The sequence below is a fragment of the Cupriavidus sp. GW821-FHT02F09 genome (assembly GCF_059421605.1).
On the sequence record NZ_JBWKVH010000021.1, the window covers coordinates 57,672 to 113,428 of the forward strand.

General features: G+C 65.1%; 53 protein-coding genes, 4 tRNA genes and 1 pseudogene (2 of these 58 cut by a window edge). 19 read left to right on the forward strand and 39 right to left on the reverse strand.

Annotated features, from left to right (window positions below; translation table 11 throughout):
• Positions 1–217: the final stretch of a M3 family metallopeptidase gene (locus AC07XB_RS22420; RefSeq protein WP_492830867.1), read on the forward strand. It extends 1,898 nt beyond the left edge of the window; 217 of the gene's 2,115 nt are visible here — the last part of the coding sequence; the start codon falls outside the window, past its left edge; the stop codon is at positions 215–217.
• Between the two features lie 33 nt (positions 218–250).
• Here AC07XB_RS22420 and AC07XB_RS22425 read toward each other — a convergent pair whose 3' ends face one another.
• On the reverse strand, positions 251–1,480 hold the full coding sequence (locus AC07XB_RS22425) for an MFS transporter (RefSeq protein WP_492376227.1): 1,230 nt from the start codon (positions 1,478–1,480) through the stop codon (positions 251–253).
• Between the two features lie 277 nt (positions 1,481–1,757).
• Here AC07XB_RS22425 and hutC point away from each other — a divergent pair, with 277 nt between their 5' ends.
• Positions 1,758–2,471 carry a histidine utilization transcriptional repressor HutC gene (gene hutC, locus AC07XB_RS22430; RefSeq protein WP_174422728.1) on the forward strand — a complete coding sequence of 238 codons (714 nt, stop codon included), beginning with the start codon at positions 1,758–1,760 and terminating at the stop codon, positions 2,469–2,471.
• Here hutC and AC07XB_RS22435 read toward each other — a convergent pair.
• A complete protein-coding gene (locus AC07XB_RS22435) occupies positions 2,468–3,358 on the reverse strand; it encodes a LysR family transcriptional regulator (RefSeq protein WP_492830868.1) in 891 nt (296 codons plus the stop codon). The genes hutC and AC07XB_RS22435 overlap by 4 nt on opposite strands.
• A gap of 137 nt (positions 3,359–3,495) precedes the next feature.
• On the opposite strand from AC07XB_RS22435, the gene AC07XB_RS22440 reads away from it, so the two are divergent.
• The 5 genes from AC07XB_RS22440 to AC07XB_RS22460 all read left to right on the forward strand — a co-directional run bounded on the left by AC07XB_RS22440 (position 3,496) and on the right by AC07XB_RS22460 (position 8,630).
• Positions 3,496–4,908 (forward strand): MFS transporter, encoded by a 1,413-nt coding sequence (locus tag AC07XB_RS22440; RefSeq protein ID WP_492830869.1) that lies wholly within the window; start codon positions 3,496–3,498, stop codon positions 4,906–4,908.
• Between the two features lie 45 nt (positions 4,909–4,953).
• Positions 4,954–5,349, forward strand: a complete 396-nt coding sequence (locus AC07XB_RS22445) for a hypothetical protein (protein WP_492376224.1) — start codon at positions 4,954–4,956, stop codon at positions 5,347–5,349.
• Between the two features lie 125 nt (positions 5,350–5,474).
• Positions 5,475–6,272: an exodeoxyribonuclease III gene (xth, locus tag AC07XB_RS22450; RefSeq protein ID WP_492376223.1), complete on the forward strand. Its 798-nt coding sequence runs from the start codon at positions 5,475–5,477 to the stop codon at positions 6,270–6,272.
• A 97-nt stretch (positions 6,273–6,369) separates the two neighbouring features.
• Positions 6,370–6,819, forward strand: coding sequence for a homoprotocatechuate degradation operon regulator HpaR (gene hpaR / locus AC07XB_RS22455; protein WP_492376222.1), 450 nt, complete (start codon positions 6,370–6,372; stop codon positions 6,817–6,819).
• Positions 6,816–8,630: a SulP family inorganic anion transporter gene (locus tag AC07XB_RS22460; protein ID WP_492807698.1), complete on the forward strand. Its 1,815-nt coding sequence runs from the start codon at positions 6,816–6,818 to the stop codon at positions 8,628–8,630. The genes hpaR and AC07XB_RS22460 overlap by 4 nt, the downstream gene beginning before the upstream one ends.
• 154 nt (positions 8,631–8,784) lie before the next feature.
• Here AC07XB_RS22460 and AC07XB_RS22465 read toward each other — a convergent pair whose 3' ends face one another.
• Positions 8,785–9,048, reverse strand: coding sequence for a DUF1488 family protein (locus tag AC07XB_RS22465; RefSeq protein ID WP_006159541.1), 264 nt, complete (start codon positions 9,046–9,048; stop codon positions 8,785–8,787).
• Between the two features lie 287 nt (positions 9,049–9,335).
• Here AC07XB_RS22465 and AC07XB_RS22470 point away from each other — a divergent pair.
• From AC07XB_RS22470 to AC07XB_RS22480, 3 genes are all read left to right on the forward strand, one after another.
• A tRNA-Lys gene (locus AC07XB_RS22470) sits at positions 9,336–9,411 on the forward strand.
• Between the two features lie 335 nt (positions 9,412–9,746).
• Complete coding sequence (locus AC07XB_RS22475; RefSeq protein ID WP_174422736.1) at positions 9,747–10,721, forward strand: Bug family tripartite tricarboxylate transporter substrate binding protein; 975 nt, start codon at positions 9,747–9,749, stop codon at positions 10,719–10,721.
• A gap of 310 nt (positions 10,722–11,031) precedes the next feature.
• The gene (locus AC07XB_RS22480; protein ID WP_492374717.1) at positions 11,032–11,379 is read left to right on the forward strand and encodes a hypothetical protein; all 348 of its coding nucleotides are present in this window, start codon (positions 11,032–11,034) and stop codon (positions 11,377–11,379) included.
• A 391-nt stretch (positions 11,380–11,770) separates the two neighbouring features.
• Here AC07XB_RS22480 and scpC read toward each other — a convergent pair whose 3' ends face one another.
• Positions 11,771–13,285 (reverse strand): succinyl-CoA:acetate CoA-transferase ScpC, encoded by a 1,515-nt coding sequence (scpC, locus tag AC07XB_RS22485; RefSeq protein WP_492374718.1) that lies wholly within the window; start codon positions 13,283–13,285, stop codon positions 11,771–11,773.
• A gap of 369 nt (positions 13,286–13,654) precedes the next feature.
• Between scpC and AC07XB_RS22490 the strand changes: the two genes are divergently transcribed.
• Together AC07XB_RS22490 and AC07XB_RS22495 are read left to right on the forward strand one after the other, a co-directional pair.
• The gene (locus AC07XB_RS22490; RefSeq protein ID WP_492830870.1) at positions 13,655–18,535 is read left to right on the forward strand and encodes an NAD-glutamate dehydrogenase; all 4,881 of its coding nucleotides are present in this window, start codon (positions 13,655–13,657) and stop codon (positions 18,533–18,535) included.
• Positions 18,536–18,598: 63 nt separating this feature from the next.
• Positions 18,599–19,189, forward strand: a complete 591-nt coding sequence (locus AC07XB_RS22495) for a DUF2939 domain-containing protein (protein WP_492807708.1) — start codon at positions 18,599–18,601, stop codon at positions 19,187–19,189.
• A gap of 69 nt (positions 19,190–19,258) precedes the next feature.
• Here AC07XB_RS22495 and AC07XB_RS22500 read toward each other — a convergent pair whose 3' ends face one another.
• The 6 genes and pseudogenes from AC07XB_RS22500 to AC07XB_RS22525 form a co-directional block, all read right to left on the reverse strand.
• Entirely contained in the window at positions 19,259–19,513 is a 255-nt protein-coding gene (locus tag AC07XB_RS22500; protein WP_441630569.1) for a hypothetical protein, read from the reverse strand.
• A 207-nt stretch (positions 19,514–19,720) separates the two neighbouring features.
• Positions 19,721–20,089, reverse strand: coding sequence for a hypothetical protein (locus AC07XB_RS22505; protein WP_492374721.1), 369 nt, complete (start codon positions 20,087–20,089; stop codon positions 19,721–19,723).
• Between the two features lie 107 nt (positions 20,090–20,196).
• Positions 20,197–20,448, reverse strand: a complete 252-nt coding sequence (locus tag AC07XB_RS22510; RefSeq protein WP_150983934.1) for a hypothetical protein — start codon at positions 20,446–20,448, stop codon at positions 20,197–20,199.
• Between the two features lie 75 nt (positions 20,449–20,523).
• Positions 20,524–20,766 (reverse strand): hypothetical protein, encoded by a 243-nt coding sequence (locus AC07XB_RS22515; RefSeq protein WP_492807709.1) that lies wholly within the window; start codon positions 20,764–20,766, stop codon positions 20,524–20,526.
• A gap of 20 nt (positions 20,767–20,786) precedes the next feature.
• Positions 20,787–21,077 (reverse strand): annotated as a pseudogene (locus AC07XB_RS22520) (hypothetical protein).
• A gap of 189 nt (positions 21,078–21,266) precedes the next feature.
• The gene (locus tag AC07XB_RS22525; RefSeq protein ID WP_492374724.1) at positions 21,267–21,521 is read right to left on the reverse strand and encodes a hypothetical protein; all 255 of its coding nucleotides are present in this window, start codon (positions 21,519–21,521) and stop codon (positions 21,267–21,269) included.
• A gap of 411 nt (positions 21,522–21,932) precedes the next feature.
• Here AC07XB_RS22525 and AC07XB_RS22530 point away from each other — a divergent pair, with 411 nt between their 5' ends.
• Positions 21,933–22,352, forward strand: a complete 420-nt coding sequence (locus AC07XB_RS22530) for a hypothetical protein (protein ID WP_492374725.1) — start codon at positions 21,933–21,935, stop codon at positions 22,350–22,352.
• Positions 22,353–22,515: 163 nt separating this feature from the next.
• Here AC07XB_RS22530 and AC07XB_RS22535 read toward each other — a convergent pair.
• The 14 genes from AC07XB_RS22535 to phaZc all read right to left on the reverse strand — a co-directional run bounded on the left by AC07XB_RS22535 (position 22,516) and on the right by phaZc (position 34,972).
• Positions 22,516–22,592 (reverse strand) — tRNA-Pro (locus AC07XB_RS22535).
• 56 nt (positions 22,593–22,648) lie between these two features.
• Complete coding sequence (locus AC07XB_RS22540; RefSeq protein WP_492374726.1) at positions 22,649–23,080, reverse strand: MerR family transcriptional regulator; 432 nt, start codon at positions 23,078–23,080, stop codon at positions 22,649–22,651.
• 124 nt (positions 23,081–23,204) lie between these two features.
• Positions 23,205–23,585: an integration host factor subunit alpha gene (locus AC07XB_RS22545; protein ID WP_492374749.1), complete on the reverse strand. Its 381-nt coding sequence runs from the start codon at positions 23,583–23,585 to the stop codon at positions 23,205–23,207.
• A gap of 105 nt (positions 23,586–23,690) precedes the next feature.
• Positions 23,691–26,138 carry a phenylalanine--tRNA ligase subunit beta gene (gene pheT / locus AC07XB_RS22550; protein ID WP_492830871.1) on the reverse strand — a complete coding sequence of 816 codons (2,448 nt, stop codon included), beginning with the start codon at positions 26,136–26,138 and terminating at the stop codon, positions 23,691–23,693.
• A gap of 71 nt (positions 26,139–26,209) precedes the next feature.
• Entirely contained in the window at positions 26,210–27,241 is a 1,032-nt protein-coding gene (gene pheS, locus AC07XB_RS22555) for a phenylalanine--tRNA ligase subunit alpha (protein ID WP_043345035.1), read from the reverse strand.
• A 336-nt stretch (positions 27,242–27,577) separates the two neighbouring features.
• A complete protein-coding gene (rplT, locus tag AC07XB_RS22560) occupies positions 27,578–27,934 on the reverse strand; it encodes a 50S ribosomal protein L20 (protein WP_006163216.1) in 357 nt (118 codons plus the stop codon).
• A gap of 27 nt (positions 27,935–27,961) precedes the next feature.
• Entirely contained in the window at positions 27,962–28,159 is a 198-nt protein-coding gene (gene rpmI / locus AC07XB_RS22565; RefSeq protein WP_006163215.1) for a 50S ribosomal protein L35, read from the reverse strand.
• Positions 28,160–28,329: 170 nt separating this feature from the next.
• Positions 28,330–28,851 carry a translation initiation factor IF-3 gene (gene infC / locus AC07XB_RS22570; protein WP_081488948.1) on the reverse strand — a complete coding sequence of 174 codons (522 nt, stop codon included), beginning with the start codon at positions 28,849–28,851 and terminating at the stop codon, positions 28,330–28,332.
• Positions 28,852–28,896: 45 nt separating this feature from the next.
• Positions 28,897–30,804 (reverse strand): threonine--tRNA ligase, encoded by a 1,908-nt coding sequence (gene thrS / locus AC07XB_RS22575; protein ID WP_492807716.1) that lies wholly within the window; start codon positions 30,802–30,804, stop codon positions 28,897–28,899.
• Between the two features lie 366 nt (positions 30,805–31,170).
• Positions 31,171–31,247, reverse strand: a tRNA-Val gene (locus tag AC07XB_RS22580).
• A 69-nt stretch (positions 31,248–31,316) separates the two neighbouring features.
• A tRNA-Val gene (locus AC07XB_RS22585) sits at positions 31,317–31,393 on the reverse strand.
• Positions 31,394–31,421: 28 nt separating this feature from the next.
• The gene (locus AC07XB_RS22590) at positions 31,422–33,644 is read right to left on the reverse strand and encodes a RelA/SpoT family protein (RefSeq protein ID WP_492374729.1); all 2,223 of its coding nucleotides are present in this window, start codon (positions 33,642–33,644) and stop codon (positions 31,422–31,424) included.
• A 15-nt stretch (positions 33,645–33,659) separates the two neighbouring features.
• Positions 33,660–34,022 (reverse strand): RidA family protein, encoded by a 363-nt coding sequence (locus tag AC07XB_RS22595; protein WP_416048153.1) that lies wholly within the window; start codon positions 34,020–34,022, stop codon positions 33,660–33,662.
• Between the two features lie 62 nt (positions 34,023–34,084).
• Positions 34,085–34,972 (reverse strand): 3-hydroxybutyrate-oligomer hydrolase PhaZc, encoded by an 888-nt coding sequence (gene phaZc, locus AC07XB_RS22600; RefSeq protein WP_492374730.1) that lies wholly within the window; start codon positions 34,970–34,972, stop codon positions 34,085–34,087.
• Positions 34,973–35,174: 202 nt separating this feature from the next.
• On the opposite strand from phaZc, the gene AC07XB_RS22605 reads away from it, so the two are divergent.
• Together AC07XB_RS22605 and AC07XB_RS22610 are read left to right on the forward strand one after the other, a co-directional pair.
• Positions 35,175–35,951 (forward strand): 3-hydroxybutyrate dehydrogenase, encoded by a 777-nt coding sequence (locus AC07XB_RS22605; protein ID WP_492374731.1) that lies wholly within the window; start codon positions 35,175–35,177, stop codon positions 35,949–35,951.
• Between the two features lie 26 nt (positions 35,952–35,977).
• On the forward strand, positions 35,978–36,451 hold the full coding sequence (locus AC07XB_RS22610) for a DUF411 domain-containing protein (RefSeq protein WP_492374732.1): 474 nt from the start codon (positions 35,978–35,980) through the stop codon (positions 36,449–36,451).
• 73 nt (positions 36,452–36,524) lie between these two features.
• Here AC07XB_RS22610 and AC07XB_RS22615 read toward each other — a convergent pair whose 3' ends face one another.
• Together AC07XB_RS22615 and AC07XB_RS22620 are read right to left on the reverse strand one after the other, a co-directional pair.
• Positions 36,525–37,163 (reverse strand): CoA transferase subunit B, encoded by a 639-nt coding sequence (locus AC07XB_RS22615; protein WP_150983922.1) that lies wholly within the window; start codon positions 37,161–37,163, stop codon positions 36,525–36,527.
• Positions 37,164–37,174: 11 nt separating this feature from the next.
• Positions 37,175–37,876, reverse strand: a complete 702-nt coding sequence (locus tag AC07XB_RS22620; RefSeq protein WP_492830872.1) for a CoA transferase subunit A — start codon at positions 37,874–37,876, stop codon at positions 37,175–37,177.
• Between the two features lie 173 nt (positions 37,877–38,049).
• Between AC07XB_RS22620 and AC07XB_RS22625 the strand changes: the two genes are divergently transcribed.
• Complete coding sequence (locus tag AC07XB_RS22625; protein WP_492374734.1) at positions 38,050–38,595, forward strand: PAS domain-containing protein; 546 nt, start codon at positions 38,050–38,052, stop codon at positions 38,593–38,595.
• A 10-nt stretch (positions 38,596–38,605) separates the two neighbouring features.
• Here the strand turns inward: AC07XB_RS22625 and AC07XB_RS22630 are convergent, their stop codons facing one another.
• The 6 genes from AC07XB_RS22630 to AC07XB_RS22655 all read right to left on the reverse strand — a co-directional run bounded on the left by AC07XB_RS22630 (position 38,606) and on the right by AC07XB_RS22655 (position 44,272).
• Positions 38,606–39,007, reverse strand: coding sequence for an acyl-CoA thioesterase (locus AC07XB_RS22630; protein WP_492374735.1), 402 nt, complete (start codon positions 39,005–39,007; stop codon positions 38,606–38,608).
• A gap of 210 nt (positions 39,008–39,217) precedes the next feature.
• A complete protein-coding gene (locus tag AC07XB_RS22635) occupies positions 39,218–39,922 on the reverse strand; it encodes a DUF2968 domain-containing protein (protein ID WP_174422757.1) in 705 nt (234 codons plus the stop codon).
• Between the two features lie 238 nt (positions 39,923–40,160).
• Complete coding sequence (locus AC07XB_RS22640) at positions 40,161–41,189, reverse strand: DctP family TRAP transporter solute-binding subunit (protein WP_492374736.1); 1,029 nt, start codon at positions 41,187–41,189, stop codon at positions 40,161–40,163.
• A 69-nt stretch (positions 41,190–41,258) separates the two neighbouring features.
• A complete protein-coding gene (locus AC07XB_RS22645) occupies positions 41,259–42,563 on the reverse strand; it encodes a TRAP transporter large permease (RefSeq protein WP_492374737.1) in 1,305 nt (434 codons plus the stop codon).
• Entirely contained in the window at positions 42,560–43,168 is a 609-nt protein-coding gene (locus AC07XB_RS22650) for a TRAP transporter small permease (protein WP_492374738.1), read from the reverse strand. The genes AC07XB_RS22645 and AC07XB_RS22650 overlap by 4 nt, the downstream gene beginning before the upstream one ends.
• A 318-nt stretch (positions 43,169–43,486) precedes the next feature.
• Positions 43,487–44,272: an SDR family oxidoreductase gene (locus tag AC07XB_RS22655; protein ID WP_043345010.1), complete on the reverse strand. Its 786-nt coding sequence runs from the start codon at positions 44,270–44,272 to the stop codon at positions 43,487–43,489.
• A 347-nt stretch (positions 44,273–44,619) separates the two neighbouring features.
• Between AC07XB_RS22655 and AC07XB_RS22660 the strand changes: the two genes are divergently transcribed.
• Complete coding sequence (locus tag AC07XB_RS22660) at positions 44,620–46,305, forward strand: electron transfer flavoprotein-ubiquinone oxidoreductase (protein ID WP_492374739.1); 1,686 nt, start codon at positions 44,620–44,622, stop codon at positions 46,303–46,305.
• Positions 46,306–46,361: 56 nt separating this feature from the next.
• On the opposite strand, the gene AC07XB_RS22665 is transcribed toward AC07XB_RS22660, so the two are convergent.
• Complete coding sequence (locus AC07XB_RS22665) at positions 46,362–46,823, reverse strand: hypothetical protein (RefSeq protein WP_492374740.1); 462 nt, start codon at positions 46,821–46,823, stop codon at positions 46,362–46,364.
• 148 nt (positions 46,824–46,971) lie between these two features.
• Complete coding sequence (locus AC07XB_RS22670; protein ID WP_492830873.1) at positions 46,972–47,862, reverse strand: flagellar brake protein; 891 nt, start codon at positions 47,860–47,862, stop codon at positions 46,972–46,974.
• Positions 47,863–48,167: 305 nt separating this feature from the next.
• Between AC07XB_RS22670 and AC07XB_RS22675 the strand changes: the two genes are divergently transcribed.
• Both AC07XB_RS22675 and AC07XB_RS22680 read left to right on the forward strand, forming a co-directional pair.
• On the forward strand, positions 48,168–48,866 hold the full coding sequence (locus AC07XB_RS22675; RefSeq protein ID WP_492374742.1) for a FadR/GntR family transcriptional regulator: 699 nt from the start codon (positions 48,168–48,170) through the stop codon (positions 48,864–48,866).
• A 104-nt stretch (positions 48,867–48,970) separates the two neighbouring features.
• The gene (locus tag AC07XB_RS22680; protein WP_492374743.1) at positions 48,971–50,077 is read left to right on the forward strand and encodes an NAD(P)/FAD-dependent oxidoreductase; all 1,107 of its coding nucleotides are present in this window, start codon (positions 48,971–48,973) and stop codon (positions 50,075–50,077) included.
• A gap of 30 nt (positions 50,078–50,107) precedes the next feature.
• Here AC07XB_RS22680 and AC07XB_RS22685 read toward each other — a convergent pair whose 3' ends face one another.
• The 5 genes from AC07XB_RS22685 to AC07XB_RS22705 all read right to left on the reverse strand — a co-directional run.
• Positions 50,108–51,334: an MFS transporter gene (locus AC07XB_RS22685; protein ID WP_492830874.1), complete on the reverse strand. Its 1,227-nt coding sequence runs from the start codon at positions 51,332–51,334 to the stop codon at positions 50,108–50,110.
• A gap of 1 nt (position 51,335) precedes the next feature.
• A complete protein-coding gene (gene aroC, locus AC07XB_RS22690) occupies positions 51,336–52,454 on the reverse strand; it encodes a chorismate synthase (RefSeq protein WP_492374745.1) in 1,119 nt (372 codons plus the stop codon).
• An 87-nt stretch (positions 52,455–52,541) separates the two neighbouring features.
• Positions 52,542–53,261 (reverse strand): glutathione S-transferase C-terminal domain-containing protein, encoded by a 720-nt coding sequence (locus tag AC07XB_RS22695; RefSeq protein WP_492374746.1) that lies wholly within the window; start codon positions 53,259–53,261, stop codon positions 52,542–52,544.
• 22 nt (positions 53,262–53,283) lie between these two features.
• Positions 53,284–55,182, reverse strand: coding sequence for an MFS transporter (locus AC07XB_RS22700; protein WP_174422768.1), 1,899 nt, complete (start codon positions 55,180–55,182; stop codon positions 53,284–53,286).
• Positions 55,183–55,345: 163 nt separating this feature from the next.
• On the reverse strand, positions 55,346–55,757 hold the 3' portion of the coding sequence (locus AC07XB_RS22705) for a CBS domain-containing protein (protein WP_174422769.1). It continues 35 nt past the right edge of the window; the window shows 412 of its 447 coding nt (coding positions 36–447); the start codon falls outside the window, past its right edge; the stop codon is at positions 55,346–55,348.

The window sequence follows — 55,757 nt, forward strand, 5'->3', positions numbered from 1 at the left end:
GTGGGCCGAAGTGCTGTCCGCCGACGTCTATGCGGCCTTCGAGGAAGCCGCGAAGCTCTCCGGCACCGTGCTCGACGCCGAGACCGGCGCACGCTACCGCAGGGAAATCCTGTCGGTGGGCGGCAGCCGCCCGGCCATGGAATCGTTCACCGCGTTCCGCGGCCGCGCGCCGCAGATTGACGCACTGCTGCGGCACGGCGGCATGGCGGTGGCTTAACGCAGCACGTCGTTAATAGAAGAATAGAAGAGGTTAAGCGGCTCGGTCTGAGCCGCTTTTTTCATGGCGGCTCGCGCGTGCAATGCAGGTGGTCGACAGCAACGCGCAGCCCCCGCTCACCGCAATCGCCACCGAGTAACTGCCGTAGGCATCGAAGAGCCAGCCGGCGAGGCTGCCGCCCGCCATCGCGGCAATGCCCACCGCGATGTACAACCCCCCAAGGATCGCCCCGAGGTTTGCCGTGCCGAACCAGGTCGCAGCGAGCGCCGGGTACAAGGAGATGCAACCGCCGTTGGCCGCACCGAACAGGACAGCAAACAGCGCCAGCGCCGGGAAGCTTGTGGCCCCAAGCCACACGCCGTTGAGCAGCGCGAGCATCAGCGTCAGGCACATGAGCAGCCGCCCGGGACCCAGCCTGTCGCCGAGCCCGCCCAGCAACAGGCGCCCCAGGATATTGCCGGCGCCCACCAGCCCGATCAGCAGATTCCCGGCCGTGGAAGACAAGCCATGCTGCCGCGCGTACGGATGGATATGGACCAGCGCGGCGAACAGGCCAACCGAGCCCAGCAGGATGGCGCCGAAGTACCACCAGAATCGCCCGCCGCGCACGGCCTGCGCCAAGCTGAGCCCGGATGGCGGGGGAGAATGGGCAACGCCAGGCGCCGCAGGCGCGCCATCGGGATACAGGCCGGCCTCTTCCGGGCGCCCCTTTAGCAGCATTGCCATTGCCAACCCGACCACGGCGATGGCCAGCGCGAAGCAACGCATTGTCGCCTGCCAGCTCATATGCTCCATCAGCAGGCCCGCCACCACCGGTCCGATGAACGTGCCAAGCCCGGTGCCCGCCAGCGCAAGGCCCGACGCCCGGCTGCGATGCCTGACGAACCAGCGCTGCACCGCCGTCACCGCCGGCACGTAGACCAGGCCTACACCCAGGCCCACCAGCGAGCAGAAGGCCACCAGGAACCCCGCCAGCGAATCCGTGACGACGCTGGCGATGGCAAATCCCAGCGCCAGCGAGACAATGCCCATCGCAATGACCCGGCGGGTGGAGATACGGTCGGCCAGGGACCCGGAGAATACGCCCACCACGTAGTAAATCAGCGCGGTGAATGAGAATACGGAAGCCGCCGACGAACTGCCCACCCCGAAGCCTTCCTGGATACTCGCGAAAAATGCGCCAAACGAGTACGCGGCGCCAAATATCAGCGCCAGCAGCACGTGCGTCGCGCCAACCACATACCAGCCCGGGAATATGTTCATCCCCGCATTCCCCCTTGCGCTCACCTTTGCCATGTTGTCTCCGGTCGCCCTCTCGCCTGCCCGCCCGCGATTCCAGCATCCTGGAATCATCGATTGCGGCACATATTCTTGTATATACAAGATAAGACAACAAATCAGCGAGCCGGGATTACCCTGATCGGAGCCACACCCGAAGCCAAAACCCGCCCCCTTTTTTCTGGCGGATGCCGACCTTGAAACGAAAAATCGCTGCCAATGGAAATTGGCTAGACAAGCGCGGTCAAGTAAACTGCGTGCCATGACCTACCTGCCACCCGCCGCCGCCTACGCACACATCAAGAACTACCTGAAGGACGGACTCAGCGCCGGACGCTGGCCGCCTGGCACGCTGATGCCGTCGGAATCCGAGCTGGTCACCCAGTTCCGCGTCAGCCGCATGACCGCCAACCGGGCGGTGCGGGAACTGCAGGCCGAAGGCCTGGTGGAGCGTGTGCAGGGCGTCGGCACGTTCGCCACCCAGCCCTATCGTGCGTCGTCCACGCTGACCATCCGCGACCTGCACGACGAGATCACGGAGCGGGGCCACCGCCACCGCTCCGACGTGCACATGGCGCGCGCCGAAGTCGTCACCGAGGCATTGGCGCCGCGCATCGGGTTGCCCGTCGGCAGCGAGGTCTTCCACACCTTGATCGTGCATAGCGAGAACGGCGTGCCGCTGCTGTGCGAGGACCGCTACGTCAACCCCGCCCGCGCGCCTGACTATCTCGACGTGGACTTCACCAAGACCACGCCTACCAATTACCTGCTGACTGTGGCACCGCTATGGGAAGCGCAATACTCCATCGAGGCGCAGTTGCCCACCGAGCAGGAGGCCGAGCTGCTGGGCGTCAAGCCAAGCGAGCCCTGCCTGATCGTGATCCGCCGCACCGAAAGCCAGGGCTCGCCGATCACGCTGGCACGGCTGGTGCATCCGGGGTCGCGCTACACCATCGAGGGCTCGTTCAAGCCCTAGGCACGGCCGGGCCGCAATGCGCGCAGATGGTCGATAAACCCGCGGACCTTGGCGCTGACGTGCCGCGTATCCGGATAGACCGCAAAGACCTCGGCCCTTGGCAAGACATGGTCCGGCATCAGGACCTGAAGCCGTCCGCCCTTGAGATGGTCGTCAAGCAGCCACTCGGGCAGCGCTGCGACGCCACAGCCGGCCAGCACAAACGCTAGCAAGGCCGAGGCCGTATCCGCGTGGGCCACGTTGCGGACCCGGATCGTGTGCGGCTTGCCGTGTGGGTCAGCCAGAGTCCATTGCCCGCCCTGCCCCGCGCGATTGGCAAGCCACGGCAGCGCCGCCATCGCCTGCAGCGAATCGGGCGCGCCGGTTGCACTCAGCAGCGCCGAGCTTGCCACGATCACTAGGTTGAAATGCCCGATCGGCTTAGCGCGGTGCCGCGAGTCCTCCAGCGGCCCCACCCGGATGGCTACGTCCAGCCGCTCTGCGATCAGGTCAGCGTGGGTCGAGCTGGCCTGGTAGCTCACCCGCAGATCGGGATGCAGGCGGGCAAACCCGGCCAGCGCGGGAGCGACGACGAGGTTGCCGTAATCCACCGATGCCGTGACGCGCAAGCTGCCCGAGAAGGACGCATGACCAGACCGGACCTGCTCCACGGCCGATTCAGCCTGCCGCAGCAAGACCGAGCAGTCGCGATAGAACCGCTCGCCCGCCTCCGTCAGTGCCAGGCGCCGCGTGCTGCGCGTGAGCAATGCCACCGATAGATCTTGCTCCAGCTGCTTCACGTTGAAGCTGACCACGGCCTTGGTGGTGCCCAGCGTGCCGGCTGCCGCCGTGAACGAGCCACACTCCACCACGGCCACGAACATGGCCAGACGGTTCAGATTGATCACGTTCTCAGCGCTCCATTGTCAAAAATCAGAGAACAGTATATCGGCCACTAGGCTGTTTTCTTATTCCTCCATGGTTTCTAGAATGCCGTCTTCCAGCCTGCACCTGCATGGCGCTTGCCGCCATTGCTCGACTTTCCATGCCCTACAAATCACGCGTTGCGTCGGTCTACCTCCTCGGCTTATTTATCGACCTGGTCAATATGTTCATGGCATCGGTCGCGTTCCCCGATATCGGCCGGTCACTGCAGGCGTCCGTGGGGACCGTTGCATGGGTGGCCAGTGCCTACACGCTGGGGCTGACGCTGGTCATTCCGGCAAGCACCTGGCTGGCCGGCCGCTACGGAGACAAAGCGATCTTCGTGGCATCGCTGGGGATTTTTTCCGCAGCCGCGGCCGGCGCCGGATTCGCCGGCAGCATTGAGGCGCTGATCGCCTGGCGCCTGCTGCAAGGCCTGGGGGGTGGGCTTTTGATTCCCGTCGGGCAAGCCATGACCTATCGCCTCTACTCGCAGGACGAGCGCGCGCAACTGTCAGTGATCGTGATGGCCTGCGCGCTGCTCGCGCCGGCGCTGTCGCCACTGATGGGCGGCTACGTCGTGGACAGCCTGGGATGGCGCTGGGTATTCTGGCTCAACATCCCGCTGGCCTTGGTTGCGCTCGTGCTTGCCGTGCTTTGGCTGCGCTCCGGCGAAACCACCCAGGGACACAGGCCGGACGTTGCCGGCATCGGGCTGGTCAGCCTGGCGCTTGCGCTGCTGCTGATCGGCTTGTCCCGGTTCGAGCACACCGGGCAGACCCGCGTGGGCACCGCCCTTGTCACAGGCGGCGTCGCCGCGGGCTTGCTGCTTTTGCGGCATGTACGCCGGCGGGAGCATCCAGTCCTGGATTTCCGTGTTCTGCGGGATCCGCTGCTCCGGGCAGCCATGGTCGTCTACCTGTTCGTGCCCGGCGTGTTTACCGGCGTCAGCCTGCTCAATATGTTCTTCCTGCGCAGCGTGCTAGGCCTGAAGGCCGTCAGCGCGGGGGCGCTGATGATTCCCTACGCCCTGGCCGCCGCTGCGGGCATGACGCTGGCCGGGCGCCTCTTCAACCGGCTAGGGCCCCGCGCCCTGCTGCTGCCGGCCATGACGGTACACGCGACCGGCATCGCCATGCTGGCGACCGTGAGCGAACCTGGCGAATGGCCGGGCATGGTGGCCGCCTTCTTGCTGATGGGAGCCGGCGGCGGCATCTGCTCGAGCGTTGCGCAAACCCTGGCGCTGCTGAATGTGTCCCCAGCGGGAATGGGCCCCGTCAGCGCAATATGGAATCTGAATCGTCAGTTGTCGTTTTGCGCTGGCGTCGCCATGGCCAGTCTTTTACTGGGCCAGTGGCTGGCCCGGCAAGGCATGGCCGACCTTGCCCTGGCGAGCGACTCCACGGTCCTGACGCAGGTGTTCCATGGGTGTTTTCTCGTCGCCGGCTTATGCTCCCTCGTGCCGCTGCTTGTCGTCTGGCGTCTGGACGACCGGCATCATTGCCAGCCGGCAGCATCGACAACGCTTCCCTAACCCCGGGGCAACCCGCCCTGCCTACTCCTGAAGGAAACACCATCCATGCCTGACATCGCCGCGCTTTGCCTGCGCGAAATCGCCGACACCCATGTGCTGATCGAGCAATGGCTGTCGAACCCCGCTTGCCCCGAAGCCGTACTGGAAACGCTGCTGCAACGGTTTGGTCCGGACTTCAGCATGATCTCGCCGACCGGTGCGCGTATGGAGGCAGGCGGCTTTCCCGCGCTGTTCGCACGACTGCGCGGCGCCCGGCCCGGGCTGCAAATCAGGATCGATGAGTTGACGCTCGTGCATGAGGACGCGCGCTCGGCCACGGTCAGCTACCGGGAGACGCAGGCCTGGAACGCGGGCGCTTCCGAGCGGCGTGCCTCGGCGCTGTTCGTGACTGGGAACGATGCGCTTGTCACTTGGCGACACTTGCATGAGACCTGGGCCTGAGGACACCTGCCTCCCGACGTGCCTGTGGCCGCAGCGGTCGTTCATAATGTGCAGGCAAACCAGGGTGACACCGGGACGAATTCCAATGTCGCCCAGGCAACCGTCAATCAACAAGCCATTTGAACATGAGAATCGCAACCTGGAACGTCAACTCGCTGAAGGTCCGGCTACCGCAGGTACTGGACTGGTTGAGCGAGCAGGAAAAGGCCGATACGCCGATCGATGCCCTGTGCCTGCAGGAGCTGAAGATGCCGGACGACAAGTACCCGCTGGCCGAACTGGAAAGCGCGGGCTTCCACAGCGTGTTCACCGGCCAGAAGACATACAACGGCGTGGCGATCCTGGCGCGCAATGCCACCATGGCGACGCCCACCGACGTGGTGCGAAATATCCCTGGCTTCGACGACCCCCAGCAGCGCGTGGTGGCGGCGACCTATGGCGACGTGCGCCTGGTATGCGCGTACTTCCCCAACGGGCAGGCGCCGGACTCCGACAAGTTCACCTACAAGCTGGGCTGGCTGCAGGCGATCACCGCGTGGCTGCAGGAGGAAATGGTGAAGTACCCGAAGCTCGCGCTGCTGGGCGACTTCAATATCGCACCCGAAGACCGGGATGTGCACGATCCCAAGAAGTGGGAGGGGCAGAACCTGGTGTCGCCGCCGGAGCGCGATGCGTTCCGGGCGCTGGAGGCACTTGGGCTGACCGACGCATTCCGCATGTTCGAGCAGCCGGAGAAGAGCTTCTCCTGGTGGGACTACCGCATGTTTGCGTTTCGCCGCAACGCCGGCCTGCGCATCGACCACATCCTGCTGTCGCCGGCCCTGCGCGAGGCGTGCGGCGCCTGCGTGATCGATCGCGTGCCGCGCACCTGGGAGCAGCCCTCGGACCACACGCCGGTGGTGGCCACGCTCGACCTGGGCTGAGGCGTTGCGCCAGGGCGCCGGCCACCAAGCCGGCGGTCGGCATATCCGGGTAGCCACCGGCTCGCGTCCGGGCGTCTGCACGGCTACACTTGCGGGCATGAAACCGGCTACCTTCCGCCACCGCAACCTCCCCCACCTGCTGCTGCAAGCCCGCGAAACGCTGATGGCGGGCTTCCGGCCCATCCTGCGCCAGCACGGCATGACCGAGCAGCAATGGCGCGTGGTGCGCACCCTCAACGAGCAAGGCGAGATGGAGCCTAACCAGCTCGCCGATGCCTGCCTGATCCTGAGCCCGAGCCTTACCCGCATGCTGTCGAGCATGGAGGAAGCGGGCCTGATCCTGCGCTCGCGCTCCACCACGGACCAGCGCCGCCAGCTGATCTCGCTGACCGACAAATGCCGTGCCCTGATCGCCGAGATGGAGCCGCTGATCGACCGCCGCTATGAGGAGCTCGAGCAGATGATCGGCGCGGAGCGGCTGGGCAAGGTCTATGGCGCGATCGACGAATTGCTGGTGAGCCTCAGCGAACGAGACCCGCAAGCATGACCGCTCCGGTTGCGCAGGGCACAACCGGCCGGATGCTCGGGCGCCTGTTGCCGGCATGGCGTCACCGCGTGAGCCGCGCCTCCTTGCGTGCGGACCTGGTCGCGGGCCTGCTTGGCGCGGTGCTGGTGCTGCCGCAGGGCGTGGCCTTTGCCACGCTAGCCGGCCTGCCGCCGCAATACGGCATCTACGCGGCCGTGATTCCCTGCATCGTGGCGGCCTTGTTCGGCTCCAGCTGGCATGTGATGTCCGGCCCGACCAACGCCAATTCGCTGGCGCTGTTCGCCATGCTGAGCCCGGTGGCATTTGCCGGCAGTCCCGAGTACATCAATCTGGCGCTCGCCGTCACCATCATGGTTGGCTTGCTGCAGCTTGCCGTGGGCACCTTGCGCCTTGGCACGCTGGCCAACTTCATCTCGCCCTCGGTGCTGCTTGGCTTCACCTGCGGCGCGGCAATGCTGATCGGCCTCTATGCGCTCAAGGACTTGTTCGGGCTGGCCGTGCCGACGGGTACGAGCGCCTTCGGTGTGGTGCGCTTTTTGCTGGACAATGCCGACGGCATCAACTGGAGCGCGTTCACGGTAGCGGCGATCACGCTGGCGGTGACCATCGCGGTGAAGCGCGTCTCGCGCCGCCTGCCCTTCATGCTGATCGGCCTGCTGGCAGGCTACGGCGTCGCCCTGCTGCTCAACGCGCCGGGCTGGAGCGCAGGCGCGCACCACGTCAATGTGGTCGGGCCGATCCCGTCGGCCATCCCGCCCTTCCACCTGCCGAATATTTCCTGGCAGGCGATCCCCGACCTGCTTGGCATCGCCGCCGCGCTGACCATCGTGGCACTCGGCCAGTCGATCTCGATCGCCAAGGCGGTGGCGCTGCGCTCGGGCCAGCACATCGATGCCAACCGCGAATTCATCGGGCAGGGCCTGTCGAACATCGCAGGTGGCTTGTTCTCCGCCTATATCTCCTGTGGCTCGCTGAACCGCTCCATGCCTAACTACGAGGCCGGCGCGCAGACGCCGCTGGCCAGCATTTTTTCGGCCTTGCTGCTGGTGGTGCTGGTCACGGCCAGCGCCTCGCTGCTGGCGCAGATCCCGCTGGCCTCCATCGCCGCGATGTTGCTGCTGGTGGCCTGGGGCCTGTTCGATTTCGGCCGGCTGCGCCGCATCGCCAGCCTGAGCCGCACGGAATTCGCCATCGCCATCAGCACCTTTGTCGCCACGCTGGCCATCCGCCTGGAGATGGCGGTCTTGCTCGGCACCATCCTGTCACTGGTGGCCTATCTCTATCGCACCTCGCGGCCGGCGGTGCGCAGCCTGGTGCCAGACGCCGACGACCCCGACCGGCGCTTTACGCCGCTCGACGAACTGCATCGCCCGCAACCGGAATGCCCCCAGCTCAAGCTGCTGCGCATGGAAGGCGCGATCTACTTCGGCGCGGTCCAGTACGTGACGGACCGCCTGCACGAAGCACGCAACGCCCATCCCGGCCAGATCCATCTGCTGGCCATGACCAAGAGCATGAACTTCATCGACCTGGCCGGCGCCGAGATGTGGGAAAGCGAGCTGAGCGAGCGGCGCGCCACCGGCGGCGACCTGTATTTCCATCGTCCGCGCACGCAGGTGCTGCAGACGTGGGACCAGACCGGCTTCGCGCTGAAGCTGGGCGAAGGGCACATCTTTTCCACCAAGCGGCAGGCGCTGCACACCATCATTGCGCGCCTCGATCCCGCAGGCTGTGCGCAATGCCAGGCACGCATCTTCGAAGAATGCGCTAGCCGCCCTGGCGGGCCAGGCTACCCGGCAAAACCGGCTTGAGCACGATCAACGTGATCGGCACGATCAGTGATGAGCAAGGGGAATGAAAAAGAGAAACGCCGGCGGGAAACCGGCGTCAGGCGGCGAGAAGCCGCAACGACTTGAAGCGGTAGCCCGGGATCGGACCGATGACCGGCCCGGACTGGGATCCGCTTCAGAGCGGCGCCACATGGGCGCGCTTGACTACCACTGGCTGGGCGGCGCCCTGCTCGATCAGCACCACCGCAGCACGCTCGATGGTTTCACGTCCGGCGCGGAATGCCTCTTCCAGCGATAACACCTGGTCGGCACTGAAGCCTTCCCACAGCGCTTCACGGGTCACCACGCAAGTGACTGGTTGGCCGTCGACAACGGCGTGAAATAGCAAGCCTTCATTGTTGATATCGTAACGCTCTTGCTCTTGGAACTTGATATCCATCGGTACAGCCCTCCATTGCAAGTGAAGAATCATCCTAACATGGGTCGGCCCGACTCGTCCGCAAAGGCCTACGCTCCGCTCACCCCAAGCAAGACTGCCGAAACCCCGGGCGAGTTCCCACGGCGTGAGTGCCTGAGTTCGGTGCAAGGAGAAGGAATAAGGCTGCCCGGGAATTGCACGTACGACGGCGAAATCGCACACGGCATTTCCAGAGCACCCTCATGCGGGAAAAATTACGCAGGGTGTTTGACAAACTCAAAAACCATGATACAATCTTTTTCTTCGTTGGGGCGTTAGCTCAGTTGGTAGAGCAGCGGACTCTTAATCCGTAGGTCGAGTGTTCGAGTCACTCACGCCCCACCAGCGAATTCTAAAAGCCGGAAGCAGCAATGCTTCCGGCTTTTTCCATTGGCGCGCCAACCCTGCTGGATCTCTCCGTGGGCGTGGCAACCCTGGGCCAACCTCCTCCCACACAACGGCGCATACGCGGGTTGATACCAATTCCGCCGGCTACGCTTTCACGGTTGAATTGCGCCTGGAGCATAATGCGGAACATGGTTCCGCATCACGGAACCCATCCGACATCTCCAGCGTCCCGCGGCAAGCAGGAACAAGGGCAGCAGCGCGACGCAGATCGCCGTGCCCCAACCCGCGCCCGCCCGGGCCGTCATTAGACCTAGAACCCTCGGGAGCCTCTCTTGAAAGCAGTATTGAATGTCGGCAGCGCAGCTTGCCTGGCCCTTCTTGGCCTGTGCCACAGCGCCTTTGCACAAACCTACCCGACCAAGCCGATCCGCCTGATCGTGCCGTTCGCCGCGGGCGGCACCACGGACATCGTGGGCCGCGCGGTGGCCGACGGCATCGGCCGTGAGCTTGGCCAGGTCGTGGTGGTGGAGAACCGCGGCGGCGGCGGCGGCGCGATCGGCGCCGATGCGCTGGCCAAATCCGCGCCCGATGGCTACACGCTGGGCATTGCGACGGTCAGCACCATGGCGACCAACCCCGCCACCAACGCCCGCAACCCCTACGATCCGATCAAGGACTTCGCGCCCATTACCAACCTGGTCAATGTGCCGAACGTGCTGACGATCAACCCCAAGGTGCCGGCCAAGAACCTGCAGGAGTTCATCGCGCTGGTCAAGGCCAACCCCGGCAAGTACAGCTATGCGTCGGCAGGCAAAGGCAGCATCTCCCACCTCGACGGCGAACTGTTCAAGTTCCTGACCAAGACCGACATGGTCCACATCCCCTACCGTGGATCGGGCCCCGCCCTGAACGACACGCTGGCGGGCCAGGTGAGCGGCCAGTTCGACAACCTGCCCTCATCCATGCCGCACATCCAGGCCGGCAAGCTGCGCGCCCTCGCGGTAGCGGCGCCCAAGCGCGTGGATGGCTTGCCCGACGTGCCGACCTTTGCCGAAGCCGGCATGAAGGACATGAACAACATGGCCTGGTACGGCCTGGTGGCACCCGCCGGCACGCCTGCCGCGATCATCGCCAAGGTGCATGACGCTGCCGTGAAGACCTTGCAGGACCCGAACGTGAAACGCCGCCTGGCGGAAAGCGGCGCCTACCCTGACGGCAACACGCCGCAGCAATACGCCGCGCAGATCAAGCGCGAGCTGGAAATGCGCAAGAAGATCGCGCGCGACCAGAACATTACGCTCGAGTAACCGGCGACCAGTAACGAGTAACGTCGCAACGGCCCGGCTGCCTGCAGCCGGGCCTTGCCAGGGCTCGCGCCTTCGGCAAACCCGCCCCCCTCCCTTCCATAAGCCCCTCCCCAAAAACAACGCTTGCCTTGATCTGGCGCATAGCCGGCCAGGCCAATAAGCGGTTCAATACAGTGGGAAGAAAGATTAACTTCGCAGGGTCATCCCAAGTCGGTAGAGTCACCCTGGTCTGACGACCATTTTTGCGGCCATGCCCCCTGCCCGTGGCCATTGCTCTCGAACTACCCAAGCTTTACTCACGAGGATGAAAATGCGCAACAAGACCGTACCCGCCCTGATCATCGCCGCCCTCACCGCCTTTGGCGGCGTGCAGCTGGCGCACGCCCAGAAGAACTACACCGATGGCGGCGACCTTTATGGCGGCGCCCATACCAACAAGACGGACCCGAACAAGAGCGCCGCCAAGTCCGGCAAGTTCGATCCGTACACGGATGGCGCGAAGAAATCGACCAAGTCGAACCTGAACGCTTCCGGCGCCAAGAAGAAGGCCGATCCCTATACGGACGGGGCCAAGGCTGGCAAGCCCGATCCGTACACGGACGGCGCCAAGGCCGGCAAGTTCGATCCCTATACCGACGGCGCCAAGGCCAAACAATAAGCGGAAGCGGCAGGCAGCAAGCAGCCTGTCCCGCCGGATGGTGCGCCAGCGCACCATCCGGGCCGCAGGGAACAGGCAAGATCAGCCAGCGGGATCGAACACGGCAATGCCCAACGCCCGCTTGAAACGCCATCTGAGCCAGATGGCACCGCATGTGGAAATGTGAGAAATGTCCGAGAATGGATTCGGAAGGCCGCCTACAGCGTGAACCGTAGCGCAGGCTTACCCTTTCGCGATCCCGGACCTCTCCCTTTCGGAGACCATCATGCTAGACCTGCTGATCCTAATGGCTTCCTCCCTGGTGCTGGCCGTGCTCATCTTCAAGGGATAAGGGATACCGAAAAGGGATGAAGGCCGGAAGACAACAGAGAAGGTCCAAGCGCAAGCCGCTTCAGGCTGCGGCCAGGGCCGCCTTCGTGCCGCCCATCGTGCCTTCCTCGCGCAAGCGCACGTGCCAGGCCAGCGCCTCCTCGATGAGGTGCGGGGTATGCCCGCCGCGGCGCGTGGCGCGCGTCACGTAATCACGCAGCAACTCCCGATACAACGGATCCGCGCAGTTGGCGATGATCTGCTGCGCGCGCTCGCGCGGCGCCAGGCCGCGCAGATCGGCCAGGCCATGCTCGGTCACAATGATGTCGACATCATGCTCGGTGTGATCCACGTGAGACACCATCGGCACGATGCTGGAGATGGCGCCGGCCTTTGCCATCGACTTGGTGACGAACACCGACAAATGCGCATGGCGCGCGAAGTCTCCCGACCCGCCGATGCCGTTCATCATGTGTGTGCCACCCACGTGCGTGGAGTTCACGTTGCCGTAGATATCGCACTCCAGCGCCGTGTTGATGGTGATCAGCCCGAGCCTGCGCAGCAGCTCCGGATGGTTGCTGATCTCCTGCGGGCGCAGGATCACACGCTCCTTGTACCGATCCAGGTCTGCCAGGAAGCGCGCGTAGACGGCGCTGGTCAGCGTCACCGATGACGCAGAGGCAAAGCGCAGCCGCCCGGCGTCCAGCAACTCGATCGTGCTGTCCTGCAGCACTTCCGAATACATCGTGAGATCGCGGAACGGGGAATCGATCAGGCCATGCAGCACGGCGTTGGCGATCGTGCCGATGCCGGCCTGCAGCGGCTGCAGCGAAGGTGCCAGCCGGCCTGAGCGTACTTCATGCGACAGGAAATCGTTCAGGTGCCCGGCGATCTGGCGCGTTTCCTGGTCGGGCGGCAGCGCATTGGACGGGCTATCGTCCTTTTGCGTGATCACGATGGCGGCGATCTTCGCGGGGTCCACCGGAATAAAGGGCAAGCCGATGCGCTGGTCCACCGAGACCAGCGGAATGGGCTGGCGATGTGGCCGCGCCGTCGGCAGGTAGATGTCGTGCAGGCCTTCCAGGCCGGCCGGCATACTGAGATTGATCTCGACGATCACCTTCTGCGCCAGCATCGCGAAGCTCGCGGAGTTGCCGACCGAAGTCGACGGCACGATGCCGCCGGATTCGGTGATCGCGACTGCTTCCACCACTGCCACGTCTACCGGCGCGATCTGGCGCCCGCGCAGTTGTTCCACGGTTTCGGACAGATGCTGGTCGATGAACATCACCTCGCCCGCGTTGATCTTGCGCCGCAAGGTGGCATCCACCTGGAACGGCAGGCGCCGCGCCAGCACATTGGCCTCGGCCAGCATCTTGTCGGTATCGTTGCCCAGCGAGGCGCCGGTCATCAGCGTGATGCGCAGCGGCTCGTGCGCCGCGCGCCTTGCCAGCGCCTGCGGCACCGCCTTGCAGTCGCCGGCGCGGGTGAAGCCGCTCATGCCTACGGTCATGCCGTCCCGGATCATCGCCGCCGCGGCCTCGGCCGGCATGACCTTGTCGAGCAGGCTGGCCAGCCGGATACGTTCCTTGTACATCTTATGTCTCCATGATGCCCGTCCCGGCCCGTGAGGCCGCGCCGCGCGCCGCGACAAGGCCAGGCGCCCAGTTCGGCTCGCGCTTCCTACCGGCGGGTAAGGCGCAGATAGGCAGTGTAGCCACGGCAGGCACATTCCTGCGGCGATATAAAATCATGAAAACCAGTCGTAAATCTCATACATCCCAACGCCCGCGCCAGGCCGGAGCGGGCAAAGCCAGCCCGCGCACATTGTGCGCGGTGCCGCCCTTTATGCTCTACAGTAGTTAGCACGGTCATGCTGCCAGGACGCAGGCAACACACGACGCGCGTCGCGCGGTGCCTGTGGCGGCAACGGACTGCCAAAACAGCCGTCTGGGGGAGAGACACCATGCTGGCGGAAAGCGAAGCGCGACAGGCCCAGTTGCTGGCCGACCTGATGCAGTTCGCCCAGGGCCGCCTGCCCGGCGACGTGTTCGTCCAGGCCGAGCCATTCCTGCGGCACTACTACGACCTGGCCGACGCCGAAGACCTGCTCAAGCGCAACGTGGCCGATCTCTATGGCGCGGTCATGGCGCACTGGCAGACCGCCCAGCGCTTTGTCCCGGGCAATGCGCGGCTGCGCGTCTACAACCCCAACCTCGAGCAGCACGGCTGGCACTCCGACCACTCGGTGGTGGAGATCGTCAACGACGACATGCCGTTCCTGGTGGACTCCGTCACCATGGAGATCAACCGGCTGGGGCTGGCCCTGCATTCCGCGATCCACCCGGTCTTCCGGGTCTGGCGCAACGCGGATGGCACCATCGCCAAGGTGGGCCTGGGTGGCGAGGGCGACACCACGGCGAGCGAGCCCGCCGGCGGTCCCCGGCTCGAATCCTTCATCCATTTCGAAGTGGACCGCTGCGGCGACACCGCCACGCAGGAGGCCTTGCGCAACGGCATCGCCCGCGTGCTGGGCGACGTGCGCGCCGCGGTGCAGGACTGGCCGGCGATGACCGCCATCACCCGCGCCACCATCGACACGCTGGCGCAGGGCCCGGATGGCAACCGGCCCGATACACAGGAAGCCTGCGCCTTCCTGCAGTGGATGCTGGACGAGCATTTCACCTTCCTCGGCCAGCGCGACTATGAACTGGTCACCCAGGACGACCGCTTCTTCCTGCGCGGCGTGCCCGGCTCCGGCACCGGCATCCTGAGCGAAAGCCTGCACCCGCCCGAGGAGGACACACTGACCGAGCTGCCCGCGGCGGCCACCTCGGTCATCGAAGACAGGTCGCCGATCTTCGTGACCAAAGCCAATTCGCGCTCCACCGTGCACCGGCCCGGCTACCTGGACTACGTCGGCATCAAGCTGACGGACGCCAACGGCAAGCTCTTTGGCGAGCGGCGCTTCGTGGGCCTCTACACCTCCACCACCTACATGATGTCGTGCGAGGACATCCCGCTGGTGCGGCGCAAGTTCGGCAACATCCTGGCGCGCGCGGGCTTCCTGACCAAGGGTCATCTCTACAAGTCGCTGGTGACCATCATCGAGCAATACCCGCGCGACGAACTGTTCCAGGCCGAGGAAGACGAACTGTTCCACATCACGCTGGGCATCCTGCGCCTGCAGGAACATCAGCGCATCCGCCTGTTCGTGCGACGCGACCGCTTCGACCGCTTCGTCTCCTGCCTGGTGTTCGTGCCGCGCGACAAGTACAACACGGATCTGCGCCAGCGCATCCAGAAGCTGCTGATGACCGCCTTTTGCGGCAACAGCTGCGAGTTCACGCCGCAACTCTCCGAGTCACCGCTCGCGCGCATCCAGCTGATCGTGCGCGGCGAGCCTGGCACCATGCCCGAGGTCAACCCGGACGAGCTGGAAGAGCGCATCGTGCAAGCCGCCCGCCGCTGGCAGGACGACCTTGCCGCCGCCCTGCTCGACAGCACCGGCGAGGAGCAAGGCAACCGCCTGCTGCGCCGCTACGGGGACTCCTTCCCGGCCGGCTACCGCGAGGACTACCCGGCCCGCATCGCCGTGCGCGACATCGAGCTGATGGAGGCGGCACAGGCCACCGGCGGCATCGCCATGAACCTGTACCGGCCCATCGAAGCCGCGCCCGGCGCATTCCGCTTCAAGGTCTACCGCGCCCGCGAGCCGATCGCGTTGTCGCTCAGCCTGCCGATGCTGGAGCACCTTGGCGTGCGCGTGGACGAAGAGCGTCCCTACCTGATCGAGCCCAACGGCGCGGCACCGGTGTGGGTCCATGATTTCGGACTGGAAATGGCCGATGGGGTCGCGGCCGGCATCGACCTTGGCGCCGATATTGCGCGCATCAAGGCGCTGTTCGAGGACGCCTTCGCGCGCGCCTGGAACGGTGAGATCGAGAACGACGACTTCAACCGCCTGGTGCTGCGCGCCGAGCTCGCCGCGCGCGACGTGACCATCCTGCGCGCCTATGCCCGCTACCTTCGCCAGGTCGGGTCGACCTTCAGCGATGCCTATATCGAGCGGGCGCTGACCGGCAACCCGGCTATCGCCTCGCGCTTCGTGGAACTGTTCGTCGCGCGCTTCGACCCCGCCACGGAAAGCGCCCGCGCCGCGCGCTGCGAGCGCCTGCAGCAAGCCATCGGCACAGAGCTGGACCAGGTGCCCAACCTCGACGAAGACCGCATCCTGCGCCTGTTCCTGGGCGTGATCAACGCCACGGTGCGCACCAACTATTTCCGCCACGGCCCCGACGGCGGGCCGCGCCCTTACCTGTCGTTCAAGTTCAACCCTGCGCTGGTGCCCGGCCTGCCCGAGCCGCGCCCGATGTTCGAGATCTGGGTCTACTCCCCGCGCGTGGAAGGCGTGCACCTGCGCGGCGGCCCGGTGGCGCGCGGCGGCCTGCGCTGGTCCGACCGGCGCGAGGATTTCCGCACCGAGGTGCTGGGGCTGATGAAGGCCCAGATGGTGAAGAACACGGTGATCGTGCCGGTGGGCAGCAAGGGCGGGTTCGTGGTCAAGCGCCCGCCGCCAGCGAACGACCGCGACGCCTTCCTGCAGGAAGGCATTGCCTGCTACCAGACCTTCCTGCGCGGCCTGCTCGATGTCACCGACAACCGCGTCGCCGGCACCTTGGTGCCGCCGCCGGAAGTGGTGCGTGAAGATGGCGACGACCCCTATCTGGTGGTCGCCGCCGACAAGGGCACGGCCAGCTTCTCCGACTACGCAAACGCGATCTCCGCGGAGTACGGCTTCTGGCTCAGCGACGCGTTTGCCTCGGGCGGCTCGGTCGGCTATGACCACAAGAAGATGGCCATCACGGCGCGCGGCGCCTGGGAATCGGTCAAGCGCCATTTCCGCGAGATGGGCGTCGACATCCAATCCACGGACTTCACCGTCGCCGGCATCGGCGACATGTCGGGCGACGTGTTCGGCAACGGCATGCTGCTGTCGCCCCATATCAAGCTGGTGGCCGCGTTCGACCATCGCCATATCTTCCTCGACCCCAACCCCGACCCCGCCGCCAGCTTGCGCGAGCGCCAGCGCATGTTCGAGTTGCCGCGCTCGAGCTGGGCGGACTACGACATGAGCCTGGTCTCCGCCGGCGGCGGGCTGTTTCCGCGCTCCGCCAAGACCATCGCGATCACGCCGGAGGTGCAGGCGAGCCTTGGCATCAGCGCGAGCGTGCTCTCGCCCGCCGAACTGGTCCACGCGATCCTGTTGGCGCCGGTCGACCTGCTCTATAACGGCGGCATCGGCACCTATGTCAAATCCAGCCGCGAGAGCCATCTGCAAGTGGGCGATCGCGCCAACGACGCGGTGCGCGTCAACGGCGCCGAGCTGCGCTGCAAGGTGGTGGGCGAAGGCGGCAACCTTGGCTTCACGCAGCTTGGCCGCATCGAGTTCGCACTCAATGGCGGGCGCATCAACACCGATGCGATCGACAACTCTGCCGGCGTCGATTGCTCCGACCATGAGGTCAATATCAAGATCCTCCTGGGGCTGGTGGTGGCGGACGGCGAGATGACCGAGAAGCAACGCAACAAGCTGCTCGCGGAAATGACTGACGAAGTCGGCTTGCTGGTGCTCGAGGACAACTACTACCAAAGCCAGGCGCTGTCGGTTGCCGGGCGCAACGCCGCCGCGCTGCTTGATGCGGAGGGCCGGCTGATCCGGTGGCTGGAGCGCGCCGGCCGCCTCAAGCGCGCGCTGGAATTCCTCCCGAGCGAGGATGAACTGGGTGAGCGCAAGGCCGCCGGGCTGGGCCTCACCTCGCCCGAACGGGCGGTGCTGCTGGCCTACAGCAAGATGTGGCTGTACGACGAGTTGCTCACGTCGGCGCTGCCAGAGGACCCACTGGTGGCCGGCCTCCTGCCCGCCTATTTCCCGCAGCCGCTGCGTGAGCGGCACGCCGACACCATGCTGCGCCATCCGCTGCGCCGGGAGATCCTGGCCACGCACCTCACCAACACGCTGGTCAACCGCATCGGCGCCACCTTTGTCCACCGCATGCAGGAAGAAACCGATGCGCGGCCCGCGGACATCGTACGCGCCTGCCTGATTGCGCGCGACGTATTCGGCCTGGACCCGCTCTGGCTGCGCATCGACGCGCTGGACAACCAGGTCGACGATGACGTGCAGGCGCGCATGTTCGTCGCCGTGGGACGCCTGCTGGACCACGCCAGCCTGTGGTTCCTGCGGCATCCGCACGCGGGCGGCCCCACCGATGGCGACAGTGCGCGCTACGCCGAAGCCGCGGCCTGGCTCACACCGCAGCTACCCGCACTGCTGGCCGGGCCAGAGGCCACCGCGCTGGCGCAATGGCGGCAAGACCTGACCCAGTCCGGCGTGGACGATGAACTGGCCCTGCGCGTGGCTGCGGGAGAAATCTCCGCGGCGGCACTGGATATCGCCGAGGTGGCGGCGGCCACGCAGCGCAGCCTGGCGCTGGTGGCAGGTGTCTATTTCGCGCTCGATACGGAGTTCAGTTTTGGCTGGCTGCGCGAACGCGCCCTGGCTTTGCCAGCCGACAGCCATTGGGACCTGCTGGCGCGCACCACGACACTCGAAGACCTCGGCCGCCTCAAGCGCGCGCTCACGGTCAGCGTGCTGGCGCAGCCACAGGCACTGGATACGCCGGCACAACTGATCGAGGCATGGCGCGGCGGGCGCCAGGCGCAGATCGAGCGTTTCTCGCGCATGCTGGCGGATCAGCGTGCATCGGGTGCGGCCGGCTTGTCGATGCTGTCGGTGGCGGTGCGGGAAATCGGCTTGCTGGAACGCAGCCAGCAAGCCGGGTAGACGCAGGCACGGCCGATTGGCGACAATGGGGGCCTTAGCCAGCGCGCTTGCACCGGACCCCCGATGAACAAACCCGTCAAAGCCGCGATTGCTGCGGCGATCGTCGTCGCTGCCACCAGCTACGCCAGCCCCTACTGGACGCTCTACCAGATGCGCGCTGCCATCGAAATGCGCGATGCCGACAAGTTCTCCCGCTATGTCGACTATCCGGCCCTGCGGGAAAGCCTGAAGGCGCAGCTGACGTTGTCCCTGCAGCAAAAGCTCGGCACGCCCGCCTTGCAGAACATGCCCTTTGCCGGCATCGGGCAGGCAATCGGCCTGGCGGTCATCAACACCATGATCGACACCATGGTGTCGCCCGCCGGCGTCATGGCGCTCATGGCCGGCGAGAAGCCCGCCACGGCGCCGCAGCCAGCACCCCGCGTGCGCCCTGCCCCCGCACCTGCGGAAAACAAGGGCGAACCGGCCGGGCCCGCCAAGGAGGAAGCCGCCAAGGACGCGCTCAAGTACAGTTTGTCCTATCGTGCGCTGAACACCGTGGAAGCCTCGGCCACCAAGGACAATGGCGACCGCATTCTCATTGGCCTGACGCGCCAAGGCATATGGACGTGGAAATGGAGCAGCGTCGTGCTGCCGGAGCTTTCCAAGCCTTAGGCCATATTTGGCCTAAGGCCTCTTTTGGACCTTAGGCCCCTTTTGGACCTTAGGCTTTGATGCCAGGATTCACCGGCCCCATTTCGCCTCGAGCAGCACCGCCGCCTTGATGGCGTCGATGGTCTCCTCTTCGGTCTTGAAATCGCCCAGCAGCCGCTTGGACTTGCCGCTGAGCACTGCCGCCTGGAGCGCCTTGCCGGATGCCTCCGACGTGCCCGGACTCCAGCAATAGCGCGCCGTCCATGAGCCATCCTGCAAACGCTCGGCCACCCAGATGACGCGAAAATCCTCGAACACTACCCCGAAAGGCTCGTCTTCGTTCATTGCAACCTCCACAACACGCGATCGCTCCCCTCGAACACCACGGCAGTGCGCGCGCGTGCCGTGTCAGCATCATCGCCCGGTCGGGATCGGCGTCGGGCCGGGTGATACGTCGCCGTCGGTGCGGCGATCTGGTTGATCGCGAGATGCTAGCACGCAGCCTCGCCGCCGTGTCCGCCATGGCGCACTACTGCTCCGATCGTGGGGTATCTAGTCGACAGGGATCTCGTGGCTGCCGTGCGCCAGCAGGCTCCCTGGGCTGTCGCCGAGCATGCGCGGCCTGCGCGGCTGCAACTCCAGGCCCAGGCGGATGAGCAGCTCGAACGCATCCGCCAGCAGATGCTGCTGGCGCGGCAACAAGCTGGCATAGGGCATGTCGTAGATGGACTGGTGCGAGCCACGCGCACCTTTGAGGCCGCGATCGCGGGCCATGTCGGACAGCAGCGCGGCAAAGCCGCTCAGGTCCTCGGCGGCCAGGGCGGTGTTTAGCACCGCGGCCAGCACATGGGGCGATGACGAACCCCACCCCATGGCATCGGCATTTGCGGCGCATTCTTCGGAAGCATCGAATGAGTTCATACCCGGATTAACGACAGCGATCCCGCGCCATGTAGGCTGGCCGGAGAAACTTCTGCCCGAGCCAATGCATGGCCAGGACGGCCTGCCAGGCCACCAGGATCAATCAGTCAGCCCGCGGCATAGGCAACATGGTCGACCGTCGCATCGATCAGCCGGCAAGCGCGCGCCTGCGCCCGGTCAGCGACTTCCATGAGTTCGCCCTGCTCATGCCCCACCCACGACTGCAGCGGCGACGGATTGCGCACCGCGCCTTTGGCCTCCTGGACGATCGAGGCACTCACCAGGCATCCGCGCTCATGCTGCTGTACCGAGATCAAAATCACGTAGCCTCGGTAATGCTGTGTTCTGGATTCATTCATTGCGTCTCCCTTTGCCGGCCATCGTAGCATGCCGCAGCGCAGCGTCCGGCCAGCCGGGGCAAGGGGCTGCCGGGCCTAGGTCCGGTCCTGCGGGCGATCCTGTGGGCGGCGCCCCATGCGCCAGACATTGGGCGGCTCGCCGTGGGCGGCATTCTGGAACATCCAGGCGCCGCAGACCGTGCAGCGCCAGGGCCGGTCCACCCAGCGCGAGTTGATGTCCATGCCAAGTGCGGCCGCACCCGATGCGGCCAGGTTCTCATGCGGCTCCACCGTGGTCGGCGCACCAACGAGAAGATGGCAGAGATCGCAAGCGTGCATGCCTTACTCCAACAAAACGCTCACTCCAGCGAGGGCGGAGTGCCAAAGGGATCAGCGCTCTGCTGGCCCGGCACCTCGGTCAGGTCGAACTCGTCACGCGCCTTGTCCACCACGGCCCGGATACTCCTTTCATAACCCGCGGCATTGCCGAAGGCCTTCATATCCCAGTTGCGCCCGCGCGCATCGCGCGCATGCGCTTACGGTGCCGGCACCCGGATCTTCGCGCCGTCCTCCACAATGTCATCAATACGCTGGATGCGCCGGCTCACCTCGTCTTGCAAGGCCCTGGCAGCACGTTCGCGCTTGGCCATCCCCTACTCCTATCCTATGCGTTCCACGCGGTAAACGGCATCCGGCCAAACCAGTGCCCCCGGGACCCTGCGCATCGCAAACGTCTGCCTGAAAAGACATGCACACCGCACGGTCGATGGTTTGATTGTAGAGTCCGCCGCCCCTTCACGACAAACCAGATTGACCTGATTGATCGGAAAAAGGCTTCGCTAACCCACCACGTCATTGGTCACCGCGACCGCAACGGGCGGGTGCACCTCACCGAACACGGACAAGCGAATGGGCATGCCTGCCAGTATGTTGGCAATGTCCTGCTCCGTGGGCTGCCAGAAAGAGTGCATCACGCCATGCGCCGCATCGAGGTGCACCGGCAGCCCCGAGAATTCCCCGTCCCTGGCGGCATCCCAGTCAAGGGGCTCGCCGACCACGAGGTTGGTGTGCTTGGTTTTCACGGGTGGCATCATGGCGCTCTCCACTGTGGAGCGAGCTCCGTGATGTAAGGAGCTGCTCAGCCCCCGCTGGGATCGCCAGCGGCAGCCATCATCCAATGGTGAAACATCTTGCCGGCAAGAGCATCGGACAGATGCATTAGTCCGTTTAGCGCTACCCGCGTGCCACCACTAGCGCGGCAAGGCAGGCGAGGATGATCAGTCCAGATATCCGGAAGTAGAGATGCTTCGCCCAGCTCCGCGTGTAGCCAATGTAATTGACTACGGCGTCAGCAACCTGTGCTCCGAGAAAAGCTAGAAACCCACCCATTCTGACTCGCCGGATAGTCTGGACGCCGCTACGTTAGCACGGGCCACGGACGGCCTAGCCGGATGCCAACAGCCCAGCTATACTGTATATCCATACAGTGTTTTCTGAGTGAAGCTATGTTCACCTGCGATCCTGGCGTCATCTATCTCTACACCCGCAACACCGGCCACACCCACGGCGCGGCCATCGCGTGCCAGACCCTGACCGTGGACGACCCACTGCTCACGGCGGATACCTGGAACCCGGAAGCCGAGGCCGCCGCGCAGGCCGCCGGTGCAACGCTCTATCTGATGGGCATCGACACCGCCGCACTCAAGGCCCTGCCCCGTCCTATCGACAGCCTGGTGATCGAGCACGATGGGGCACGGCTGCGCTTCGCACTAGCGGAAGGCATCGACTTTCTCGATGCGAGATCGTTACGCGTGCGCACACGGGGCGAGCGCCACTATGCCACTCGCGAAGAGCCGGCCGATCCGTATTGGGCCACGTGGGGCAAGGCAGCTTCATCGGCCTGGCGTGACTCGCCGGCGATTTAGGGAAGGGGTGACTGCGCGACAGCGGAGGCTGCGTCGATTCGAAGAGATTAAGGCGAATTCGATGATGCTTGTTGCCGCGTGTTTTTGTCGGGCTAAATGTTGGCGTTTTGAACAGGCAACAAAAAACCCGCACAACAAATGCTGTGCGGGTTTTTCTTAATACTGGTCGGGGCGAGAGGATTTGAACCTCCGACCACCTGCACCCCATGCAGGTACGCTACCAGGCTGCGCTACGCCCCGAAAGAAAAAGATTATATCAGAAGCTTTTTAAAAATGGCTAGTCATTAGTGCACTTTTTATTCGTGCTTCGCGATCTGTTGAAGCTGCGCGAGCAGGTGCTGCACTTCTACCAGTTCGTTGCGCAGGTTGTTGAGGTCGAGCGAGAAAACCGGCGCTTCACCGGCGGCTTCTGCTGCCAGCGCTTGTTCGTCCTCGGTGGCGGCATGGCTGTGCTGCCGCCCTTCGTCGAGGCGATTGCGAGCACCGTTGATCGTGAAGCCCTGCTCATACAGCAGGTCGCGGATGCGCCGGATCAGCAGGACTTCATGATGCTGGTAGTAGCGCCGGTTGCCGCGTCGCTTGACGGGCTTGAGCTGCGTGAACTCCTGCTCCCAGTAGCGCAGCACATGCGGCTTGACGGCGCAAAGCTCGCTGACTTCCCCAATGGTGAAGTAGCGTTTGGCGGGAATCGGCGGCAACAAGATGCGTTCGCTGGATCTTTCCGACATACGGTGAATGGGCGGGCTTCAGGCCGTGCCGGGAGAGGTTGTGGTGCTCGCGCGGACTAGCGCGCAAACAAGCGTGATACACGGATTCAGCAGGATAACGAGTCGTCACGCTGCTGGCAAACCATCAGCCGGGCACCGCTACCAGGCCGGCACGCTCTTCCACCAGGCCCTTGAGCTTCTGGCTGGCATGGAACGTCACCACGCGTCGTGCCGTGATAGGAATGATTTCGCCCGTCTTGGGATTGCGGCCGGGACGTTGCGGCTTGTCGCGCAGCTGGAAATTGCCGAAGCCGGAGAGCTTGACGCTGTCGCCCTGTTCCAGCGCTTCGCGAATCACGTCGAAGAAAGCTTCGACCATGTCCTTGGACTCGCGCTTGTTGAGACCAACCTGGTCGAACAGCATTTCAGCGAGCTCGGCCTTGGTAAGGGTCGGCACTTCGGCAACGCGAGCGTCGGAAGTATCTTCGTCGAGCGAGGCTGCCTGGCGGTCGCCTGCTTCACCCATTGCAGAGGCCATGAGATACGCGTGTCGATCGTTCATTGTCATTCGGTGTGGCGATCCGCCCGGATGCGGAAGTCCGGGCGCTCCATTGTCATGTCAGCTGGTGGATCAGCCGCGCATCCGCGCCTGGAATGCAGCGCTGGCGGCTTCGACCATGCAACGCACCGCGCTGTCGACGGTTTCGTCCTGGAGGGTCGCCCCAGTATCTTGCAAGGTCATGCGGAACGCAAGGCTTTTCTCGTCCGCGCCAATGGCCGCCGAAGCCGCCTTGGGACGGAACTCGTCGAACAGCACCAGGCTCTGGCAATAGCGGGCGGAGCCCTGTTTTTCCAGGGCTTCGCGCATGGCGTCGAGCAGGTCCTGCACGCGCACCGACTGCTTTACCACCAGCGCCAGGTCGCGTACGGCGGCCGGGAACTTGGAGATTTCGGTGTAGCCGGGCAGGCCCACTTCACGCAACGCCTGCAGGTCCAGCTCGAACACGACCGGCGCTTGCGTCAGTTCGTACTCCTGCAGCCAGCGCGGATGCAGTTCGCCGATCACGCCGGCCACCTTGCCGTCGATCACCACTTGCGCAGCACGGCCTGGATGCAGCGCGGGATGCGATACCGGCTCGAAGCGCGCAATGCGCGGGAACAGCAAGGCCTCGACATCGCCCTTGACGTCGAAGAAGTCCACCGGGCGGGTGGCGATGCCCCACTGCTCCTCGAAGGCCGGGCCGTAGGCAATGCCGCCTGCAACCATCGGCTGGCGATAGCCGGCCACCGTCAGGCCGCCATCAGCAACCGAGGCGTCGCGATGGAACACGCGGCCCACTTCGAACATCCGCACGCGCGATGCCTTGCGGTTGAGGTTGTAGCGCACCTTGTCGAGCAGGCCACCGATCAGCGTGGAACGCATCACCGCCAACTGGCTGGCGATCGGGTTCAGCAGGCGGATCGGGTTGTCGTTACTGGCAAAATCGCGCTCCCACTTCTCTTCAACGAAGGCGAAGTTGATCACCTCCTGGTAATCGCGCGCGGCAATCGCGTGGCGCACAGCGTGGGTCGAGCGGCGTGCTTCGTCGGTCGGGCGCATCTCGCTTTCGGCGATCGGCGGACGTGCCGGAATGCGCTCGAAGCCGTAGATGCGGGCCACTTCCTCGATCAGGTCTTCCTCGATCTCGATATCGAAGCGATAGCTCGGCGGCGTAACCACGAACACTTCGCCGTCCGCGCCTTGCTCGCGGGTAAACGGCAGCTGCAGGCGCTGGAACACGTCGGCGATGACTGCAGGCGACAGCTCGATGCCAAGCACGCGCTCGGCGCGCGCCACGCGCAGTTGCACCGGCTTGCGTTGCGGCAGGTTGACAATCAGGTCGTCGACCGGGCCGGCCTGGCCACCGCAGATATCGAGGATCAGCGCGCTGATGCGCTCGATATGCTCAACCGTGGTGGCGTAGTCCACGCCACGCTCGAAGCGGTGCCCGGCATCGGTCGAGAAGTTGAAGCGGCGCGAGCGGCCCTGGATGGCTTGCGGCCACCAGAAGGCGGCTTCGAGGTAGATGTTGGTGGTGTCGAGCGTCACGGCGGTGCTGTCGCCGCCCATGATGCCGGCCAGGCTCTCGATCTCCTTGTCGTCGGCGATCACGCCGACCTGCTCGTCGAGCTCCACGGTATTGCCGTTGAGCAGCTTGAGCTGTTCGCCCTTGCGGCCCCAGCGCACATCCAGCCCGCCGTGGATCTTGTCCAGGTCGAAGACGTGCGAGGGACGGCCGAGCTCAAGCATCACGTAGTTGGAGATGTCGACCAGCGCGGAGATGCTGCGCTGCCCTGCCCGCTCCAGGCGTTGCACCATCCATGCCGGCGTGGCCGCGTGCGCGTTCACGCCGCGGATCACACGGCCCGAGAAACGGCCGCACAGGTCAGGGGCGGAAATCTTCACCGGCAGCTTGTCGGCCAGCGTCACGGCAACCGGCTTCATCTCCGGCAGGCGCAGCGCGGCACCGGTCAGCGCGGCGACTTCGCGCGCCACGCCGTGGATCGACAGGCAGTCGGCCTTGTTGGGGGTGAGCTTGATGACGAAGACCTGGTCGTCCAGGTCCAGGTACTCCCGAATGTCCATGCCGATCTTGGCATCTTCGGGCAGGAGCATCAGGCCGCCGTGGTCCTCCGACAGCTTGAGCTCGCGCGCCGAGCAGAGCATGCCGAAGCTGTCCACGCCGCGCAGCTTGCCCACCTTGATCTCGAACGGCTTGCCGCCCGCCTCGGACGGCGGCAGCACCGCGCCGACCAGCGCGCAAGGCACCAGGACGCCGGGCGCCACATTGGGCGCGCCGCAAACGATCTGCAGGGTCTCGCCGGTGCCGGCATCGACCTGGCAAACGTTGAGACGGTCCGCGTTGGGATGGCGCTCGGTGGAAAGCACGCGCGCCACCACCACCTTGTTGAAAGGCGGCGCGACCGGGCCGACCTCTTCCACTTCCAGCCCGGCCATGGTCAGGCTGTGCGAGAGCGCATCGGTGGAAATCTTGTCGGGATTGACGAAACTGCGAAGCCAGGATTCCGAGAATTGCATGGCGCTTCTGATCCGGTAAGTATTCTGTTCTGGGGTGTCGGTGACGATGTGCTCTGGCGCGGATACGCGCCTCAGGCGAACTGGCGCAGGAAACGCGCGTCGCCTTCGAAGAACAGGCGCAGATCGTTGATGCCGTAGCGGAGCATGGTCAGGCGTTCAAGGCCGGAACCGAAGGCAAAGCCGATATAGCGCTCGGGGTCCAGGCCCATATTGCGCAGCACATTGGGGTGCACCTGGCCCGAGCCGGAAATCTCCAGCCACTTGCCGTTGCCGAAGGCCATGTCGATTTCCGCCGACGGTTCGGTGAACGGGAAGTACGAGGGGCGGAAACGCACCTGGATGTCATCGCGCTCGAAGAACTTGCGCAGGAAGTCCGTGTACACGCCCTTGAGGTCAGCAAAGCTCACGTCATCACCGATCCACAGGCCTTCGACCTGGTTGAACATCGGCGAGTGCGTGGCGTCGCTGTCGACGCGGTAAGTACGGCCGGGGCAGATCACCTTGATCGGCGGCATCTCGCGGCCCTTGTACTTCTCCACGTGCATGCGCGCGTAGCGCACCTGCATCGGGCTGGTGTGGGTACGCAGCAGCAGCAGCTTGCCGTCGCTATCACGGCCGTCCACATAGAAGGTGTCCTGCATCGAACGGGCCGGATGGTTGTCCGGGTTGTTCAACGCGGTGAAGTTCATCCAGTCCGTTTCGATTTCGGGGCCATCGGCCACATCGAAGCCCACCGAGCCGAAAATCTGCTCGACCCGCTCCCAGGTGCGCATCACCGGGTGCAGGCTGCCACGGGCAACCGCGCGGCCCGGCAGCGTGACGTCGATGGCTTCGGCGGCCAGCCGCGCGTTCATCAGCGCATCGGCCAGCGCCTGGCGGCGCGCCTGCAGCGCAGCCTCGACCTGCTGCTTGGCCTGGTTGATGCGCGCGCCTTCGCTCTTGCGCGTTTCCGGGTCCAGCTTGCCGAGGCTCTTGAGCAGCTCGGTGAGCGCACCGGTCTTGCCGAGAAAGCGGGCTTTTTCGTTTTCCAGCGTGGCGTTGTCGTTGGCTGCAGCGAAGGCGGCCTGGGCGTCGGCGACGATTTGATCCGGATCCAGAGACATGGCGGCGGTCGGCGATAAATTTGGCGTCCGGGTCACGCTGGGCCCGGGCGTGGGTTGGCACTAAGTGCGATGTAGGTGCAGAGTCCGCGCGGCACCGGGGGCGGCGCGGGCTTCGTTTCGGATGTCGTCTTGCATCGAACCGGGAACGGCGCGCGAAACGGTATCCGAAATGAAAACGGGGCTCGGTGAGGAGCCCCGTTTCTGCAGGTCCGGCCGAATCGCCATCGCGGCGACAAGCGCTGCTCAGGCAAATTTGGCGGAAATGCTGTCGACCTTGCGGTCGGTGCTTGCCCGGGAAACCACACTAGACACTAGCGTGGCACCCCGGAGCCGGCATCAGGCAACGGTGGCTTTCACCTGGTTGACGATGGCGGCAAAGGCAGGCTTGTCATGAATAGCCATGTCCGACAGCACCTTGCGGTCCAGCTCAATCGAAGCCCGCTTCAGGCCGTTCATGAACACGCTGTAGGTCATGCCATGCTCACGCGAAGCAGCATTGATACGCGCAATCCAGAGAGCGCGGAACACGCGCTTCTTGTTGCGGCGATCGCGGTATGCGTACTGGCCAGCACGCATGACCGCCTGCTTGGCGATACGGTAGACGTTATTGCGACGGCCGCGGAAACCCTTGGCGGCGACGATGACTTTCTTATGGCGGGCCCGTGCAGTGACCCCACGTTTTACTCGAGGCATGTAATGCTCCTTTCGTTTTCGTTAGGGTTATGCGTAAGGCATCATTGCGCGAACGGCCTTCAGGTTCGTCTCATGGACGTCCTGGGTGCCGCGCAACTGGCGCTTATTCTTGGTGGTCTTCTTGGTCAAGATGTGACGCTTGAAGGCCTGGCCACGCTTGAACGAACCATTCGGACGCGCAGTAAAGCGCTTGGAGGCGCTTTTCTTGGTCTTCATCTTCGGCATGAAATACTCCAGCTTCTATGACATGCATGCAGGTGGCCAGCTAGCGCCGACACTTGCAAAACCCGCATCCACTTATTGTTGCGCTAAAGCCGCGTGCGGCCTCTGCGCTGCTTTCGCACGACGCCGCGCCCGGAGGGATTCCCCTCCGGGCCGCAGCGGCGCGCAAAATCTTACTTCTTCTTCTTGGGAGACAGCACCATCACCATCTGGCGGCCTTCCATCTTCGGCATCTGCTCGACCTGGCCAACTTCTTCCAGGTCCGCCTTCAGGCGTTCGAGCACACGCGCGCCGATTTCCTGGTGCGCCATCTCACGGCCGCGGAAACGCAGCGTGATCTTGGTCTTGTCGCCGTCTTCGAGGAAGCGCTTCAGGTTGCGCAGCTTGACGTTGTAGTCGCCATCATCCGTACCCGGCCGGAACTTGACTTCCTTGACCTGGATGATCTTCTGCTTCAGCTTGGCGTCGTGCGCGCGCTTGGCTTCCTCGTACTTGAACTTGCCGTAATCCATGATACGGGCAACCGGCGGCACCGCTGTAGGAGCGATTTCCACCAAGTCCAAGTCCTTATCCTCAGCCAGGCGGAGCGCGTCCATGAACTTGACGATGCCGAGCTGCTCGTTATCAACCCCGACCAAGCGCAATTCGGGTGCGCTGATTTCGCGATTGATGCGATGACCTTTGTCTGTAGCGATGTTGCGTTACCTCAAGAAGACAAAAAACAAGCCGTGCTCATCCCATCAGGCTTTGCTGGCAACGTCCTGTTGCAGACGCTCCACAAACGCGGAAACGGACATCACGCCCAGATCCACGTTGCCACGGGCACGCACGGCCACTTGACTGGCATCCCGTTCTTTGTCGCCCACTACCAGGAGGTAGGGAATCTTCTGAAGGGAATGCTCGCGGATTTTATACGTAATTTTCTCGTTACGCAAATCCGCCTTAGCCCTAAATCCTTGTTTTTGCAGCAGTTGCACGACGTTTTCGGCATATTCCGCCTGCGAGTCGGCAATATTCAGCACCAGGACCTGCTCTGGCGCCAGCCAGGCGGGCAGCGCGCCGGCGTGGTTTTCCAGCAAGATGCCCAGGAAGCGCTCGAAAGAGCCCAGGATGGCCCGGTGCAGCATGACCGGGCGCTTGCGCGAGTTGTCTTCGGAGACGTATTCGGCATCCAGGCGCTCCGGCAGCACCAGGTCCAGCTGCAGCGTGCCACATTGCCAAGACCGGCCGATGGCGTCCTTGATATGGTATTCCACCTTGGGGCCGTAGAAGGCGCCCTCGCCCGGCAGCTCTTCCCACTCCACGCCGCAGGCGCGCAGCGCCAGGCGCAGGCCTTCCTCGGCGTGATCCCAGACCTCGTCCGAACCGGCGCGCTGATCCGGGCGCAGCGACAACTTGACCGCGATGTCCTTGAAGCCGAAATCGTCGTACACGGAGAACGCCAGCTCGTTGAAAGCCTTGGCCTCCGCGACGATCTGCTCTTCCGTGCAGAAGATGTGCGCATCATCCTGCACAAAGCCACGCACGCGCATCAGGCCATGCAGCGCGCCGGACGGCTCATTGCGATGGCAGGCACCGAACTCGGCCAAGCGCAGCGGCAGGTCGCGGTAGGAGCGCAGGCCGTGATTGAAAATCTGCACATGACCAGGGCAGTTCATCGGCTTGATCGCGTAGTCGCGCTTCTCCGACTCCGTGACGAACATGTTCTCCTTGTAGTTCTGCCAGTGACCTGACTTCTCCCACAGCGAACGATCCATCACTTGCGGCGTGCGCACTTCTTCATAGCCGGCCTGCGTCAGGCGGCCGCGCATGTACTGCTCCACCGCTTGCCACACCTGCCAGCCCTTCGGGTGCCAGAACACCATGCCCGGCGCCTCTTCCTGCAGGTGGAACAGGTCGAGCAGCTTGCCCAGCTTGCGGTGGTCGCGCTTCTCGGCCTCTTCCAGCATGTGCAGGTAGGCTTCCTGGTCTTCCTTCTTGGCCCAGGCCGTGCCATAGATGCGCTGAAGCATCTCGTTCTTGGCGTCGCCGCGCCAGTAGGCACCCGCCACCTTCATCAGCTTGAAGACCTTGAGCTTGCCCGTGGACGGCACGTGCGGGCCACGGCAGAGGTCGACGAACTCGCCTTCGCGATACAGGCCGATCTCCTGGTCCTGCGGGATCGAGGCGATGATCTCGGCCTTGTATTTCTCGCCCATCGACTCGAACAGCTTCACGGCTTCGTCGCGGCTCCAGACTTCGCGCGTTACCTTCTCGTCCTTCTTGGCGAGCTCGGCCATCTTCTTCTCGATGGCGACCAGGTCCTCGGGCGTGAACGGGCGCTTGTAGGCGAAGTCGTAGTAGAAGCCGTTCTCGATCACCGGGCCGATCGTCACCTGCGCCTCGGGATACAGTGCCTTGACAGCGTAGGCCAGCAAGTGCGCCGTCGAGTGACGGATCACATCAACGCCATCAGCATCCTTGTCCGTGACGATGGCGAGATCAGCATCGCGCTCGATGAGGAAGCTGGTGTCGACCATCTGCCCATCCACCTTGCCCGCCAGGGCTGCCTTGGCCAGGCCCGAGCCAATGCTCTGCGCCACTTCGGCCACCGTTACCGGGCCGGGGAATTCGCGTCGGGAACCATCCGGCAGCGTGATTGCGATCATCTTGCACCTCATCAGAAATCCACCCGCCAGCGCCGTGCGGCCGGCAAGCGAATAAAAAGCATCTTGTAGCGCCCGGCTCATGCCTTTCGTGAAACCAGCATGGGCCTGGCAGCGGGGACTTCGCTCGGATCCACCCACGGGCGACCGAGCAGGATAGCAGGGAGCCAATAAGCGACAGACGAAAAAAAACGCAGCCAAGGCTGCGTTGTTTTTCGATTTAACCCCAATCCACCGGGTCCGAAGGCGCACCTCGACTACTGTCGCTAATTAGCGGTAGTAGTTCGCTGTGTCTTGAACATGGCGCCTCTTCCGTTCCAGGTTATCGGGATCAACCGGACTGCTTCGGTACTTCTTACTGCTATGCGTTGGTAGGCTCGATTGGACTCGAACCAACGACCCCCACCATGTCAAGGTGGTGCTCTAACCAGCTGAGCTACGAGCCTATGGTACTGCTTGAAACTAACCGCTGTATGCGCTTGCTGCACTGCGCCTACGTCTTACTGCTTGTTCGTTGGTAGGCTCGATTGGACTCGAACCAACGACCCCCACCATGTCAAGGTGGTGCTCTAACCAGCTGAGCTACGAGCCTACGGCCTACGGAGAACGAAAGTATAGCATCACTTTCTTTTCGCTTGCAAGACCCCCACCACATCTTCGATCAAACCGAGTGCGCGCTGCAACTGCGTGGCCTCGGCAACCTCGGCGGTGAACTGCATCCGCGCGACGCCTTTGCTCGACAGCGTCTTCACGCCGGTGACGTTGATCTTCTCGCGCGACAGCACTTCGGAGATGTCACGCAGCAGCCCTTGCCGGTCGATCGCCTCCACGTGGATGTCCACCGGATAGACGGCATCGCTGCGCTTGCCCCACTCGGTATGGATCACGCGCTCCGGCGCACGCGCCGAGAGCTGCCCGAAGGTGTGGCAGGTGCGGCGATGGATCGAGACGCCGCGCCCGCGCGTGACAAAGCCCACGATCTCGTCCGGCGGCGCCGGCTTGCAGCATTTGGACATCTGCGTGAGCAGCGAATCCACGCCCACCACCAGCACACCGCTCTTGGCGCCACGCGCCACGCTGGTGGCGCGGCTCTTCTTGGTGACGGCCTCTTCCTCGCTCTGCACCACCGCGGCTTCGCCCTCGGGGTGCCGCAGCGCCTGCTCCACATGGCGCAGGCTGAACTCATCCTTGGCAACCGCGGCGAACAGGTCGTCCGGCGTCTTGAAGCCCAGGCGCGCGGCAAGGTCATCCAGGTTGACAGCGGTCTTGCCCTCGCGCTGCAAGGTCTTGTCGATCAGCGCGCGGCCTTGCGACATGGTCTCTTGCGAATCCAGCGCATTGAACCAGGCGCGCACCTTGGCGCGCGCACGCGGGCTGGCCAGGTAGCCTAGTTCCGCGTTGAGCCAGTCGCGTGACGGGCCGCCCTGCTTGACGGCGATGATGTCCACCGTCTGGCCGTTCTTCAGCGGCGTGTTCAGCGGCACCATGGTGCCGTCCACACGTGCGCCGCGGCAGCGATGGCCCAGGTCCGTATGCAGGTAGTACGCGAAATCCACCGGCGTAGCGCCCTGCGGCAACGCCACCACGCGCGCCTGCGGCGTCAGTACATAGATGTGGTCGTCGATGGCCGCGTGCTTGAGCTGCTCCCAGGGCGACTCGTCGTGCGCAACCGAATGATCGGCGTCGTCCTTCCACGCCAGCAGCTGGCGCAGCCACGCGATCTTCTCGTCGTAGCGTTCGCTGGCGGAGAACTGGCCGCTATAGCCCTTGCTGCCCGCTTCCTTGTAGCGCCAGTGCGCGGCCACGCCGTACTCGGCGAAGTGATGCATCTCCTGGGTGCGGATCTGCACCTCGAAGGCGCGCCCGTCGTCGCCGATCACCACCGTGTGCAGCGACTTGTAGCCGTTCGATTTGGGCCGGGAAATGTAGTCGTCGAACTCACGCGGGATCGGCTGCCAGATATGGTGCACGATGCCCAGCACGGTGTAGCAATCCTTGATGTCGTCAACGATCACGCGGAAGGCGCGCACGTCGTAGAGATCGGCAAAGTCGAGCTCCTTGCCGCGCATCTTCTTCCAGATGCTGTAGATATGCTTGGGCCGCCCGCTCACCTCGGCTCGGATCTCGGCCGATGCCAGCTCGGACTGCAGCCGCGCGATGGCGCTGGCGATATAGCCTTCGCGCTCGATGCGTTTTTCGTCGAGCAGCCGCGCGATGCGCTTGTAGGTGTCGGGCTGCTCGAAGCGGAATGCCAGGTCCTCCAGCTCCCACTTCATCTGCCAGATCCCGAGCCGGTTGGCCAGCGGCGCGTAGATGTCCAGCGTTTCGCGCGCGACCCCCGGCAGCGGCTGCGCCTTGACCTGCGCCAGCCAGCGCAGCGTCTGCAGCCGCGAGGCGAGGCGCACCAGCACCACGCGGATGTCCTGCGCGAAGGCCAGCAGCATCTTGCGCAGCGCCTCCACCTGCTCCTGGCGCGCGGCGATTTCGTCCTTGGTGGTTTCGGGCGCGCCGCTGTGGCCCACCGCGATCGCGCCGATACGCAACAACTGCCGCACACCCTTGACCAGCCCCGCTACTTCTTCGCCGAAGAGCGGCTCGATTTCCGCCTCGCTGCCAGGTACGAACGCGGCCAGCGCAAACAGGCAGGCCGCCGCGCGCGCGGCATCGTCGACGCGCAGGCCGTCGAGAATGCGCAGCATGCCCTCGGCATGCGAGAGCACGGTTTCGCCCGTGGGCAGCAACGCAGCGCTGCCGCGCTCGCGCACGAACGCCAGGGCGCGCTCCACCAGCCCGGCATCGGGCGTGCCGGCAATCTGCCCGGTCAGGTCAGTCGACGTCACCATCTCGCTGCCCCAGTCTCACTTGAGCGCGGCGGTGACCACCACTTCGATCAGGTACTGCGGATTGGCCAGGCGAGCCTCCACGGTGGCGCGCGGGGGCGTATGGCCCTGCACCACCCACGCGTCCCAGACTTCGTTCATGATGCCGATCTGGTCGACGTCGGTGAGGAAGATCTGGCACGAGAGAATCCGGCTCTTGTCGCTGCCTGCTTCGTTCAAGAGGCGCTCGATATGGCCCAGCACCTCGCCGGTCTGGCCACGCAGGTCCGCGCCGGGATCGACTTCCGGCACCTGGCCGGCGAGGTAGACCACGCCGTTGTAGATCGCGTATTCGGACAGGCGCTTGCCCACGTGGGCGCGCTTCAGTTCATTGGTACTCATGGCAATACTTTAGTCGTCGGGTAAAACATCAAAATCATCGGGACCGGCCAGCGCCTCTCGCTTCAGCCCGCGCCCAGGAAAAACTGCTTGGCGATGGCCACTTGCGCGGGATCGATGAACGTCGGGGCATGCCCCACATCCGGCACTTCCACGGAAGTCACGTTGCGTCCGCGCGCCACCATCTCCGCCACCGTCTCGCGCGTGAGCAGATCGGACTGCGCGCCGCGCACCACCAGCGTGGGCGCCTGGATGGCCTCGAACATCTGCCACAGCGCCGCCTCGCCCGCGCTCACCTGCTCGGGCGTGGTCTCGCGGAACGGCAGCGCCATCGCCGGATCGTAATGCAAGCCCCATTCCAGGCCTTCGGCGCCCTGCACCGGCTTGAGGATGGCGCCATTGAGCTCGCGCCATTGCTCGGGCGTGTGCCGGCCAAAAGACGCGCTGATGGTCTGGAGGTAGGCGAGGCCTTCCTCGAAGGTCTTGAAGCGCACCGGCAGGCCCAGGTAGGCACCGATCCGCTCCACCGCCGAGGCGGCGATGCGCGGGCCCACGTCGTTGAGCAGCAGCTTGCGCACCGGCGACTTGGGCAGGCCAGCCAGCCCCATGCCGATCAGCCCGCCCATCGAGGTGCCGAACCAGTCGACCTGCTCGACATTGAGCCGAGCGATCAGGGTGACCATATCGGACACGTACTGCGGCACCACGTAGCGGCGCGGGTCCGCGAGCCAGTCCGAGCGGCCGCGCCCGACCACGTCGGGGCACACCACGCGGTACTCGCCGCACAAGGCGGCGGCCACCGTGTCAAAGTCACGGCCGGTGCGCGTCAGGCCATGCACGCACATCAGCACCCGGGGATTGGTGGGATCGCCCCATTCGTGATAGGCCATGCGGTGAAGGCCCGCCGGGCTGATGCACTGGACGAAGCCGAGGCGCGGACTGACTGACGACATCTGAACTCCCTGGCAATACGGTAGCGAGAACGGCGCCGCCGGCATGGTGGCGCCCGGGTTGGGCAAAGCTGGATTGTACGCTGCAGCAGTTACAATGCCACAGCATTGGGGTTCTCGCCGCCATGCCTTTGCCGCTGGCGCGCGACGGGTCCCTCGCGCAGTCCAACTCCAACGTGCAAAGCACTCCGACGAAAGGGCAAACATGCTTAAAGGCAAGACGGCACTGGTCACGGGTTCCACCAGCGGTATCGGGCTCGGCATCGCACAGGCACTGGCCGCCCAGGGCGCCAACATCATCGTCAACGGCTTCGGCGATGCGCAAGCCGCCGAGCGCGAGATCGCGCAGGCCGGCGCGGGCATTCGCGTGGGCTACCACGGCGCGGACATGAGCAAGTCCGCCGAGATCGAAGACATGATGCGCTACGCCGACGCGGAATTCGGCGGCGCCGACATCCTCGTCAACAATGCCGGCATCCAGTACGTGGCCAATATCGAGGACTTCCCGCCCGAGCGCTGGGACGCGATCATCGCCATCAACCTGACCTCCGCCTTCCACACCACCCGCCTCGCCCTGCCTGGCATGAAGCGCAAGGACTGGGGCCGCATCATCAATATCGCCTCCGCCCACGGGCTGGTGGCCTCCGCGCAAAAATCCGCCTACGTAGCCGCCAAGCACGGCATCGTCGGCCTGACCAAGGTCACCGCGCTGGAAACCGCCCAGACCGGGGTGACCGCCAATGCGATCTGCCCGGGCTGGGTGCTGACGCCGCTGGTGCAAAAGCAGGTGGAAGCGCGCGCGCAGAAGGACGGCATTCCCGTGGAGCAGGCCAAGCACGAGCTGGTGATCGAGAAGCAGCCTTCCGGCCAGTTCGTCACGCCCGACGAACTCGGCGCGCTGGCCGTGTTCCTGGCCAGCGATGCGGCCCGCCAGGTGCGCGGCGTGGCCTGGAACATGGATGGCGGTTGGGTGGCGCAATGAGCGCAATGAACACAAAGGCACGGAGCATGCAGCGACGCCACGTTCTGCGCGCCCTGACCCTGGGCGCCGCCGCCTCGCTGGGGCTGCGCGCCGGTGCCAGCGCCGCTGCCGCCCCGCTCGCCATCGAGGTGTACAAGAGCCCGCAATGCGGCTGCTGCGAGGGCTGGGTCGAGCACCTGCGCGCGAATGGCATTGCCGTGACCGTGCGCGACGTGGAAGACACCGGCGTCTATCGCGCCCGCTTCGGCATGCCAGAGCGCTTCGGCTCCTGCCATACCGGCCGCATCGCAGGCTATGCGATCGAGGGGCATGTGCCGGCCGCCGACATCAGGCGGCTGGTAGCCAGCAAGCCCAAGGCCGTGGGCCTGGCCGTGCCCGCCATGCCGGTTGGCTCGCCAGGCATGGAACAGGGTAAGCGCAAGGACCCGTTCGATGTCCTGCTGGTCCGCGCGGATGGCGGCGCATCGGTCTTCGCCAGCTACAACAAGCGCAGCACCTGAAGCCCCCGGCGCTGAGAATAAAAAACCCCGCGAACGCAAGCTCGCGGGGTTTTTTTCATTGCGACAGCGCGTATCAGAGCAGCGGAGCGCCCGTCTTGCTCTGGATCTCTTCGCGGCTCACGCCCGGCGCGGTCTCCACCAGCTTCAAGCCGGCTTCGGTCACGTCGATCACGCCAAGGTCCGTGATGATGCGATTGACCACGCCCACGCCGGTCAGCGGCAGCGCGCACGACGCCAGGATCTTGATGTCCTCGCTGCCGTCCTTCTTCTTGGCGGTGTGTTCCATCAGGACCACCACGCGGCCGACACCAGCCACCAGGTCCATCGCGCCGCCCATGCCCTTGACCATCTTGCCCGGGATCATCCAGTTGGCCAGGTCGCCCTTCTCGCTGACCTGCATGGCGCCAAGGATAGCCAGGTTGATATGGCCGCCGCGAATCATCGCGAAGGAATCCGCCGAGGAGAAGATCGACGAGCCCGGCAGGGTCGTCACGGTCTGCTTGCCGGCGTTGATCATGTCAGCGTCGACCTCGGCCTCGGTCGGGAACGGGCCGATGCCCAGCAGGCCGTTCTCGGATTGCAGCCAGACTTCCATGCCTTGCGGCACGTGGTTGGCCACCAGCGTCGGCAGGCCGATGCCCAGGTTCACATAGAAGCCGTCCTGCAGTTCGCTCGCGGCGCGCGCCGCCATTTCGTCACGTGTCCATGCCATGATGATTCTCCTTAGCCCGCGGCACGCACGGTGCGCTGCTCGATGCGTTTCTCGGGGTTGGCGTTCAGCACGATGCGCTGCACGAAGATGCCCGGGGTGTGGACCTCATCCGGATCCAGCGTGCCGGTATCGACCAGGTGCTCGACCTCGACGACGGTGACCTTGCCGGCCATCGCGCACATCGGGTTGAAGTTGCGCGCGGTGCGGCGGAACACCAGGTTGCCGGCGCGGTCCGCCTTGTACGCCTTGACCAGGGCCACGTCAGCGGTCAGCGCGCATTCCATCACGTACTGCTGGCCATCGAACTCGCGGATTTCCTTGCCGTCGGCCACGATGGTGCCCACGCCGGTCTTGGTGAAGAAGGCCGGGATGCCCGAGCCGCCGGCGCGCAGCTTCTCGGCCAGCGTGCCCTGCGGGGTGAATTCCAGTTCGAGTTCGCCGGCCAGGTACTGGCGCTCGAACTCCTTGTTCTCACCCACGTACGACGAAATCATCTTCTTGATCTGGCGTGTGGCGAGCAGCAGGCCCAGGCCGAAACCGTCAACGCCAGCGTTGTTCGAGATGCAGGTGAGTTGCTTGGCGCCGCTGTCGCGCAGCGCGGCAATCAGCGCCTCCGGGATGCCGCACAGACCGAAACCGCCAACCGCGATCGTCTGGCCGTCGCGAACGACGCCCGCGAGCGCCTCCGCGGCGCTGGCGTAGACCTTGTTCATGTTTGCTCCTTCCTCGGTGATTTCCTGTCATTGCGCCCGCCTCCAGGTGATGCCGGCGAGTCACGCAGGGAAATTGTAACGGTACAATCGGACGGAGATCGTCCAGTTGCCAACCGTCCGACAGCATACGCAAGCGTCGCATCCCGCGCCAATACGTACAATTACATAAGCAAATGCCCGCTATCGACTACCAGACCGCCTTCCAGCTCGCCCCAGTCGGCCTCGTGCTGTCGCGCGAGCGCATGATCGAGGACTGCAACGACGAGCTCTGCCGCATCTTTGGCACCACCCGGGCCGCCCTGATCGGCGAATCGTTCCAGGTGCTCTATCCCACCGCAGACGAGTTCGAGCGTACCGGCGCGCGCATCGTGCCGATCATGAACGCCAAAGGCTCCTACTCCGACGAGCGCATCATGAAGCGCGCCGGCGGCGACCTGTTCTGGTGCCACGTCACCGGGCGCTCGCTGGACCGCCTGCAGCCCTTGGGCGCCGGCATCTGGACCTTCGAAGACCTATCGCAGAAGCGCCCGGTCACCGCCGAACTGACGGCGCGCGAACGCGATATCGCCGCGCAACTGGTGGATGGCAAGACCAGCAAGCAGATCGGCAAGCTGCTCTCCATCAGCCCCCGCACGGTGGACATCTACCGGGCCAGGCTGATGAAGAAGTACGGCGCCCATACCTCGGTCGACCTGGTGCAACGCCTGGTCAACCACTAAGGGCGGCGCCCTACTCCATCATCAGCGCCCGGATTGCCGGCGGCACGGGCACTGATTTTTCGGCCTCGTAGTCGCACCAGACCACCTTGGCGCCGCCTTGCGCGTACACCACGTCCGGCTGGTCGATGCGGCGGATCTCCATGCGGGTCTCGAAGCTCGTGCGCCCCAGGTCGCCCGCAAACATCCGGCACTCGATATCCCCGGGATAGCGCAACTGCTTCAGGAAACTCATGTGGGCGTTGATGATGACTGGCCCGCAACCGCTGGGGTCCTTGCCGCCATGTCCCAGCGACTCGAACCAGGCAATGCGCGCCTGTTCCAGGTAACGGAAGTAGACCGTGTTGTTGACATGGCCCATGGCGTCCATGTCGCCCCAACGGATGGGCATGCGCAGAGTGAATACGGGTTTCATCCGCATGAGCGTAACACCGGGAGCCGGTCGCTTCCATCGGCGAAAGCGACGGTTCACGCATCGGCACATCGGGAGGACGGCTGCCTTGGCCTTCGATCAGCCAAGCATGCTCATCTCGGACCAATCCGAATCTGCCTTCAGACGTTGAGGCAAGTTCATGCCGGCGACGGACGCCGCCGGCATGATAGGCAAAACCAGGAGAACGATGGCTTAGCGGCGCACAGGGCGATCGCTGCCCGCCGCGCCGGGCATGGCGAGGCCGGAATCCGTCAGGGACGATTCCATGCGGCGGATCTGCTGCTGCAGCTGCTCCAGGCGGATACGGGAGGCACGGCTCTCGATTTCCGCGCTTTGCACCTCGATGCGCGCCGCCTTCTGCTCTTCGGCGATACGCTGGCGCTGCGCCTGCATCACGCGCACGTCTTCATTGAGCGCATTGGCACGCGCCTCGGTTTCTTGCAGTGCCTTGTCAAACGCGCGTTTTTGCGATGCCAGCACCTGACGGCGGATATCGTCATCAGCCCAGACCGCGCTCTGCTGCGTTACCTGGCGGTAAGCCTGTTCCGCCGCCCCAATCGATTCGAAGCGGAAAACCCGCCAGAGATTCTTCTGGTAAAACAGCGCCACATAGCAAACCACCTGATCGTCAGCAAGCATCAGCGTGGTGCCGTAGTCGCCGTTGTAGCTGGTGCGCAGCTCGCGCACCGACCTGTCACGCAGGCGCTTCTGCAGCTCCGACACCAACCCCAGGGAAGCCGGCGAGGCCTGCGGCATGCTGCCCGAAGCGGTCAGCGGCGCCGGGGCCACCGACATCGGCACGGGCTCGGCCGCCGCCACGACACCGGAGGCGGACAGCGACAAGGCCAGGCCAATCAGACTGGCTAGCAAGGGGGCGCGGCAGGAATTATTCAACATGGCGTTCCGGCTGGGACAGGGACGAAATACGGTTCAGGAAATCGGGGTGCATCATGCGGCACTACCCGACGGCAATGATGCGCAGCGCGCACCTCACCGACCGCGGATTGTAACAAGCTTCCCAGCAGGGACCGCGTTTTGTAACCATTGCGGGATTGGCGTTGCCATTCCCGCAACAGCCCCACTGGCGCGTGGGGAGGCGTTGGCGCCACCCCACGCTACTGCAACTGCGCGCCGCTTAACGCTTGGCGATCGAGGTTTCTGCCTTGCTCACGAGGTCCACGCCAATCTGCTTCTTCCACTTGTCATAGACCTTGGCCGTGGCCTTGCGGAAGGCATCGTGCTCAGCCGGCGTCAGTTGCGCCACCTTCACACCGTGGGCCTCCATATCCTTCCAGGCCGGTGCGCCCGCCTCGACCAGGCCCTTGCGGGCCAGCGCCGTTTCCTGCTTGCCGGCGTCGATGGCGGCTTGCTTGACAATCTCGCGGTCGGCCGGCGTCCAGCTTTCCCAGATCTGCTTGTTGACCACGAAGATCAGCGGGTCAGCCACGTAGCCCCAGGTGGTCACGTACTTCTGGCCCACCGTGTAGAGCTTGGCGGCGGCGAACACCGATTGCGGATTTTCCTGGCCATCCACCGCGCCCGAGGCCATGGCCGGCTGCGCGTCGGCCCAGCTCATCTGGGTCGGGTTGGCACCGAGCGCATTGAAGGTCTCGATATACAGCGGCGAGCCCACCACACGCAGCTTCATGCCTTTCAGGTCTTCCGGCTTGCGGATTTCGCGCTTGGAGTTGGAGACTTCACGAAAGCCGTTCTCGCCCCAGGCCAGCGGCACCACACCGGACTTGTCCAGGGTCGCGAAGATCGACTTGCCGACCTCGCCTTGCGTGAGGGCGTCCAGTGCCTTGTAGTCAGGCATCAGGAACGGCAACGAGAACAGGTTCAGCTCCTTGACCTGCGGCGACCAGTTGATGGTCGAGCCAACCGCCATGTCGATCACGCCCTGGCGGATCGCCGAGAACTCACGGGTCTGGTCGCCGGCCACCAGCGAGGTACCCGGGTACAGCTTGATGTTGATGCGGCCGCTGGTGCGCTGGCGCACCAGGTCGGCCCAGATCTCGCCGCCCTTGCCCCACGGGAAGGCCGGGCCGAGCACCAGCGACATCTTGTACTCGGCTTTGTAGCTCTGCGCCATGGCGCCAGCGGGCGCGAGGGCGGCAGCGGCGATGGTGGCTGCCAGCGACAGCATCAGGGCACGACGTTTCATGCGTTCTCTCCTCTCAGGATCTGTTGTGTGTTTCTTATGGGCAACGAGAATGTCAACACCTCGAATAACTCAATAACCCAGGTAGTCAGGCAACCAGGTCGCCAGCGGCGGGAAGGCCAGCACCAGCAGCATGGCGACGAACATCGCCAGCAGCATCCACACCACCCAGGGCACGGTCTCTTCCATGCGCACGCGCGCGATCCGGCACGAAACCATCAGGTTCACCGCCAGCGGCGGCGTGAACTGGCCAAGCGCGACCTTGAGCGTCAGCACCACCCCGAACCAAACCGGGTTCCAGTGAAAGGCATTGGCGATCGGCAGCAGCAGCGGCACGAAGATCAGGAAGATCGAGATGCCGTCGAGGAACATCCCCACCGTCATCAGCAAGGCCACGATCAGCGCCAGCACGCCGTATTCGCCCAGCCCGGAATGCGCAATGGCATTGGCCAGCGGATCGATCACGCCCAGCGTGGACAGCGCGTAGGCAAAGATGCCGGCCAGCGCCACCACCAGCAGGATCACCGCGGAAGTCTCCGCCGCCTCCTGGAAGATCACGAACAGGTCGCGCATGCCGATGCTGCGGTAGATCACCATGCCAACGAACAGGCCGTACACCACCGCCACCACGGCGGCTTCGGTCGGCGTGAACCAGCCCGCGCGCATGCCGCCCAGGATCAGGAACGGCGCGACCAGGCCCCAGGCCGCTTCGCGCAGGCTCTTCCAGAACGGGGGACGCGGCAGGCCGGCCTCGATGGCGCCCATATTGTGCTTGCGCGCCAGCCAGACGGCCGGCACGATCAGCGCCACGCCGGCCAGGATGCCGGGGATCATGCCGGCGGCGAACAGCGCCGGCACCGAGGCGCCGGGCACCAGCACGCTGTAGATGATGAAGGCAACGGACGGCGGAATCAGGATGTCGGTTGCGGCGGCAGCGCCGACCACGGCCGCGCTGTACGCGCCGGGATAGCCGGCCCGCGACATCGCAGCAATCATCACGCCACCCACCGCGGCCGCATTGGCCGGGCCGGAGCCGGAGATGCCGCCCAGGAACATGGCAACCAGGATGGCCACCAGCGGCAGCATGCCCGGACCGCGCCCGACAATGGCAATGGCGAAGGTCACCAGCCGCTGCGCCACGCCGGAACGGTCGAAGATCGAGCCGACCAGCACGAACATCGGAATCGCCAGCAGCGGGTACTTGCCCAGGCCGGCGTAGAAATTCTGCGGCACGGCCAGCAGGCCGAACATCTGGGTGTCCACGTTGGACAGCCCGATCGCCACCAGGCCGCCAAGCCCCAGCGACACGCCGATCGGCACGCCCAGCATCATCAAGCCCAGGAACACCACGAACAGGATAATGGCAATGAGGGTCATGGCGTGGACTCCGAAGCTGCTGCGCCGGCAACGCGCTCGGCATGCAGGGCCTTGAGCGCGCGCAGGTTGCGCACCGCTACGCCGAGCGCCCGCAGCGCGATGGCGGCGGACAGCACCGGCAGCCAGACGGAGTACCACCAGCTCGGCACGCCAATGCCCGGCGAGGTCTCACCAAACGTGTATTCGTCCCACGCCACGCGAGCACCCAGCACCGCCAGCGCGATGAACATGACTGCAACGGCCACCGCCGACAGCACTGCCAGGCGCCGCTGCCGCGCCGCGCTGCCACGATCGAAAAAGAATTCAATGCGGATATTGCGGTCGCGCGCCACGGCCGCGCTGCCTGCCACCAGGGCCAGCACGATCATCAGGAAGACCGAGAATTCCTCGGTCCAGGCAAACGATTCATCGGTGAAATAACGGACCACCACGTTGGCGAAGGTGATGCACACCAGCAGCACCATGACGATCACGCCAACCCAGTCTTCAATTCGCGGCGATACCTTGAAGCCGCTGTCCCCTTGCTGGCTGGCGCCAGTCTCATCCGGCATGGCCGTGACGTGTTTTGGGTCGGCATCGCGCCGCCCCTCCCGATCTGCTTGCATCTCCCCGGCCTCCGGTCCGGTCCGCGCGGCGCCGCTGGCTGCGCACGGATTTTCTCTTTGAATTATGTAAAGACTTAATCTCAAGACATGGCGGATTATGCCAAGACTTGCCGAGCGCGCGGGAACTTTTGCTCCATGCCGCGCCAACAGGCAATCTTCTGGCCGTGGGAATCCGGCAGGCCATCGATTCCGCAGGGTGCCCAAGGGGACCGGATAAGCCCAGGGACCGGGAATCGCACGCCCCGCCGGCGTTTTTGGCGCGGGCCAGGGCCAACCTGCCGGCGGGCGCACGCAAGCGCGCGCCGCCCCTTCTGGCGGCTATACCATGCCGTCGTCGGCGGTAATGATTGCGCCGTTGATGAATGCCGACTGGTCGGACGCCAGCAGCAACAACAGGCCGTCCAGGTCCTCGGGCTTGCCCACGCGCTTGCGGGGCAGCATCTGGACCAGCTTCTGGCCGGCGTCGGTGTCCCAATGGTGGTGATTGATATCGGTGTCGATATAACCGGGGCAGATGGCGTTGACGTTGATGCCATGGCGCGCCCACTCCAGCGCCATCGACTTGGTCATGTGCACCACCGCGGCCTTGCTCATGCAGTACACGCCGATTTGCGAGAGCACCTTGAGCCCGGCGACCGACGCGATATTGACGATACGCGACTGCGGCAGCGGATTGCCGTTCTTCTCGGCGCCCTTGGCGCGCGCAATCATGCGCTTGGCCACTTCCTGCGCCACGAAGAAAGCGCCCCGGGTATTGGTGTCGAAGACGAAATCGAAGTCGTCGGGGGTGACGTCGGTCAGGCGCTGGGTGGTGGAGACGCCCGAGTTATTGACCAGGATGTCGATCGCCCCGGCCTCGGTCTCGGCATGCGCCACCGCGGAGCGCACGCTGTCGTGGTCGGTCACGTCGAGCTGCACCACGTGCGCGCTGCCGCCCTCGGCCTCGATCGCGGCACGCAGCTCCTTGAGCCGCTCGGTACGCCGCGACGCCAGGATGACCTTGGCGCCGGCACTCGCCAGGACATGGGCAAACCGCGTGCCCAGACCGCTCGAAGCGCCTGTCACCAGCGCGACCTTGCCTTCCAGATTGATCGACAAACCCATAATGGCCTCTATGTTCGGGAGCCCCCGGCGCCGCCTGCCATGGCCACGGCCTACGGGAGCTCCTCGCGAAATCTGCCTGCTGAAACCGAAGGCAGCATATCAAAAAAAAGAACGGTCGTTCCAAAAAAAATCTTGCCTGACCATGGCGAGTCCCGGACAATGCCGGAGATTCTAAGAACTCGGGCCACAAAGGGAAAGAGGAAAAACGCGCATGGCCGCCACGATTTGGCGAGTGCGCCGCCCCGCCCTTGCCCCAAGTTCCGCCCGATCATCGCATCCCCGGTACCACCGAACACGGCATTTCCCACAATTGCGCGCAAGTTGCCAAGAATAGAGGGTTAGAGACAATGAATCAGCAACAGCTCCTGGAGCAGTACGGCCCCCGCGAGGCCATGGAATACGACGTCGTCATCGTTGGCGGCGGCCCCGCCGGCCTGGCAACCGCCATCCGCCTGAAGCAGCTCGCCCAGGAGAAAGGCACCGAGGTCAATGTCTGCGTGCTGGAAAAAGGCTCCGAGCCGGGCGCCCACATCCTGTCCGGCGCCATCATGGACCCGGTTGCGCTCAATGAGCTGATCCCCAACTGGAAGGAACTCGGCGCCCCGCTGAACCAACCGGTCGCTGAAGACAAGTTCCTGTTCCTCAACGAAACCGGTTCCAAGGCCACGCCGTCCGCCCTGCTGCCGGAGTGCTTCCACAACCACGGCAACTACATCGTCAGCCTGTCCAACTTCACGCGCTGGCTGGGGCAACAGGCCGAAGGCCTGGGCGTCGAGATCTTCCCGGGCTTCCCGGCCGCCGAGGTGCTCTACAACGACGACGGCTCGGTCAAGGGCGTGGCCACCGGCAACATGGGCATCAACAAGGAAGGCGAGCCGACCGAGAATTTCCAGCTCGGCATGGAGCTGCACGCCAAGTACACCATCTTCGCCGAAGGGTCGCGCGGCCACTTGGGCAAGCAACTGATCGCCAAGTACAAGCTCGATGACGGCAAGGATCCGCAAAGCTACGGTATCGGCCTGAAAGAGCTGTGGGAGATCGATCCCGCCAAGCACCAGCCAGGCCTGGTGGTGCACACCGCCGGCTGGCCGCTGGACCCGGCCACCTACGGCGGCTCCTTCCTGTACCACATGGAAGACAACAAGGTCGCTGTGGGCTTCGTGGTGGGCCTGGACTACACCAACCCCTGGCTTTCCCCGTTCGAGGAGTTCCAGCGCTTCAAGACGCACCCGGAAATCCGCACGTATTTCGAAGGTGGCAAGCGCATCAGCTACGGCGCGCGCGCCATTACGGCCGGCGGCCTGCTGTCGCTGCCCAAGACCGTGTTCCCGGGTGGCGCCCTGGTCGGCTGCGACGCCGGTTACCTGAACGCCTCGCGCATCAAGGGCAGCCACGCTGCCATCAAGACCGGCATGATGGCCGCCGAAGCCGCCTATGATGCGCTGCAGGCCAACCGCCAGCACGACGAACTGACGGCCTACCCGACCGCCTTCGAGAACAGCTGGCTGCACAAGGAACTGCTGCAGGCAAAGAACTTCAAGCAGTGGTTCAAGAAGGGCCGCACCACCGCCACGCTGATGACCGGCATCGAGCAATGGCTGCTGCCCAAGCTGGGCATCCGCAACCCGCCCTGGACCATCCACCGCGAGAAGCCGGACCACGTCTACCTCAAGCCGGCCGCCGAGTGCCCGCAGATCGTTTACCCGAAGCCGGACGGCAAGCTCACCTTCGATCGCCTCAGCTCGGTGTTCATCAGCAACACCAACCATGAGGAAAACCAGCCGGCCCACTTGACGCTCAAGGACGCAAGCGTCCCAGTCAATGTCAACTGGGACAAGTTTGCCGGCCCCGAAAGCCGCTACTGCCCAGCCGGTGTGTACGAGTTCGTGCAGAATGACGACGGCAAGGAACGCCTGCAGATCAACGCGCAGAACTGCGTGCACTGCAAGACCTGCGACATCAAGGATCCCACCCAGAATATCGTATGGGTGACGCCGGAAGGCGGCGGCGGCCCGAACTACGTGGGCATGTAACTTAGCCGCATGGCAAGAACAACGGCACCGGGTTCGGTGCCGTTTTTTTTTTGGGCTCAGACCTGCGGGCTCGACGTTGCGGGCGACGTCAGTGAATCATGGTAGAGCGGCTTGTCGTCGGCCACGCTCTGATACCAGCCAATCACATCAGCCACGCCCGCAATCAGCGTGATGAGTGCCGGGCCAGCAAGCGGCACCTGCCCGATCCCGTCGATCAGGGCCAGCACCACGTCCGTCATGCCGCCCGCCTCGCGCGGCTTGCCGAGGGCGGTGGCCGAGGCCACGTCCAGGGGCGACATCCCGACCAGCAGGCGTGTGCCGTCGGCACCGGCGTCGGCACTAACTGGCTTGGTTCCACTCGAAAAATCTTCCAGTCCCAGCGCGCGTTCGTCCATCGACAAAGCACTCGCCTGGCTGCCACCCTGCGCGATATCAGCCATGGCTGGCATGGCAATGGCTAGCAGGGCTGCCAGGATGGGCGCGCGCAATTGCGCGCCAAGGCGGGATAAACGCTTCATGATGTCTCCTTGTGGCAGGAATCGGGATACCGGCCCGCCACAATGCCAGCATGCCGTGCCGGATCTTCTCGCAGGGGACAGTAGAGACGGGAAGCGTGATTCGGGCAAGAATCCGTGTTAGCAGGATGACTCCAAACGCCGCCCCCTCTCACGCGGCGGTGACCTGCATGCTGGCATTGGCCAGCAACTGCTCATAGATAAAGCACTGGAGCAGCGTCAGCTCGCGCTCGCCTAGGGCTTCGAACACAACGCCGAACGTGGGAAACTCCACATCGCCCTCGGCAGGCAACGCGTTGCGCACCACCCCGTCGACCATGATCTCGCTGTCCAGCGCGGCGGTGCGCAGATGGAAGCACAAGCGTACCGGCGCACCGGGCGCCGGCACTGCGCCGGCGATCTGGATCTGCGCGCCGCCAGTGCTCAGGTCGGTCAGCAACACCAGGCGGGCAGGCCGGTGCTGTGCCGCGGCCTCATCGTCCGTGCTGCCGGGATCCACTAGGTAAGCCGCCAGCCGCGTCAGCACGCGGGTCGCCTTGCGCACCGGCATCTGCTGCGGCTCGGCCGGCGCCGACAAGACCAGGTAGCGGAATGGACTGCGGCAGATGGCGGTCACCGTCGACTCGAAACTGAGGATGGCGTGACCGGAAAAGCCACGCAGCAACACCGTCTCGCCGGGCTTGAGCTGCAGTTCCTTCCCGCCGAGCTGCGGCCAGGTCACGAACAGGCCCTGCTCGACAAATCCGATCAGCCGGCTGGCCGCGGCGCGCCCGGTCTGCCCCGGCGATTTGACCTGCAGCAGCGTGCCCACCTGCAGGCCAAGCGGCCCCGCACTGGTCAGCCGCCCGCTGTCCATCGGCTCGCCCGGTTCGCCCGGCTCGTCCTCCGGCCGGCACACAGTGCCATGGCGAAACACCAGGGCGACGTCGCGGTCCTCGGGAATCACGCTGCCGCTGCCGAGCACGAGATTGCCTGCCTCGTCCAGCAAGGACCAAGGCAAGGGCTGGCCGACGGGGAGATCGTTAGGGGTGAGTGCAATCATGGTTAGCACCGGTGAACGCCCGGGCAGCGGGCGTGGCAGATCCAACGGCGGCTACGGGAACGCAGAAACGGTCGTCCCGGCCACCACCTAGCGAGGCGCTCAGTGCACAGAGCGGCTGGCGCGGCTGCCTCCAGGCGCCGCGATGTAGCAAGTGAATAGCGCATCCCATCCAGTTTGCTATCGGCGCATACCTGGAAAACCTTGAGAACAATCGGACAGCCAAGGGGGCAGGCATGCCTTGACGCCGTCTCGCTTTCCTCGCAAAATCTCGCCACAATCTGTCTGACAGCCTTACATATTAATCGATGACCATCCTAAGCCGCCCCGCCTCGCTTGCCGCACGTATCGCCGACGCCCTGCGCGCCGACATCGCAGCGGGCCGCTTTGCCGCCGGCGCCCGGCTCCCGGCCGAAGCCGCCCTTGGCGAGACCTTTGGCGTGAGCCGCCCCATCGTCCGGGAGGCCATTGCACAACTGAAGGCGGACGGGCTGCTGGTCACGCGCAAAGGCTCGGGTGCCTATGTATCGGACACGCCCGGCGGGCAGGTATGGCGCATGGCCCCCGAACTGCAAGGCGGTCCGACCCCGGCCCAGCTATTCGAGTTGCGCATGGTGGTGGAATGCGCCTGCGCCGAAATGGCCGCGCTGCGCCGCACCGACGAGGACCTGCAAGCCATCCACGCCGCGCTGGCCGCGATGCGCGAGCACGCCGAAGATTTCACCAGCGCCGCAGCCGCCGACGTGGCGTTCCACCACGCCATCGCGCAGGCCGCGCACAACCCCTGCTTCACCGGCCTGACCGATTTTGTTGGCCAGCACATGCTGGCGGCGCGGCAAACCGCCTGGGAAAACGCCGCCCGCTTTCGCGGCGGCTCGCAGGGCGCGGATAGCGAGCACACCGCGCTGGTGCAGGCCATTGCCGCCGGCAACGCCAGCGCGGCGCGGCAGGCCGCACGCAGGCACCTCGGCGCGGCAGCCAAGCGCATGGGGCTGACTTTGCGTTAAGCCCTGGCGCGCAGAGCGCAGGGCCTATCCACGGCACAACACAATCCAGGGACCCGCGGCACGTACCGCCTGACAGGTGCCGGCCGCATCAGCAGAGAACGACAATGGAACAAGTAGATTGCGTGGTAATCGGCGCGGGCGTAGTGGGCCTGGCCGTGGCGAGACAACTGGCCATGCAGGGCCGCGAAGTCATCATCCTGGAAGCCGAGAACGCCTTCGGCACCATCACCAGCGCGCGCAACAGCGAAGTGATCCACGCCGGCATCTACTATCCGGCCGGCTCGCTCAAGGCCGCGATGTGCGTGCGCGGCAAGGCCATGCTGTACGACTACTGCGCCTCGCACCACATCCAGCACCAGCGCTGCGGCAAGCTGATCGTAGCCACCACCGAGGCCCAGGTCGCCACGCTGGAAGGCATCAGGGCCAAGGCCGCGGCCAATGGCGTGCATGACCTGCAGTTGCTCAGCCAGGCCGAGGCGCAGGCGCTGGAGCCAAACCTGCAATGCCGCGCCGCCCTGCTCTCTGCGTCCACCGGCATCGTCGACAGCCATGGCCTGATGCTGGCCTTGCTGGGCGACGCCGAGAACGCCGGCGCCATGCTGGCGGTGCAGTCGCCCGTGGCCGGCGGCGCCGTGATGCCGGATGGCATCCGCCTCGACGTGGGCAGCCAGGACGAGGCGGACGGCACCACGCTGCTGGCCCGCACCGTGATCAACTCGGCCGGCCTGACCGCGCCGGCGCTGGCGCGCAGCATCGAAGGCATGCCCGCCGCACATATTCCACCGCAGTACTACGCCAAAGGCTGCTACTTCACACTGGCCGGGCGCGCCCCCTTCTCGCGCCTGATCTACCCGGTGCCGGAGGCCGCCGGCCTGGGCGTGCACCTGACGATCGACCTGGGCGGCCAGGCGCGCTTCGGCCCCAATGTGCGCTGGATCGACGAGATCGAGTACGGCGTGGACCCGGCCGATGCCGACAGCTTTTACGGTGAAGTGCGCAATTACTGGCCGGGACTGGCCGACGGCGCGCTGCAGCCGGGCTATGCCGGCATCCGCCCCAAGATCAGCGGGCCGGGCGAGCCCGCGGCGGATTTCCGCATTGATGGCCCAGCCACCCATGGTGTGCCGGGGCTGGTCAACCTGTTCGGCATCGAGTCGCCCGGGCTGACCTCGTCGCTGGCGCTGGCCGAGCACGTGGCAAGCCTGCTGTGAAGCCCTGAACGATCCAAATGCCGGCGCGCGTCAGCGCCCGGCCGTGGCGGCATCCGCCTTGGCGTCGGACGCCGCCTCCGTACGGAACGTCATGAACGCGCACAGTGCGCCGCCCGCCGCCGCTAGTGCCGCCAGCCCGAATGTGTGCGCGGGCCCGAGCGCCTTCCAGGTCCACCCCATCGCCAGCCCGCCGCAGGTGCCGCCAAGGCCGTAGGAAAGGCCGGTGTAAAGCGCCTGGCCACGCCCCTGCAAAGGACCCGAGAACCAGCGCTGCAGGCGTTTCAGGCTGGCGCTATGGTGCGCGCCGAAGGTGGCCGCGTGCAGGACCTGCACCAGCGCCATCAGCCATGACAACTGGGCGAAGTAGCCGGTCAGGCCAAAGCGGATCGCGGCCAGCACGAAGGTGCCGGCCAGGATGGTGCGCAACGGCACGCTTGCGAACAACCGCCCCTGGTAAAAGAAGAAAACGATCTCGGCCACCACGCCGATGGTCCACATCACGCCGATGGCGAACTTGCTGTAGCCAAGCTGCTCCAGGTACAGCGAATAGAACACGTACAGCGCGGCGTGGGCGAACATCATCAGGAACGCCGAGCCGAAGAACCAGCTCACATCGGGACGGCGCAGCAGCGGCAGCGCCGGCGGCGGCTTGACGCGCGGCCCGTCCTCGGGCGCATCGCGCATGCCGAACACCACCACCAGGAACAGCGCCAGCATGGCGCTCGCCAGCCACGGGAACACCTCCATGCCGTAGTGCTCGAACAGCGCCCCACCCATCAGCACGGCCGCGATAAAGCCGGCCGAGCCGAACATGCGGATGCGCCCGTAGCGGTAATCGAAGGCGCCGTAGCGGCGCAGCGTGGAGATGGTGAGCGCGTCGCCCAGCGGAGACATGGCGCTGGTGATCAGGTTCAGCCCGATCATCATCGCCATCATTGCGCCGTAGCTGGTGACGCCGGGCACCATCAGGAACGCCAGCAAGGATGTCACGGCGGCCAGGCGCAGCAGGCGCACGCGGGTATGCATCACGTCGGACAGCCAGCCCCAGAAATACGGGCCGACGATGCGGCTGACCTGGAAGCAGGCCATCAGCACGCCGATCTGCACCGGGGAGAAACCGCGCCCGGCGAAGAACAGGCTCACATAGGGGGAGATGACGCCGACGTAGCCGTAGTAGCCAAGATAAAACAGGCCAAAGCGCGTCTCGGAGACGCGCCCGGCACCCGCGGCGCGGGCGTGTTGTTCCGCCTGCGCCAACTCAGCGCGACGGGCCGGACTGCGGCGACTGGGCGGGAATGCGCGGGGTATCGACCTTGACGTCGCCGCACTGGGCACGGTGGCGCAGCGCATGGTCCATCAGCACCAGCGCCAGCATGGCTTCGGCGATGGGGGTGGCGCGGATGCCCACGCAGGGATCGTGGCGGCCGAAGGTTTCCACCGTGGCGGGCTGGCCTGCCTTGTCGATGGATTCGCGCGGGGTGCGGATGCTGGAGGTGGGCTTGATTGCCAGCGAGACGGTGACGTCCTGGCCGGTCGAGATGCCGCCAAGCACGCCGCCGGCGTTATTGCCACGGAAGCCTTCGGCGCTGAGCGAGTCGCCATGCACGCTGCCACGCTGGCTCACGCTCTCAAACCCCGCGCCGATCTCCACGCCCTTGACGGCGTTGATGCCCATCATGGCATGCGCGATATCGGCATCGAGCTTGTCGAACAGCGGCTCGCCCAGGCCCACCGGCACATGGCTCGCCACCACCTCGATGCGCGCGCCGACGGAGTCGCCGTCGCGGCGCAGCGCGTCCATATAGGTTTCCAGCTCCGGCACGATCTCCGCATTGGGGGCAAAGAAGGGATTCTCCGGCACTTCCGCCCAGTCCACGAACGGCACGCGGACTTCGCCCAGCTGCGACATATAGCCCCGGATCTCGGTGCCATACTGCTCGCGCAGCCACTTCCTGGCCACGGCCGCCGCTGCCACCACCGGTGCCGTCAGGCGGGCCGACGAGCGGCCGCCGCCGCGATAGTCGCGGATGCCGTACTTCTGCCAGTAGGTGTAGTCGGCGTGGCCCGGGCGGAAGGTCTCGACGATATTGCCGTAGTCCTTGCTGCGTTGGTCGGTGTTGCGGATCAGCAGGCAGATCGGCGTGCCGGTGGTCTTGCCCTCGAACACGCCGGACAGGATCTCGACCTGGTCGGGCTCCTGGCGCTGCGTGACGTGGCGCGAGGTGCCGGGCTTGCGGCGATCCAGGTCCAGCTGGATGTCGGCCTCGGTCAGGGACATGCCCGGCGGACAGCCATCCACCACCGCGCCGATGGCCGGCCCGTGCGATTCGCCGAAAGTGGTGACAGTGAAGAGCAGGCCGAGAGTATTGCCGGACATGATGGGAGGCCGCGCAGGGCGTGAGAATTGGGGAACGGGCTACATTGTAAGGCTTTTGCCGCCCTTGCGGCCCTCCCCGGCTCGCGCTCAGGGCGCGGGCGCCGCCTGCAGGTCCGGATAGAAGCGCTCCCGCATCCGCGCCACGTAGGCCACCAGGCTGGGGTGGGATTCGGCGGCGGTGCGGATCGGCGTGTCGAACAGCGGGCACAGCGCGCCGGCCATGAAGGCGAAGACCGTGGCGTCGGCGCCGCAAGGCTTGTCGCCCATCAGGTAGGGCTGGCCACCCAGCACATCGGCCACGGCCGCCACATCGCGGCTGGCTATCGCGGCCAGATCGGCCGGGCTATGGCGCCCGAGCCCCTGCGTCCACAGGATGCGGCGGATCTTCGAGCGCACAAAACGCATCGCCAGCCCGCGCACCGGCCAGGGCACGGCGCGGAAGAACGTCGCCGGGCCCCGGGCAAAATTGGCGTCGTGGTTCCAGCGCGCATCGGCCACAGCCCAGTAGAAGTTATCTTCCAGCATCTTCTCGACCGCCCAGGCCGTGCCACGCTGGGACCGCGTCAGCCCTTCATCGAAGTCGATGTGGTAGGTCTTCTCCAGGTGCCAGCGGATCAGCGTGGAGTCCGCCACCACGCGGCCCTCGTCGTCGAGATAGGGCAGCTTGCCCTTGGGCGCGCGCCGCAGGCCGCCCTGCGCGGCGCGATACGGCAGTCCCGCGAGCTTGAGCAGCATGTCGGCCTTGGTGACGAAAGGGCTGGCGTCTGGCAGGCCGAAGGCCGGCCCGAAGGTGTAAAGCGTGATCATGGTTGCCGCCTCCCGCTTATCGTTAGCGCCACTCGCCGCGCAAGCCCTGCACCACCTGCTGCAAGCCCTCCGGCGTGGCCAGTTCCGGCGCGATCGGGTCGCCCACGACCAGTTCCAGCCGATTCAGGATGCCGCGCCGGAATGGCCGGGACATGGCATTGCCGCCCTTGCGGGAGAAAAAGCTGCCCCACAGCCCGCGCAGCGCCATCGGCACGACCGGCACGGGGGTGCGCCGGATGATCTGCTGCACGCCCTGCTTGAAAGGATTGAGCTCGCCGGTGGCCGTGATCTTGCCCTCCGGGAAGATGCAGACCAGGTCGCCGCCGGCCAGCGCCCGCGCGACTTCGTCGTAGGCGCGCTCCAGCATGACCGGGTCCTCGTGCGCCGGCGCGATCGGGATCGCCTTGGCCTGGCGGAAGAACCACGACATCAGCGGCACCTTGAAGATGCGGTGATCCATCAGGAAGCGCACCGGCCGTGGGCTGGCGGCCATCAGCACCACCGCATCGGCAAAGCTGACGTGGTTGCACACCAGCACCGCCGCGCCCTCGGCCGGGATGTGCTCGGCATTGACGCGCTTCAGGCGATACACCGTATGCACCAGGATCCAGGCAATGAAGCGCAGCAGGAACTCCGGCACCAGCGAGTAGATGTAGATGGCAACCACCGCGTTGAGCAGCCCCACCACCAGGAACAGCTGCGGAATGCTGAAGCCGGCCTGGGTCAGCACCACCGCCAGCAGCGAGGAGCCGATCATGAAGAAGCTGTTGAGGATGTTGTTGGCGGCGATGATGCGGGCCCGGTGCGTCGGCGCGCAGCGACTCTGGATCAGCGCGTACAGCGGCACGCTGTAGAAGCCGCCGAACATCGCCAGCAGGAACAGGTCGATCAGCACGCGCCAGTGGCGCGGGTCGGCGGCAAAGCCGGCCAGCCCGGACAGTTCGCTGTGCTGCTCGCCGTTGCTGGCAAAGAACAGGTCGACCGCGAACACCGTCATGCCAATCGAGCCGAACGGCACCAGGCCGATCTCGACATGCCGACCGGACAGCCGCTCGCACAGCAGCGAGCCGGTGCCGATGCCCAGCGAGAACACCGCCAGCAGCAGCGTCACCACGTTCTGGTCGCCGCCCAGCACGTCCTTGGCAAAGCTGAAAAACGAGGTGAGGAAGGTCGCGCCCAAAAACCAGAGCCAGGAAATCCCCAGCAAGCTCAGGAACACCGTGCGGTCGGTGCGCGCCAGCTTGAGGTTACGCCAGGTCTCGGTAAACGGGTTCCAGTTGATGCGCAGGTCAGGTTGCGGCGCCGGCGAGTCCGGCACGCGCGCGGACACCATGCGGCCGGCCAGCGCCAGCACCACGCAAGCTGCGCCGACATAGAACGGCCCCACGATCTTCTCGCCATGGGTCAGGCCGGCCAGTTCGCCGCCAAGCAGGGTACCGAGCAGGATGGCCACGAAGGTGCCCATCTCCACCAGGCCGTTGCCGCCCACCAGTTCGGTCTCGTCCAGGTGCTGCGGCAGGTAAGCGAACTTGACCGGGCCAAACAGCGTCGAGTGCAACCCCATCAGGAAGGTGCCCGTGTAGAGCAAGGGCGCGCTATGCATGGCAAAACCCGCCAGCCCCAGCAGCATGATGGCGATTTCCAGCGTCTTCACCAGCCGGATCAGCCGGGACTTCTCGATCTTGTCGGCGATCTGGCCGCTGGTGGCCGAGAACAGCACGAACGGTGCGATAAAGATGGCTGAGATCAGGAACGCCGCGCTCTTGGCGTCAACACCGTCGAACAGGGCCGTATGGTAGGTGACCAGCGAGGTGAAGGCGACCTTGAACAGGTTGTCGTTCATGGCGCCCAGGAACTGGGTCCAGAAGAAGGGCGCGAAGCGGCGCGTGCGGAGCAGACGGAATTGGTTTTGTTGGCTCATGTAGCGCTCATGTCGCAGTCGGCTCAAAAAGATGCCGCGTCGTTGCGCGGCATTTACCACTTGTACGGACTATGGGCGCGCCCCAGGAGGGTGCACAGCCCGCAGCGCCTCGATCGGCCCAACCCGGCCGCCGCTACGTGGCGCCTCTCGCGCCATGGGCGGCTCAATCGCTCTTTTCTTCCGGCCAGTCGCGGATGTAGGCCTTGAGCATGCGGTTCTCGAAGCTCTGCTCTTCCACCACGGCCTTGGCCACGTCGTAAAACGAAATCACGCCCATCAGCGTCCGGTTGTCCAGCACCGGCAGGTAACGGGTGTGGCGCTCCAGCATCATGCGGCGGACTTCATTGACGTCCGTCTCCATGGTGCAGGTCAGCGGCGCGTCGTCCATGACCTTGCGCAGGCTGGTGGTGCCGACGTTGCCCCCGTTGGCGGAGAGCGTCTTGATGATCTCGCGGAAGGTCAGCATGCCGACCAGGTCGCCGTATTCCATCACCACCAGCGAGCCGATATCGTGCTCTGCCATGATGTTGACCGCCAGCAGCAGTGACGTTTCCGGCTTCACCGTATAGAGCGTG

Coding starts and splice junctions, on each gene's coding strand:
- AC07XB_RS22425 (WP_492376227.1), bottom strand. CDS start 1,480: ATGAACATATTCCCGGGCTGGTATGTGGTTGGCGCGACGCACGTGCTG.
- hutC (WP_174422728.1), top strand. CDS start 1,758: ATGACCTACCTGCCACCCGCCGCCGCCTACGCACACATCAAGAACTAC.
- AC07XB_RS22440 (WP_492830869.1), top strand. CDS start 3,496: ATGCCCTACAAATCACGCGTTGCGTCGGTCTACCTCCTCGGCTTATTT.
- AC07XB_RS22445 (WP_492376224.1), top strand. CDS start 4,954: ATGCCTGACATCGCCGCGCTTTGCCTGCGCGAAATCGCCGACACCCAT.
- xth (WP_492376223.1), top strand. CDS start 5,475: ATGAGAATCGCAACCTGGAACGTCAACTCGCTGAAGGTCCGGCTACCG.
- hpaR (WP_492376222.1), top strand. CDS start 6,370: ATGAAACCGGCTACCTTCCGCCACCGCAACCTCCCCCACCTGCTGCTG.
- AC07XB_RS22460 (WP_492807698.1), top strand. CDS start 6,816: ATGACCGCTCCGGTTGCGCAGGGCACAACCGGCCGGATGCTCGGGCGC.
- AC07XB_RS22465 (WP_006159541.1), bottom strand. CDS start 9,048: ATGGATATCAAGTTCCAAGAGCAAGAGCGTTACGATATCAACAATGAA.
- AC07XB_RS22480 (WP_492374717.1), top strand. CDS start 11,032: ATGCGCAACAAGACCGTACCCGCCCTGATCATCGCCGCCCTCACCGCC.
- scpC (WP_492374718.1), bottom strand. CDS start 13,285: ATGTACAAGGAACGTATCCGGCTGGCCAGCCTGCTCGACAAGGTCATG.
- AC07XB_RS22490 (WP_492830870.1), top strand. CDS start 13,655: ATGCTGGCGGAAAGCGAAGCGCGACAGGCCCAGTTGCTGGCCGACCTG.
- AC07XB_RS22495 (WP_492807708.1), top strand. CDS start 18,599: ATGAACAAACCCGTCAAAGCCGCGATTGCTGCGGCGATCGTCGTCGCT.
- AC07XB_RS22500 (WP_441630569.1), bottom strand. CDS start 19,513: ATGAACGAAGACGAGCCTTTCGGGGTAGTGTTCGAGGATTTTCGCGTC.
- AC07XB_RS22505 (WP_492374721.1), bottom strand. CDS start 20,089: ATGAACTCATTCGATGCTTCCGAAGAATGCGCCGCAAATGCCGATGCC.
- AC07XB_RS22510 (WP_150983934.1), bottom strand. CDS start 20,448: ATGAATGAATCCAGAACACAGCATTACCGAGGCTACGTGATTTTGATC.
- AC07XB_RS22515 (WP_492807709.1), bottom strand. CDS start 20,766: ATGCACGCTTGCGATCTCTGCCATCTTCTCGTTGGTGCGCCGACCACG.
- AC07XB_RS22525 (WP_492374724.1), bottom strand. CDS start 21,521: ATGATGCCACCCGTGAAAACCAAGCACACCAACCTCGTGGTCGGCGAG.
- AC07XB_RS22530 (WP_492374725.1), top strand. CDS start 21,933: ATGTTCACCTGCGATCCTGGCGTCATCTATCTCTACACCCGCAACACC.
- AC07XB_RS22540 (WP_492374726.1), bottom strand. CDS start 23,080: ATGTCGGAAAGATCCAGCGAACGCATCTTGTTGCCGCCGATTCCCGCC.
- AC07XB_RS22545 (WP_492374749.1), bottom strand. CDS start 23,585: ATGGGTGAAGCAGGCGACCGCCAGGCAGCCTCGCTCGACGAAGATACT.
- pheT (WP_492830871.1), bottom strand. CDS start 26,138: ATGCAATTCTCGGAATCCTGGCTTCGCAGTTTCGTCAATCCCGACAAG.
- pheS (WP_043345035.1), bottom strand. CDS start 27,241: ATGTCTCTGGATCCGGATCAAATCGTCGCCGACGCCCAGGCCGCCTTC.
- rplT (WP_006163216.1), bottom strand. CDS start 27,934: ATGCCTCGAGTAAAACGTGGGGTCACTGCACGGGCCCGCCATAAGAAA.
- rpmI (WP_006163215.1), bottom strand. CDS start 28,159: ATGCCGAAGATGAAGACCAAGAAAAGCGCCTCCAAGCGCTTTACTGCG.
- thrS (WP_492807716.1), bottom strand. CDS start 30,804: ATGATCGCAATCACGCTGCCGGATGGTTCCCGACGCGAATTCCCCGGC.
- AC07XB_RS22590 (WP_492374729.1), bottom strand. CDS start 33,644: ATGGTGACGTCGACTGACCTGACCGGGCAGATTGCCGGCACGCCCGAT.
- AC07XB_RS22595 (WP_416048153.1), bottom strand. CDS start 34,022: ATGAGTACCAATGAACTGAAGCGCGCCCACGTGGGCAAGCGCCTGTCC.
- phaZc (WP_492374730.1), bottom strand. CDS start 34,972: ATGTCGTCAGTCAGTCCGCGCCTCGGCTTCGTCCAGTGCATCAGCCCG.
- AC07XB_RS22605 (WP_492374731.1), top strand. CDS start 35,175: ATGCTTAAAGGCAAGACGGCACTGGTCACGGGTTCCACCAGCGGTATC.
- AC07XB_RS22610 (WP_492374732.1), top strand. CDS start 35,978: ATGCAGCGACGCCACGTTCTGCGCGCCCTGACCCTGGGCGCCGCCGCC.
- AC07XB_RS22615 (WP_150983922.1), bottom strand. CDS start 37,163: ATGGCATGGACACGTGACGAAATGGCGGCGCGCGCCGCGAGCGAACTG.
- AC07XB_RS22620 (WP_492830872.1), bottom strand. CDS start 37,876: ATGAACAAGGTCTACGCCAGCGCCGCGGAGGCGCTCGCGGGCGTCGTT.
- AC07XB_RS22625 (WP_492374734.1), top strand. CDS start 38,050: ATGCCCGCTATCGACTACCAGACCGCCTTCCAGCTCGCCCCAGTCGGC.
- AC07XB_RS22630 (WP_492374735.1), bottom strand. CDS start 39,007: ATGAAACCCGTATTCACTCTGCGCATGCCCATCCGTTGGGGCGACATG.
- AC07XB_RS22635 (WP_174422757.1), bottom strand. CDS start 39,922: ATGTTGAATAATTCCTGCCGCGCCCCCTTGCTAGCCAGTCTGATTGGC.
- AC07XB_RS22640 (WP_492374736.1), bottom strand. CDS start 41,189: ATGAAACGTCGTGCCCTGATGCTGTCGCTGGCAGCCACCATCGCCGCT.
- AC07XB_RS22645 (WP_492374737.1), bottom strand. CDS start 42,563: ATGACCCTCATTGCCATTATCCTGTTCGTGGTGTTCCTGGGCTTGATG.
- AC07XB_RS22650 (WP_492374738.1), bottom strand. CDS start 43,168: ATGCAAGCAGATCGGGAGGGGCGGCGCGATGCCGACCCAAAACACGTC.
- AC07XB_RS22655 (WP_043345010.1), bottom strand. CDS start 44,272: ATGGGTTTGTCGATCAATCTGGAAGGCAAGGTCGCGCTGGTGACAGGC.
- AC07XB_RS22660 (WP_492374739.1), top strand. CDS start 44,620: ATGAATCAGCAACAGCTCCTGGAGCAGTACGGCCCCCGCGAGGCCATG.
- AC07XB_RS22665 (WP_492374740.1), bottom strand. CDS start 46,823: ATGAAGCGTTTATCCCGCCTTGGCGCGCAATTGCGCGCGCCCATCCTG.
- AC07XB_RS22670 (WP_492830873.1), bottom strand. CDS start 47,862: ATGATTGCACTCACCCCTAACGATCTCCCCGTCGGCCAGCCCTTGCCT.
- AC07XB_RS22675 (WP_492374742.1), top strand. CDS start 48,168: ATGACCATCCTAAGCCGCCCCGCCTCGCTTGCCGCACGTATCGCCGAC.
- AC07XB_RS22680 (WP_492374743.1), top strand. CDS start 48,971: ATGGAACAAGTAGATTGCGTGGTAATCGGCGCGGGCGTAGTGGGCCTG.
- aroC (WP_492374745.1), bottom strand. CDS start 52,454: ATGTCCGGCAATACTCTCGGCCTGCTCTTCACTGTCACCACTTTCGGC.
- AC07XB_RS22695 (WP_492374746.1), bottom strand. CDS start 53,261: ATGATCACGCTTTACACCTTCGGGCCGGCCTTCGGCCTGCCAGACGCC.
- AC07XB_RS22700 (WP_174422768.1), bottom strand. CDS start 55,182: ATGAGCCAACAAAACCAATTCCGTCTGCTCCGCACGCGCCGCTTCGCG.